Origin of the sequence: Abyssogena phaseoliformis symbiont OG214 (assembly GCF_016592595.1) — a bacterium.
GTDB lineage: Bacteria > Pseudomonadota > Gammaproteobacteria > PS1 > Pseudothioglobaceae > Ruthia.
In genome coordinates this window covers 671,653-729,323 of sequence record NZ_AP012977.1, presented here as the reverse complement: position 1 = coordinate 729,323, position 57,671 = coordinate 671,653, and the positions used below count along the sequence as shown (strand labels likewise).

Annotated in this window: 62 protein-coding genes and 6 pseudogenes (2 of these 68 only partly in view); 41 read left to right on the top strand and 27 right to left on the bottom strand. The window is 36.3% G+C overall.

All coding sequences use genetic code 11. The annotated features are described in order from the left end of the window. The 6 genes from CVPH_RS04695 to CVPH_RS04670 form a co-directional block, all read left to right on the top strand. Positions 1-471 carry the 3' end of a RelA/SpoT family protein gene (locus tag CVPH_RS04695; RefSeq protein ID WP_201342338.1) on the top strand. The gene continues 1,632 nt to the left of window position 1, outside the view, so the window shows 471 of its 2,103 coding nt (coding positions 1,633-2,103); its start codon lies beyond the left edge, outside the window; its stop codon occupies positions 469-471. A 79-nt stretch (positions 472-550) separates the two neighbouring features. Beyond that, positions 551-745: a Fe-S cluster assembly protein IscX gene (gene iscX / locus CVPH_RS04690; RefSeq protein ID WP_201342337.1), complete on the top strand. Its 195-nt coding sequence runs from the start codon at positions 551-553 to the stop codon at positions 743-745. Further along, positions 742-2,016, top strand: coding sequence for a Tol-Pal system beta propeller repeat protein TolB (gene tolB, locus CVPH_RS04685; protein ID WP_201342336.1), 1,275 nt, complete (start codon positions 742-744; stop codon positions 2,014-2,016). Before iscX ends, tolB begins: the two co-directional genes overlap by 4 nt. Positions 2,017-2,026: 10 nt before the next feature. Further along, entirely contained in the window at positions 2,027-2,599 is a 573-nt protein-coding gene (locus CVPH_RS04680) for an OmpA family protein (protein WP_201342335.1), read from the top strand. Between the two features lie 6 nt (positions 2,600-2,605). Then, a complete protein-coding gene (locus CVPH_RS04675; protein WP_201342334.1) occupies positions 2,606-3,271 on the top strand; it encodes a tetratricopeptide repeat protein in 666 nt (221 codons plus the stop codon). 1 nt (position 3,272) lies between these two features. Next, positions 3,273-4,562, top strand: a complete 1,290-nt coding sequence (locus CVPH_RS04670; protein WP_201342333.1) for an aminodeoxychorismate synthase component I — start codon at positions 3,273-3,275, stop codon at positions 4,560-4,562. Between the two features lie 39 nt (positions 4,563-4,601). On the opposite strand, the gene CVPH_RS04665 is transcribed toward CVPH_RS04670, so the two are convergent. From CVPH_RS04665 to CVPH_RS04630, 8 genes and pseudogenes are all read right to left on the bottom strand, one after another. Next, the gene (locus CVPH_RS04665) at positions 4,602-5,105 is read right to left on the bottom strand and encodes a hypothetical protein (protein ID WP_201342332.1); all 504 of its coding nucleotides are present in this window, start codon (positions 5,103-5,105) and stop codon (positions 4,602-4,604) included. A gap of 117 nt (positions 5,106-5,222) precedes the next feature. Continuing rightward, positions 5,223-5,447 carry a hypothetical protein gene (locus CVPH_RS04660; protein WP_201342331.1) on the bottom strand — a complete coding sequence of 75 codons (225 nt, stop codon included), beginning with the start codon at positions 5,445-5,447 and terminating at the stop codon, positions 5,223-5,225. Positions 5,448-5,592: 145 nt separating this feature from the next. Continuing rightward, positions 5,593-5,865 (bottom strand): hypothetical protein, encoded by a 273-nt coding sequence (locus CVPH_RS04655; protein WP_201341627.1) that lies wholly within the window; start codon positions 5,863-5,865, stop codon positions 5,593-5,595. 2 nt (positions 5,866-5,867) lie between these two features. Then, positions 5,868-6,086 carry a hypothetical protein gene (locus CVPH_RS04650; RefSeq protein ID WP_225879733.1) on the bottom strand — a complete coding sequence of 73 codons (219 nt, stop codon included), beginning with the start codon at positions 6,084-6,086 and terminating at the stop codon, positions 5,868-5,870. Between the two features lie 291 nt (positions 6,087-6,377). After that, a complete protein-coding gene (locus CVPH_RS04645) occupies positions 6,378-7,013 on the bottom strand; it encodes a trimeric intracellular cation channel family protein (protein ID WP_201342330.1) in 636 nt (211 codons plus the stop codon). Positions 7,014-7,094: 81 nt separating this feature from the next. Beyond that, positions 7,095-7,304: a type II toxin-antitoxin system HicA family toxin gene (locus CVPH_RS04640; RefSeq protein ID WP_201342329.1), complete on the bottom strand. Its 210-nt coding sequence runs from the start codon at positions 7,302-7,304 to the stop codon at positions 7,095-7,097. Between the two features lie 18 nt (positions 7,305-7,322). Beyond that, a complete protein-coding gene (locus CVPH_RS04635) occupies positions 7,323-7,475 on the bottom strand; it encodes a hypothetical protein (protein ID WP_201342328.1) in 153 nt (50 codons plus the stop codon). 346 nt (positions 7,476-7,821) lie between these two features. Further along, positions 7,822-8,119, bottom strand: a pseudogene (locus tag CVPH_RS04630) (winged helix-turn-helix transcriptional regulator). A 240-nt stretch (positions 8,120-8,359) separates the two neighbouring features. On the opposite strand from CVPH_RS04630, the pseudogene CVPH_RS04625 reads away from it, so the two are divergent. Next, a pseudogene (locus tag CVPH_RS04625) lies at positions 8,360-9,023 on the top strand (SDR family NAD(P)-dependent oxidoreductase). Positions 9,024-9,049: 26 nt separating this feature from the next. On the opposite strand, the gene CVPH_RS04620 reads toward CVPH_RS04625, so the two are convergent. Then, entirely contained in the window at positions 9,050-10,930 is a 1,881-nt protein-coding gene (locus CVPH_RS04620; RefSeq protein ID WP_201342327.1) for an NAD+ synthase, read from the bottom strand. A 215-nt stretch (positions 10,931-11,145) separates the two neighbouring features. Between CVPH_RS04620 and CVPH_RS04615 the strand changes: the two genes are divergently transcribed. The 19 genes and pseudogenes from CVPH_RS04615 to CVPH_RS04530 all read left to right on the top strand — a co-directional run bounded on the left by CVPH_RS04615 (position 11,146) and on the right by CVPH_RS04530 (position 30,075). Next, positions 11,146-11,322, top strand: a complete 177-nt coding sequence (locus tag CVPH_RS04615) for a hypothetical protein (protein WP_201342326.1) — start codon at positions 11,146-11,148, stop codon at positions 11,320-11,322. Continuing rightward, a complete protein-coding gene (locus tag CVPH_RS04610; RefSeq protein WP_201342325.1) occupies positions 11,303-11,503 on the top strand; it encodes an SEL1-like repeat protein in 201 nt (66 codons plus the stop codon). The genes CVPH_RS04615 and CVPH_RS04610 overlap by 20 nt, the downstream gene beginning before the upstream one ends. A 262-nt stretch (positions 11,504-11,765) precedes the next feature. Further along, a pseudogene (locus CVPH_RS04605) lies at positions 11,766-12,503 on the top strand (transporter substrate-binding domain-containing protein); the annotation flags it as partial. Between the two features lie 1,054 nt (positions 12,504-13,557). Further along, positions 13,558-13,818, top strand: a complete 261-nt coding sequence (locus CVPH_RS04600) for a hypothetical protein (protein WP_225879813.1) — start codon at positions 13,558-13,560, stop codon at positions 13,816-13,818. A 396-nt stretch (positions 13,819-14,214) separates the two neighbouring features. Beyond that, positions 14,215-14,409, top strand: a pseudogene (locus CVPH_RS04595) (amino acid ABC transporter ATP-binding protein); the annotation flags it as partial. A gap of 78 nt (positions 14,410-14,487) precedes the next feature. Then, positions 14,488-14,910 carry a Fic family protein gene (locus CVPH_RS04590; RefSeq protein ID WP_201342323.1) on the top strand — a complete coding sequence of 141 codons (423 nt, stop codon included), beginning with the start codon at positions 14,488-14,490 and terminating at the stop codon, positions 14,908-14,910. Positions 14,911-15,180: 270 nt separating this feature from the next. Beyond that, positions 15,181-15,429: a thioredoxin family protein gene (locus CVPH_RS04585; RefSeq protein ID WP_281064673.1), complete on the top strand. Its 249-nt coding sequence runs from the start codon at positions 15,181-15,183 to the stop codon at positions 15,427-15,429. Then, positions 15,426-16,400 (top strand): ferrochelatase, encoded by a 975-nt coding sequence (gene hemH, locus CVPH_RS04580; RefSeq protein ID WP_201342321.1) that lies wholly within the window; start codon positions 15,426-15,428, stop codon positions 16,398-16,400. Before CVPH_RS04585 ends, hemH begins: the two co-directional genes overlap by 4 nt. A 97-nt stretch (positions 16,401-16,497) precedes the next feature. Next, positions 16,498-16,719, top strand: coding sequence for a hypothetical protein (locus tag CVPH_RS10135; protein ID WP_225879812.1), 222 nt, complete (start codon positions 16,498-16,500; stop codon positions 16,717-16,719). Positions 16,720-16,726: 7 nt separating this feature from the next. Continuing rightward, positions 16,727-16,945 (top strand): hypothetical protein, encoded by a 219-nt coding sequence (locus tag CVPH_RS04575; RefSeq protein ID WP_201342320.1) that lies wholly within the window; start codon positions 16,727-16,729, stop codon positions 16,943-16,945. Between the two features lie 32 nt (positions 16,946-16,977). After that, positions 16,978-17,346, top strand: a complete 369-nt coding sequence (locus tag CVPH_RS04570) for a ferredoxin reductase domain-containing protein (protein WP_201342319.1) — start codon at positions 16,978-16,980, stop codon at positions 17,344-17,346. Positions 17,347-17,688: 342 nt separating this feature from the next. Further along, complete coding sequence (locus tag CVPH_RS04565) at positions 17,689-19,860, top strand: acyl-CoA dehydrogenase (RefSeq protein ID WP_245396183.1); 2,172 nt, start codon at positions 17,689-17,691, stop codon at positions 19,858-19,860. Further along, the gene (locus CVPH_RS04560; protein ID WP_201342317.1) at positions 19,850-22,234 is read left to right on the top strand and encodes a 3-hydroxyacyl-CoA dehydrogenase/enoyl-CoA hydratase family protein; all 2,385 of its coding nucleotides are present in this window, start codon (positions 19,850-19,852) and stop codon (positions 22,232-22,234) included. Before CVPH_RS04565 ends, CVPH_RS04560 begins: the two co-directional genes overlap by 11 nt. A gap of 1 nt (position 22,235) precedes the next feature. After that, positions 22,236-23,420, top strand: a complete 1,185-nt coding sequence (locus CVPH_RS04555; protein ID WP_201342316.1) for an acetyl-CoA C-acyltransferase — start codon at positions 22,236-22,238, stop codon at positions 23,418-23,420. Next, positions 23,407-24,435, top strand: a complete 1,029-nt coding sequence (locus tag CVPH_RS04550) for a patatin-like phospholipase family protein (protein WP_201342315.1) — start codon at positions 23,407-23,409, stop codon at positions 24,433-24,435. Before CVPH_RS04555 ends, CVPH_RS04550 begins: the two co-directional genes overlap by 14 nt. Further along, the gene (locus tag CVPH_RS04545) at positions 24,425-26,023 is read left to right on the top strand and encodes an AMP-binding protein (protein WP_201342314.1); all 1,599 of its coding nucleotides are present in this window, start codon (positions 24,425-24,427) and stop codon (positions 26,021-26,023) included. Before CVPH_RS04550 ends, CVPH_RS04545 begins: the two co-directional genes overlap by 11 nt. 300 nt (positions 26,024-26,323) lie before the next feature. Further along, positions 26,324-28,597, top strand: coding sequence for a class 1a ribonucleoside-diphosphate reductase subunit alpha (nrdA, locus tag CVPH_RS04540; protein WP_201342313.1), 2,274 nt, complete (start codon positions 26,324-26,326; stop codon positions 28,595-28,597). A gap of 69 nt (positions 28,598-28,666) precedes the next feature. Next, entirely contained in the window at positions 28,667-29,803 is a 1,137-nt protein-coding gene (nrdB, locus tag CVPH_RS04535; protein ID WP_201342312.1) for a class Ia ribonucleoside-diphosphate reductase subunit beta, read from the top strand. An 8-nt stretch (positions 29,804-29,811) separates the two neighbouring features. Then, on the top strand, positions 29,812-30,075 hold the full coding sequence (locus CVPH_RS04530; RefSeq protein WP_201342311.1) for a 2Fe-2S iron-sulfur cluster-binding protein: 264 nt from the start codon (positions 29,812-29,814) through the stop codon (positions 30,073-30,075). Here CVPH_RS04530 and mnmH read toward each other — a convergent pair. The 3 genes from mnmH to CVPH_RS04515 form a co-directional block, all read right to left on the bottom strand. Beyond that, on the bottom strand, positions 30,064-31,161 hold the full coding sequence (mnmH, locus tag CVPH_RS04525; RefSeq protein WP_201342310.1) for a tRNA 2-selenouridine(34) synthase MnmH: 1,098 nt from the start codon (positions 31,159-31,161) through the stop codon (positions 30,064-30,066). The genes CVPH_RS04530 and mnmH overlap by 12 nt on opposite strands. After that, positions 31,158-32,207, bottom strand: a complete 1,050-nt coding sequence (gene selD, locus CVPH_RS04520) for a selenide, water dikinase SelD (RefSeq protein ID WP_201342309.1) — start codon at positions 32,205-32,207, stop codon at positions 31,158-31,160. Before selD ends, mnmH begins: the two co-directional genes overlap by 4 nt. A 190-nt stretch (positions 32,208-32,397) precedes the next feature. Beyond that, positions 32,398-33,051, bottom strand: a complete 654-nt coding sequence (locus tag CVPH_RS04515) for a dUTP diphosphatase (protein ID WP_201342308.1) — start codon at positions 33,049-33,051, stop codon at positions 32,398-32,400. Between the two features lie 42 nt (positions 33,052-33,093). Here CVPH_RS04515 and pxpA point away from each other — a divergent pair, with 42 nt between their 5' ends. The 3 genes from pxpA to CVPH_RS04500 are packed head-to-tail and all read left to right on the top strand — an operon-like array spanning position 33,094 to position 35,373. Then, a complete protein-coding gene (pxpA, locus tag CVPH_RS04510) occupies positions 33,094-33,792 on the top strand; it encodes a 5-oxoprolinase subunit PxpA (protein ID WP_201342307.1) in 699 nt (232 codons plus the stop codon). After that, positions 33,785-34,468, top strand: coding sequence for a 5-oxoprolinase subunit PxpB (gene pxpB / locus CVPH_RS04505; RefSeq protein WP_201342306.1), 684 nt, complete (start codon positions 33,785-33,787; stop codon positions 34,466-34,468). The genes pxpA and pxpB overlap by 8 nt, the downstream gene beginning before the upstream one ends. After that, positions 34,465-35,373: a 5-oxoprolinase subunit C family protein gene (locus CVPH_RS04500; RefSeq protein ID WP_201342305.1), complete on the top strand. Its 909-nt coding sequence runs from the start codon at positions 34,465-34,467 to the stop codon at positions 35,371-35,373. Before pxpB ends, CVPH_RS04500 begins: the two co-directional genes overlap by 4 nt. Positions 35,374-35,467: 94 nt before the next feature. On the opposite strand, the gene rnt is transcribed toward CVPH_RS04500, so the two are convergent. Both rnt and CVPH_RS04490 read right to left on the bottom strand, forming a co-directional pair. Further along, positions 35,468-36,055, bottom strand: coding sequence for a ribonuclease T (gene rnt / locus CVPH_RS04495; protein WP_201342304.1), 588 nt, complete (start codon positions 36,053-36,055; stop codon positions 35,468-35,470). Continuing rightward, positions 36,045-36,470 (bottom strand): GNAT family N-acetyltransferase, encoded by a 426-nt coding sequence (locus tag CVPH_RS04490; protein WP_201342303.1) that lies wholly within the window; start codon positions 36,468-36,470, stop codon positions 36,045-36,047. Before CVPH_RS04490 ends, rnt begins: the two co-directional genes overlap by 11 nt. Positions 36,471-36,546: 76 nt before the next feature. On the opposite strand from CVPH_RS04490, the gene ilvD reads away from it, so the two are divergent. Beyond that, a complete protein-coding gene (ilvD, locus tag CVPH_RS04485; RefSeq protein ID WP_201342302.1) occupies positions 36,547-38,211 on the top strand; it encodes a dihydroxy-acid dehydratase in 1,665 nt (554 codons plus the stop codon). A gap of 964 nt (positions 38,212-39,175) precedes the next feature. Here ilvD and rnr read toward each other — a convergent pair. Genes rnr through hflK form a run of 5 tightly spaced genes read right to left on the bottom strand, consistent with a single transcriptional unit; the run spans position 39,176 to position 45,642 of the window. Continuing rightward, complete coding sequence (gene rnr, locus CVPH_RS04480) at positions 39,176-41,293, bottom strand: ribonuclease R (protein ID WP_201342301.1); 2,118 nt, start codon at positions 41,291-41,293, stop codon at positions 39,176-39,178. Between the two features lie 4 nt (positions 41,294-41,297). Further along, positions 41,298-42,614: an adenylosuccinate synthase gene (locus CVPH_RS04475; RefSeq protein ID WP_201342300.1), complete on the bottom strand. Its 1,317-nt coding sequence runs from the start codon at positions 42,612-42,614 to the stop codon at positions 41,298-41,300. 54 nt (positions 42,615-42,668) lie between these two features. After that, positions 42,669-43,625, bottom strand: a complete 957-nt coding sequence (locus CVPH_RS04470; RefSeq protein WP_201342299.1) for an ATP phosphoribosyltransferase regulatory subunit — start codon at positions 43,623-43,625, stop codon at positions 42,669-42,671. 5 nt (positions 43,626-43,630) lie between these two features. Further along, on the bottom strand, positions 43,631-44,488 hold the full coding sequence (gene hflC / locus CVPH_RS04465; RefSeq protein WP_201342298.1) for a protease modulator HflC: 858 nt from the start codon (positions 44,486-44,488) through the stop codon (positions 43,631-43,633). Beyond that, on the bottom strand, positions 44,488-45,642 hold the full coding sequence (hflK, locus tag CVPH_RS04460; RefSeq protein WP_201342297.1) for an FtsH protease activity modulator HflK: 1,155 nt from the start codon (positions 45,640-45,642) through the stop codon (positions 44,488-44,490). The genes hflC and hflK overlap by 1 nt, the downstream gene beginning before the upstream one ends. 102 nt (positions 45,643-45,744) lie before the next feature. On the opposite strand from hflK, the gene CVPH_RS04455 reads away from it, so the two are divergent. From CVPH_RS04455 to rlmB, 3 genes are read left to right on the top strand one after another with little or no spacing between them, the layout of a single operon-like run. Continuing rightward, a complete protein-coding gene (locus CVPH_RS04455) occupies positions 45,745-47,991 on the top strand; it encodes an LPS-assembly protein LptD (protein WP_201342296.1) in 2,247 nt (748 codons plus the stop codon). Between the two features lies 1 nt (position 47,992). Further along, on the top strand, positions 47,993-48,814 hold the full coding sequence (locus tag CVPH_RS04450) for a peptidylprolyl isomerase (RefSeq protein WP_201342295.1): 822 nt from the start codon (positions 47,993-47,995) through the stop codon (positions 48,812-48,814). Continuing rightward, on the top strand, positions 48,815-49,597 hold the full coding sequence (rlmB, locus tag CVPH_RS04445; protein WP_201342294.1) for a 23S rRNA (guanosine(2251)-2'-O)-methyltransferase RlmB: 783 nt from the start codon (positions 48,815-48,817) through the stop codon (positions 49,595-49,597). It abuts the gene before it with no gap. Here the strand turns inward: rlmB and CVPH_RS10130 are convergent. Both CVPH_RS10130 and CVPH_RS10125 read right to left on the bottom strand, forming a co-directional pair. Beyond that, the gene (locus tag CVPH_RS10130) at positions 49,562-49,810 is read right to left on the bottom strand and encodes an IclR family transcriptional regulator domain-containing protein (RefSeq protein ID WP_225879810.1); all 249 of its coding nucleotides are present in this window, start codon (positions 49,808-49,810) and stop codon (positions 49,562-49,564) included. The genes rlmB and CVPH_RS10130 overlap by 36 nt on opposite strands. Continuing rightward, on the bottom strand, positions 49,791-50,030 hold the full coding sequence (locus tag CVPH_RS10125; protein WP_225879809.1) for an IclR family transcriptional regulator: 240 nt from the start codon (positions 50,028-50,030) through the stop codon (positions 49,791-49,793). Before CVPH_RS10125 ends, CVPH_RS10130 begins: the two co-directional genes overlap by 20 nt. Positions 50,031-50,299: 269 nt before the next feature. Between CVPH_RS10125 and aceA the strand changes: the two genes are divergently transcribed. The 8 genes and pseudogenes from aceA to CVPH_RS04415 all read left to right on the top strand — a co-directional run bounded on the left by aceA (position 50,300) and on the right by CVPH_RS04415 (position 54,597). Beyond that, the gene (aceA, locus tag CVPH_RS04435) at positions 50,300-51,508 is read left to right on the top strand and encodes an isocitrate lyase (protein WP_225879808.1); all 1,209 of its coding nucleotides are present in this window, start codon (positions 50,300-50,302) and stop codon (positions 51,506-51,508) included. Between the two features lie 141 nt (positions 51,509-51,649). Then, positions 51,650-52,503, top strand: a pseudogene (locus tag CVPH_RS10470) (isocitrate dehydrogenase kinase/phosphatase AceK regulatory subunit); the annotation flags it as partial. A gap of 33 nt (positions 52,504-52,536) precedes the next feature. Continuing rightward, entirely contained in the window at positions 52,537-52,908 is a 372-nt protein-coding gene (locus tag CVPH_RS10465) for an isocitrate dehydrogenase kinase/phosphatase-domain containing protein (RefSeq protein WP_342590471.1), read from the top strand. 1 nt (position 52,909) lies between these two features. Next, complete coding sequence (locus CVPH_RS10460; RefSeq protein WP_245396182.1) at positions 52,910-53,368, top strand: isocitrate dehydrogenase kinase/phosphatase-domain containing protein; 459 nt, start codon at positions 52,910-52,912, stop codon at positions 53,366-53,368. 156 nt (positions 53,369-53,524) lie between these two features. Beyond that, positions 53,525-53,638 (top strand): RraA family protein, encoded by a 114-nt coding sequence (locus CVPH_RS10745; protein ID WP_281064672.1) that lies wholly within the window; start codon positions 53,525-53,527, stop codon positions 53,636-53,638. After that, positions 53,598-53,868: pseudogene (locus CVPH_RS11205) on the top strand (RraA family protein). The gene CVPH_RS10745 and the pseudogene CVPH_RS11205 overlap by 41 nt, the downstream one beginning before the upstream one ends. Next, positions 53,862-54,032 carry a hypothetical protein gene (locus CVPH_RS04420; protein ID WP_201342293.1) on the top strand — a complete coding sequence of 57 codons (171 nt, stop codon included), beginning with the start codon at positions 53,862-53,864 and terminating at the stop codon, positions 54,030-54,032. The pseudogene CVPH_RS11205 and the gene CVPH_RS04420 overlap by 7 nt, the downstream one beginning before the upstream one ends. Next, a complete protein-coding gene (locus CVPH_RS04415; RefSeq protein ID WP_201342292.1) occupies positions 54,019-54,597 on the top strand; it encodes an aldolase/citrate lyase/malate synthase family protein in 579 nt (192 codons plus the stop codon). Before CVPH_RS04420 ends, CVPH_RS04415 begins: the two co-directional genes overlap by 14 nt. A 121-nt stretch (positions 54,598-54,718) precedes the next feature. Here CVPH_RS04415 and CVPH_RS10120 read toward each other — a convergent pair whose 3' ends face one another. From CVPH_RS10120 to CVPH_RS04385, 6 genes are all read right to left on the bottom strand, one after another. Beyond that, positions 54,719-54,880: a rhodanese-like domain-containing protein gene (locus tag CVPH_RS10120; protein WP_225879806.1), complete on the bottom strand. Its 162-nt coding sequence runs from the start codon at positions 54,878-54,880 to the stop codon at positions 54,719-54,721. Between the two features lie 4 nt (positions 54,881-54,884). Then, a complete protein-coding gene (locus CVPH_RS04405) occupies positions 54,885-56,135 on the bottom strand; it encodes a vWA domain-containing protein (protein ID WP_201342426.1) in 1,251 nt (416 codons plus the stop codon). A gap of 77 nt (positions 56,136-56,212) precedes the next feature. Next, entirely contained in the window at positions 56,213-56,659 is a 447-nt protein-coding gene (locus CVPH_RS04400; protein ID WP_342590470.1) for a hemerythrin domain-containing protein, read from the bottom strand. Continuing rightward, the gene (locus CVPH_RS04395; RefSeq protein ID WP_201342290.1) at positions 56,659-56,958 is read right to left on the bottom strand and encodes an NnrS family protein; all 300 of its coding nucleotides are present in this window, start codon (positions 56,956-56,958) and stop codon (positions 56,659-56,661) included. Before CVPH_RS04395 ends, CVPH_RS04400 begins: the two co-directional genes overlap by 1 nt. Further along, positions 56,919-57,101: an NnrS family protein gene (locus tag CVPH_RS04390; RefSeq protein WP_201342289.1), complete on the bottom strand. Its 183-nt coding sequence runs from the start codon at positions 57,099-57,101 to the stop codon at positions 56,919-56,921. The genes CVPH_RS04395 and CVPH_RS04390 overlap by 40 nt, the downstream gene beginning before the upstream one ends. Before the next feature lie 96 nt (positions 57,102-57,197). Beyond that, on the bottom strand, positions 57,198-57,671 hold the 3' end of the coding sequence (locus CVPH_RS04385) for an AAA family ATPase (protein WP_201342288.1). Its footprint extends 567 nt past the window's final position; the window shows 474 of its 1,041 coding nt (coding positions 568-1,041); its start codon lies off the right edge, out of view; it ends in the stop codon at positions 57,198-57,200.

Sequence of the window (57,671 nt, the reverse complement as noted above, 5' to 3'; positions counted from 1 at the left end):
AAATTGCAAGGCGATAACGCCAAGTATGCAGCTCAAAAAATTAGCATTCATAAAACTCAAGGCAAAGCCATTAGTTTTGCACATTGTTGCCATCCCATTCCTGGTGATAAAGTGACTGGTGTTTTAACCACTTCTAAAGGCATGGTGATTCACAGGGTGATTTGTGCTAACTTGGTTCATGCTAAGAACAAAAATGCACAATGGCTTAATATTGATTGGCAAGCAGATAAAGACGAGGAATTTAAAGCAATGATTGCTGTTGATGTTGCTAACCAAAGAGGCACACTTGCCTCTATTGCCAGTGTTATTTCAAAAATGAACATCAACATTGAACACTTAGAGATTCAAGAAAAAGATAATTTTATCAAATCACTTAATATGGTCATCAGTGTTGCAAATATTACTCAATTAAATGAGGTGTTTGTACAGTTAAAGACACTAGAATTTGTTCGAGATGTGAGTAGAGTGTGATTTAAAAAAAGCGACTAAATTTTTACCCATGCCAAACCTTAGTTTGGTTAAAATTGAGATTTGACTCAAGGTGTTTTTTATGAACTGGACAGACTCCCTAGATATTGCGATGGCCTTAGAAGAGACTCATCCAGAGGTTGATCCTAGTATTGTTAATTTTGTTGACCTTAAGCAGATGGTGATTACACTGGATGAATTTGATGATGATGCAAATAAATCAGGCGAAAAAATCCTTGAAGCCATCCAGACGAATTGGATAGAAGAAAAAGAATGAAGCAACTGCTTGTTTTTGCTTTATCACTTTATACCACCCTTACTTGGGCAGTATTAGAAGTTACTATCCTCAAACAAGATGAAAATGCTTTCCCTATTGTTATTTCTGATTTTTCTGTTGTGGGTGATACAAGCCAAGGCAAAACCATTGCGCACATTATGCGTGATAACTTTAATCGATCAGGCGAATTTAGCGCCTCTAGTGCAAATTATGTGATTAATAACAAGCCCAATTTTGATAAATGGAAGACAAAAAAAATTGAAGCCATTGTGCTTGGCAAGCTAGAAAAAATCAGCAAAAAAGTCTTTAATGTCGAAATTGAACTACTGGATGTTTATTCTAAAAAAACACTCTATAAAGATAAATTTGCCGTGCACAATAGCGGTTTCAGAAGAATTGCACATTACTTGTCTGATCAAATTTATCATGCCTTATTGGGCGAAAAAGGCTCTTTTGATACGCGCCTAGCTTATATTACTGTTACCAATAAAGGCAAAGGTGAGCGTGAATATCGCTTAGAAATATCAGATTCTGATGCGCAAAATCCACAAACCATCTTAAAATCTAAAGAGCCTATTTTATCACCCGCTTGGTCGCCCGACCAAAATAAAATTGCTTACGTGTCTTTTAGAAACGCTCGTTCAGAAGTGTTCATCCAATATCCATTTGTACGCCGAAAAACACAAAAACTGCCTTATTTTGATGGCATTGCCTCAGCACCATCTTGGCATCCAAATGGCAAAAGTCTTTTGCTCACGCTATCCAAAAACGGCAATAAAGATATTTATTCTTATCAATTAGCCTCTAAAAAACTAACAAGGCTAACCACAGACGTGGGCATCGATACCGAGGCAAGTTACTCACCAGAGGGTGATAAAATTGTGTTCACTTCCAATCGTTCTGGGCAGGTGCAAGTTTATATTAAAGATTTAAAAACCAGTAAAATTAACAGAGCAACCTTTAAAGGCAGATATAATGCCAAAGCGGTTTTTTCGCCTGATGGTAAAAACTTGGCTATGGTGCATAGAGTGGGTAAAGATTATAGAATTGCTTTACTGGATATTGCCACTAAGGATTTGACTATTATGACAAATAATCAATTAGACGAATCGCCGTTTTTTTCACCCAATGGCGGTATGATTATCTTTGCTACTAATAAAAATAGTTCTAGTGTACTTTCTGTGGTTTCAATATTGGGTCGTCAAACTTTCGAGCTGGCTAGTAAAGCAGGCGAAGTTAGAGAGCCAAATTGGTCACATTATTTAAAATAGGAGACGTTAAATGTTAAAAATAATGTCCGTGACAACAACAATAGTGCTGTTGTCATCATGTTCATCCGTGGATGATTTGTATAAAAAAGTATTACCCAAGCCAAGCGTGGCTACCATTGAAGATAGGACGGAGAATACACAAGAAAATGTTATTGAGGTAGATCAGTCTAGTTTTCAATCGCAAGGGTTTTCTAAAAGAAGTGTAAACACATCAGGCATGGTTGAACCAGTTGTCGTGGCAGATTTTAGAAATACGGACGTTAGTTTTGTGTTGTATTTTTCCTATGACGGTACTGAGATTGATGAAGATTCAACCAAGCAAATCATCAAACATGTAAATTTTATGAGTAACAATCCAGCACTAAATTTACGCTTAGAAGGACACACAGATGAGCGTGGCACACGTGAATACAACCTAGCACTGGGTGAAAATCGCGCTTTAAGCGTTAAAGAAATATTAGGTCTGTATGATCTTTCTTTAAGGGTTGAAGTTATTAGTTTTGGCGAGGAAAAGCCCATACTACAGCGTCACGATGAGGATGCATGGCAGAAAAACAGACGCGTTGAGTTTGTTTATCAATAAAGCTTAATGTATCACCTTAGTTTGGTTGCTTTTTTAAGTATTTTTGCTTGGCAGCCTGTCAGTGCAGGCATTAATACAGCCAAAGTGGTGATGGATCACAATCAAAAAATAAAGTGCTTAGTGCATAAAAATAAAGCCTTGTTGGGTAAAATTGAGCTTTTAGAGCAACAGCAAAAAATAAGCACTGGGAAAATCAAAGAGTTGTTTAACTTAATCACTTATCAAAAATCCAGTGCCGCCATTGTAAAAACCACGCTCAGAGTCAGAGAGCATGATCAAAAAGCCAAGCGCATTTATACGAAAGCGCGCAGCTTATTAGTGACGGATCAATACGACCAAGTCATTAATTTGTTTAAACAATATTTAGCCACTTATCCAAATAATAATCACACCTCAGATGCGCACTATTGGTTAGCCAAGGAAGATTTTTACAATGCTAGAAATGCTTTTGTTGCATTTCAACAACAAAACCCATTGCACTATAAGTTTTCAAACTCTTTGTTTGAGTTGGCTAAAGTATACATAGAACTTAACCAACAAGACAAAGCACGTGGCTTGCTAAGCGCAATGTTGGTTAAATTCCCCTCGCATAAAGCAATTAATAGAGCCAAACAACTGCTGAGCAAAGTCATCACCCCTAAGCCAAAGTTAAATAAATTAACCATCAATTAAAGTGAAGGCTCTACCCATTCCTGATGTTGCTTTAGAGGCGTTATCTTATGCTAATCCTGTGCGCTATCCATTTTTGCTAGAAAGTGTTAATCACAATGCTAGTAATCGTTTTTCGATACTATTTGCACACCCTGACAAACAAATTGTACTAAGCCACTTAGAAGGGTTTGATTTTTTAGACAAGCTCACTGCCAGTATTGATACACCGCTTATTCATAGCGATTTACCCTTTACTGGTGGTTGGTTTGTATATCTGTCTTATGAATTAATTGGGCAAATAGAGCCGACTTTAAAACAAACAATGCACACAAGCAATCAACCTATTGCCATTGCCGTGCAAATTCCCACAGCGATTGTTATTGACCATACCAATCATCAAGCTTATTTATTAGACCAATTCGCCAACCAACACAGAATAGACCAAGTATTGGCAGATATTGAGCAATTAAAAGCCGTGCCTGAACACAAATTAACAGGTGTTTTATCCGCTGAAGACGAGGCTAAATTTTTATCAGGTGTGGCAAAGAGTCGCAAGTACATTAAAGCAGGGGATGTTTTTCAAGTCAACCTCTCAAGACAGTGGCAATACCACTTAACCAATGATATTGCTCCAACCCAAATTTACCAAGCACTAAAAAAAACCAATCCTGCGCCATTCTCCGCACTGGCACAATTCCAAACGTTTAGTATTATTTCCTCCTCTCCCGAGCGCCTATTTAGCGTGGATGGTAGCGTCATACAAACCAGACCTATTGCAGGCACCCACCCACGGGGTACAGGCAGTGAAGACAAGCTCCTTAAACAACAACTCATCAACCACCCTAAAGAACGAGCAGAGCATATTATGCTACTTGATTTAGAGCGCAATGATTTGGGTAGGGTGTGCGAATATGGCAGTATCAAAGTTGATGAAATCATGGGGCTAGAAAGCTATCCCTTTGTGCATCATATCGTTTCAAACATCAAAGGAAAAATCAAGCCACACACCACCATTAAGCACCTAATTAGTGCATTATTCCCAGGTGGTACCATCACTGGTTGCCCTAAAATTCGTTGTATACAAATTATTCAAGAACTAGAACAGATGCCGCGCCAAGCCTATACAGGCTCACTGGGTTATATTAGCAGTAACGGAAAAATAGATTTTAACATCCTTATTCGTACCATAAGCAAACAAGACAATCTACTAACTTTAAGGGCGGGGGCAGGCATTGTGTTTGACTCTATTGCCAAACAAGAATTGCAAGAAACCAAGCACAAAGCCAAGGGCGTGCTTCAGATTTTTGTATAACCGTCTAAATTCAACCAACGTGTTGACGATTAATATATTTTAATGCACATGCTTACTCCTTGTCTTTGGCATTAATGCTGGAAATTTATGTGTTGCAAAAACCATATGACAACTAACACATGACTCATTCATTTCAGAAAAATAAAAATTTATTAACTCTGACTTTCTGTTTTTTGCAGCATGTTCAAGCATGCCTGCTAAATAATGAAACCTCTGATCTTTTTCAAAAAATTCATGTGGTAGTGCTGAATGTAACTCTTTTACTTGGCTTTTTGTTAAGCTTTGTTTCAAAATATAGCTACTTTTCATTTTCTCAGCAGTGGTTTCAATTTCGCCCCAGTTTCCAGAAATGTATGCAGGAATGATGGACATCATTCCGCTTTGCAATGCTTGCATTTCTTGAGAAAGCAAGTTGCGTAAATCATCAGGGAGTGCTTTAATTTCAGAAATATTTTCGGTTTTTACGTGTTTAATCTTTTCCTCTGCATAACTCATGGTTGGTAATACAGCGACTAAGAGTACAACACTAATAAAGAAGTGCATAATGTTTTTCCATTTTAAATTAATTGTATAACACCTTGCTAACGAGTTAAACAACTTGCTATAAGTTTTTTTGACTTATAGCCATAATATATTTTTGAATCATTCGGACCAATGTTTTTAATGGTGTGTAATCCTTGCTGGAATAATAATTTCAACACCGCCGTCTTGCAGAAATGATTTATTGTCAATAATAAATTCGTATTTCCTGGCCTCCATGAGGACCAGTTCATCTTTATCATTGTGAACAGCCTCATCAACAGTATCACCAGATTTTATGGTGCCTATGTCAAATGAAAAATCTCTGTCAGCCCAATTTTTTTCCAGCTCTTTTATGTTCATCATAACGCCTTGGCTTGCTTATTCAAAATTATAATTATTAGGATATATAGGAGTTAGTGTACACTAACTAAACGATTTAATCTTTTCTTTACAAAGGCTATTCGGTTAGGGTTTGCAAGTAAGCAAGTTACTCTTTCACCTAAATAGTTTAATTCTTCTTCTGTGATTTTATAATGCCTAGAATAGCGTGCTTTAACATAGGCTTGTTTGAGTAGTTGAAAGCAGCGGCGTTTAAGCCTATACTGTCTTGTGGAAAAATATCAATTAATGACTCATCTTGATGAACGGCCATTGAGCCAAGTTGTTGTAAGTTATGGGTATAAGGTTTGTATTGGGTCAGTACTAAAGGAAAGACAAGAATAATAGTGTTCAGTTGCTTGGTAAAGTATAAAGACTGCTTTTTTGTAATACTGTTTATCATTTTTATAAAACACAACTCCTTGGTTTTATAATATCAGTAAAGAAGTATTGCTCTTCTTTAAGTGCGCTATTTACCTCATCTGAAGTATGCACAATTAAATTGCACTCTAGCTTAAAAGCGGTGGCAAAAAAAATTCTAACCTTATCCTCAATCGTATCCCACAAATCATACTTTGTGCCTAAGTCAAATTGATTAACAATCACTAAAAATATCATAATCACTAATATAACCAGTATGTGGCTTATTTACCCGTTGCCGTGTGAGCCGTAAAGAATAACCTTAACTAACTTACCTATTTTTCTCTTGCCTGAAGTGTGCTTCACAACCCCATCAAACTCCTCACGAATCACTTGGACAATTTACCTTACGTGGGTTGCTTGTTGCTGGGTAAATGGCTTAAAGAGTCTTTCATTTGGTTTGCTTGAAAATGCTCGTTGATAGGTGTTGGTATGGATTATACAGACACAACGACGGATAAGAGGTGGAGGTTATTATTAGGTGCTTTATGAGTTTTATAACTTAAACCTAAATTTCGGTAGACTAATATTGTAATAAATAGCTAATAATCTTGATACAAATATACTTAAACCAGCAACTATAGCTGAAAGCGTTATATCTACATGTAAATAAAGTAAGCCTATAAACATTAAAGAGCCCGCCCAAGAAACCGTCGCATACAGAAAGCTTGAAAACACCACTGGTTGTTCATTGCAAAGCACATCTCGGAATATGCCACCCATTGTGCCTGTCATGACACCCATAAAACTAGCGATTAACACAGGTGCGCCAGCAGCAAGAGAAACCAAAGTACCCGCTATGCCAAAAGTTGCTAGGCCTGCAGCGTCAGCGATTAGAAAATACTTTGACGATATTTTTAACAACCTTGCTGCAAAAAATATGACCAAAGCACTGACCATTGAGGCTATAAAAAATATTTGATCTTGAATCCAAAATACCGGCTGATCAAGTAGCATATCTCGCAAAGAACCACCACCCAAGCCTGTAGCTATTGCAATGATAATAACGCCAAATAAATCAAATTGCTTAACGCCAGCCTTTAATACGCCTGACGCCGAAGATGTGATGACGGCTAATAGAGTAATCCAATATAAATTATATATCAGGTTTGATGTTTCTTCTAATACCATTGTTAGTGTATTCTTTTACTTACCTGTGGTAATGCTTAACGCTTGAATTCAGCCAATGCGTTAGCGGTCGGCTGGAGTGCTTTACTTGATTTTTCTAAATTCATTGATTGTTAAATCTAGTATTTTTAATAGTTGCCTTTCAACGCCAGGAGAAATATCTTTTGAGGCATGATTTGGCATTGGAAAAATATTTGTACCGTCTGAAAGTATAACATGCGAACCTTTTTGATGCACAACCCTGTATCCAGATTTTGTTAATTTTCTTTCAAATTCTCTATACTTGAACGGCATATTTTTCTACCGCATGAGTTAATTCGCTCCTGATAATTCTTTCATCATTTCAACAACGTTTTTTGATTCTATAATTGCTTCTTTCTCAGAATAGGCGAATGCAAATAAATTCTGATGTCCTTCTACTTGGGCTAAATAACCATCACCATCTTTTTCAATAATTGTTTTCAACAATTTATTTATGTCAAATTCGATACTCAAAATTTTATCATTTAACTACACTTTGTAATTGATAGTTTTGTCAATATTGCTTAATGTGTATTCAAAAAATGCTTGCCATCTAATGCCTTCATTACCCCCTGCAAAACATGTCATCATATAAGGTAATTTTGACTCCCTCAGTAATTCCAACTTTTAGTCATTATCTAATAATACAGCACTGAATATACTCCTTTCATGATTGTTCATATTATCCACCTAACGCGTCAGCGGTCAGGTGGAGTGCTTTATTAGGGATTTTTATAGTCACTAGCCATTGTTTAAATATTAAAAATAAAAGGAGGGCACCCCCTTATTTCTAGAATGACTTGCTATATTTTTTTTCTATTTCGGCTTGTAATTTTTCAAGACTGTCTAAAATTTGTATAAACCGACGTCCAAATGGTGTGATTTCATATTCAACACGTGGAGGTATTTCATTAAAAGAAATACGCTTTACAATATCAAACTCAATGTTTTTTCTTAAACAATCATTCAATACTTTTGCTGTCAAACCCTCAATATTACTCAACATTTTTCCAGGACGATTTATGCCACTGTTTAATAGTTGAAAAAACACTTAATGACTATTTACAACCATAAATTGTTTCAACCATTCTGGAAGAATTTTTTGGCGGGACTTTTCTTTTCGTTATTTTTCAAAAAATTATACCTAAAAGTGCCTATTAAACTGATTTGTGCTTACTTACGTTTTATTATATTTTACGTTAAAGTGTCATTTCTTTTTAATAACGGAGATGAATATGAATAACAATATTTTTACTTTAATTGTAGGCGGATCTAGTAGCATGGGACTTGCAACAGCAAAATAACAACTAGAGCAAGGTAATGGTGTCATCATTATAGGCAGGTCACAACAAAAATTAGATGCAGCTAAACAAGAACTATCAACTTTAGTTGTTGTCGAAACTTTGCAAGCTGATTTATATAAAGCAGATAATGTGTAACATACCATTAATAATAGTGAGTACCACATTAAATATTTAGTAAATGCTGCTGGATATTTTAGTCCTACACCATTTTTAGAACATAAACAAGAAGACTATGAAGCTTGTATGGGTTTGAATAATGCTATATTTTTTATCTCTCAAGCAGAGTCCAACAATATGATAAAAAATGGCGGCAGCTCTATATGTTAATATTAGATCAATGTGGGCAAAACAAGCCATCAAGGCAACGCTATCTTCTGCTTATTCTATGGGTTTGCATGCACTAACACAACATATGGCAATGGAATTAGCTGAGTATAATATTCGAGTTAATCCTGTTTCTACAGCAGTTGTGAAAACACCAATTTATGAATCATTTATCAATCCAAGCGAATTAGATAAAGCGTTAGCAGCCTTTAATAGTTTTCATCCAATTGGTAGAATTGGCACTCCAGAAGATATTGTCATAACCATTAGCTTTTTATTGAGTGAAAAAGCCAGCTGGATAACGGGCGCTATCTGGGACATTGATGGTGGTGTTATTACAGGAATAATTGAAAAATTTAATTGATATTTTTGCATTTTTTTCAATAACTATTAAGGTTTAAATTTTGATGTCATGGGGTAGCGACGCTCTTTGCCAAAGGCATTTTGGCTAATCTTAGGGCCGGGTGCACTTTGTCTACGCTTGTATTCGTTGTTAAGTACCATTTGGGCGGTGCATTTAACGGTTTGCTCGTTAAAGCCTTGTTTAATGATGTATTTAACGGAATATTTTTGTTCGATAAATAATGCTAGAATTGCATCCAGTTCGTCATAAGGAGGTAGGGAGTCTTGGTCAATTTGATTAGGGGCAAGTTCGGCGGAGGGTGCTCTGTCAATAACGCGCCCTGGGATGATGGTTGATAGGGTATTTCTGTATTTTGCCAGTTGGTAAACTAAGGTTTTGCTAACGTCTTTAAGAGGGGCAAAACCGCCTGACATATCTCCATATAGGGTGGCGTAGCCCACTGCCATTTCAGATTTATTGCCTGTGGTGAGTACGATTTTGCCTAATTTATTAGAGATTGCCATTAGTAGCGTGCCACGTACACGAGCCTGTAGGTTTTCCTCGGTGGTGTCAGCTTCCATGCCGTTAAATAATGTGTTAAGTTGCGTGTTAAAGCTATCCACCATAGTGTGAATGCTGATTTCATGATAATCAACATTCATTGCTGTGGCTTGCATTTTGGCATCTTCAAGGCTCATGTTTGAAGTGTATTCATAGGGCATCATAATGGCTTTAATGTTCTCAGTACCGATGGCATCAGCAGCAATGGCAAGGGTCAGTGCAGAATCGATACCGCCAGATAAGCCAATAACCACGCCATTAAAAACCCCATTTTTCTCAATGTAGTCTTTGGTGGCGAGCACCAAGGCATTGTAAATGGTTTTTTCAATAGGGTCGGTGTCAGGCAGTGTAGTAGGGGGGGTAAAGCTAACGCTTTGAACTGTTTCTTTAAATAAGGGCAATTGCAAAGTGATGTCGGCATTTGAATTCATAGCAAAAGATGCGCCATCAAATACCAATTCATCTTGTGCACCAACCATATTAACGTAAATAAAATCAGTTTTAGTTGCTAATACACGCTGTTTAATTTGTTCAATGCGTTGTGAGTGTTTACCAACTTGGAACGGGGAGGCGTTAATACTGATGATGATTTGTGCACCCTGATTAGCTGTGGTAGAGACAACCCTTGGTGTCCAAGCATCTTCACAAATGACCAAGCCAATTCTTTTACCTTGGCATTCAAAAATAAAAGCTTCATGACCCGATTCAAAATAACGCTTTTCATCAAACACGCCATAGTTCGGAAGGTTTTGCTTGTGATAAACCCGCAGTTGCGAATTTTGAACAAGATAAGCACCGTTGTATAAAACGCCATCTTGTTTGGAAGGTGCGCCAAATATAATAGAAATATCTTTAGAGATGGTTTGGCTGATCAAGGTTACTTTATCTTGGACTTGTTGAATAAAGCCCTCACGTAGTAGTAAGTCTTCAGGAGGGTAGCCAATCAGTGATAATTCTGGGAAAATCAATAAATCACAACCTTGAACATGTGCCTCTTTAGTTAACTTGATAATTTTTTGAGAGTTTCCATCTAAATCGCCAACAATAGGGTTAATTTGTGCAATATCTATTTTGATGGCCTTAGAGTTGTTTGCAAGTTTTTCTAGTTGCTCTTGCCAAAATATAGCCTTTGATTTACTGCCAGTAATTTTTGCATGTTCAAGTTTGGTGTGAGCAACAACTTCTGCAGGATTGATGCCTAAAATATTGGCAAATAGCCAAGCATGGGTTTCAGAAAGGGCGGCTTTTCCTGATTTATATTTGCTTAAATTGGATTGATTAATTGAATATTCTTGTGATATTTTATAATCCGAAAAGCCAGTTTTCTTGCGCACTTTAGCCAGATAGTTCTTGGTTTTATTTGCCATTGTTTGCACCTTAATTTCAATGTAATTTTTACCTATTATAGTTAATTTTTACTACCCATACTTGGTCATTAAATTAGTTAAAAAATACCAGTGATAGTAAAAAATACCATAAATACTATATAAGTTATTGATTTATAATAATAATTTATTTACTTTACAAGCATAAAAATTGGCGGTATATTGCATTTAAATAAATAACAAATAAGAGGTGATTAATGAGCCAAATTCACAAACACTTATTAGCAGAATCAAGCTTGAGTATTGAGGCTGTTGAAATTCAACATCAAGCCTATTTAGGCAATGCTGAGGCACAGTACCAATTGGCTGATATTTTCCAAAAAGGTAAGGGTGTTTTTGCTCAAAATTATGTAAATGCTTTTTTATTGGTATAGAAGAGCAGCTCAACAAGGCAACTTAGCTGCTCAATTTAATGTTTGGTACGCTTATTTAAATGGCGAAGGCACACAAATGAACGAGCAAAAAGCCAACAAATGGTACGCCAGAGCATCACTGAATAACTCCAGCTCCACACAATCAATCATCACCCAATTAATAAACACAACCATACATTAGACAATAACTCTAAAAGACAGAAGACACCCCGTTCTCTGTATTTGGTTAATTTTGCTACTATTATTGTAGTTCTTTGATTTCAATACAAACATCCCACGTAATAACATTCGCTGTTAAACTTCTTCAACACAATTTTGAATCAAATTGTATTTTTTATATTCTATATAGGGGGAAGGCTGATGAATAAGTTATTAAAACTTTCTATGGCATCATTACTAGTCATTGGTGGCCTTAGTGTTCAAGCTGATACACTGAGCAATGTGGCAGCTTAAATTGTGGTGTAACAACGGGTTTAGCTGGCTTTTCAGCAGTTGATAAGCGTCATAAATGAGCGGGACTGGATGTGGATCTTTGTCGTGCAGTTGCTACTGCAACTTTGGGTGATAGCGAAAAAGTTAAATACATTCCACTGACTGCAAAAGAGCGTTTTACTGCACTCCAAAGTGGCGAAATTGATGTCTTGTCAAGAGTAACAAACTGGACATTAACACCTCGATGACAGACACCACATTGCACAAACCAAGTTAAACCTTGAAGCAGGGTGTTGTGATGCTTTAACCACTGATCAATCGCGTCTATACGCTTTAAGAACCACACTGAAAGACCCGTCTTCTGCCATTGTGTTGCCAAATGTTATCTTTAAAGAGCCACTAGGTCCTGTGGTGCACCAAAAGAGGATGATAAATGGTTTAATATTGTGCGTTGGTGGACGCTTAATGCTATGATTACTGCTGGAGAGTTAGGTGTTACCAATGCTGCGGTAGATAAGCCAAGTAGCAATTCTGAGGTTAATCGCTTATTGGGTAACTCTGGCACTATGGGTGGAATACCTAGGTTTGGATAGGAAATGATCGTATAACATTATCAAACAAGTTGGTAATTATTCTGAAAGCTTTGAGCGTAATATTGGTGTTAATACGCCAATTAATTTAATATTACTAGAGGCTTAAATGCCTTATGGAAAGATGGCGGAATTTTATATTCACCGCCATTTAGATAAGCCCTTAAAAACCAGTCTTAAATTAAGACTGGTTTTTTTAATTTACACTACGTGTTCAAAGATTACCATGTTTGGTTTTTAAAACAACAACAAAACTAGGTTTATTTTATTTCAAATTATTGCAGTATTGATTGTTGCCCTTGTTGCTTATTATGCTGTTAGTAATTTAAATTGCAACATTGATCGTTTGGGTATTCGCAGTGGTTTTGAATTTTTTAACGTTATCTTTTTCAATCTTAGGGGGAGGGATTTATCTGCCCAAACCTATTTTTGAGTCTGGGTTTTCTTGGGTAATGGCGGCTTTTTTCTGGGTGCTTTTATCTCTTTTTTTATTAAACGGTTTTTTAATAAAAAACATGACTCAACAGGCATCAAACAACGAACAGGGGACTATCATTTATTAAGCTTATTAGGGCTTTTCCATTGGGGCTTTATTTCATATTAGGTTCGTCCATACATTTTGACCCCCAAGCCCTCAAGGGTTTAATTTTAGAGGCGGGTTTGTCCTTTTCACCTGAATTTTTAGCACTTGTGCTTACATTGAGTATTTACACAGCTATTTATATTAGTGAGGCGATTTTCGTGCAGGCATAGAATCCCGTTAATAAGGGGCAAAAAGAAACAGCCCTTGCAAAATAGGGCTTAACACAAGCACAAACACTTAAATTTGTGCTATTGCCAAAAGCTTTGAGAGTTTGCCATACCTCCTATTATTAATCAATACCTTAATCTCACCAAGAACCCCTCCCTAGCTGTAGCTATTGGTTATGCTGATTTGGTGGATATTTTTTCAGGCACAGTGCTTAATCAGGCGGGGGTCAAGCGATTGAGATTATCTTAATGACCATGGCGGTTTATTTAACTTTGTCACTGCTTATTTCATTAGAACTTAATCTTGTTAATCACAAAATACGCATTAAGGGTTTGAACGAATGAGTATTTTTACCCTCAAGTAATCCAGACCAGCACCTAAGACACAGACGGGTGTTTTAGGTTGGACAGTAAAACATTTATTTTCTTCAAAAATTAATGCTGAACGCACTAGAGAAGTGGCTTGCTGTCCTATATTGACGAAAAAATGAGCCTATTTATGTATGGTATATATCCATCAGAGGAATATTGGCGACCTAATTTATTACTTGCCATTATGTTGGCTTTTGTTTTCATTGTGCGTTTTTTAAAATATCAAGTTTATAAAAATAAAGCAACACTAATGCTTTTTATTATTTATCCACTGATTGCTTTTTTCTTGCTTTATGGCAATGATTTTTTAGGTATAAAAGTTGTTGAAACTAATCAATGGGGAGTAGTTTAATGTTAACCATTTTGGCGGCTTCATTTCCTATTGGTATTTTCCTTGGCATTAGGCAGGCAATCTAAGATGAAAACCATTCAATTTCTAAGCATTGCTTATATTGAAATTATTCGTGCATTCCTTTGATTACTATTTTATTTATGGTGTCGGTTATATGCTGCCACTTTTCTTTGCTGAAGGGATTGATTTTGACAAGCTGCCTATATCGCTGAGGTTATTCTAGGTGGATTGCAAGCCGTACATAAAGGACAATATGAGGCTACAGATGCAGATGGGCTTAGTTTTACTCAAAAAACGGTGCTTGTTATATTGCCTCAAGCACTCAAAATATCCATTCCTAATATTGTTAGCTCTCATTTATTGCACTGTTTAAAAATACGGCCTTGGTGTTTATCATTGGTAGAACTTGCTAAAGAGGGGACTACCATGCTTTGTGTTACTCATGAAATAGGATTTGCTAAAAAAGTAGCAGACCGCATTATTTTTATGGATGAGGGGCAAATCATTGGACAGAATGAGCCAGATACCTTCTTTAACAATCCAGAATCAGACAGATTACGCCTGTTTTTAAATCAAATATTAACCCAATAACGCCTATTTTGAAATATTTATTCAAACTTTGGTTTTTGGTAAACTATTCTTATTGTCTTTAAACTAATTTATCTAACAATGGGCTTATTCAGTAAATACAAAAAACGCACACAAAAGTTTAATAAAAATCAGGACTGGTGTAAAGATTTAAAACGCAATAATGCATTAAAAAATGTTGCAGAACAACAAGGATTTAATTTTAAAGAAAACATTGTTATAAGTAGTGATTTAGATACACTTTGTCCTAAGAAAGGACTAAGTTTGAATTATGCAGAAATAAGCCCAGACCAAGTCAAAATTTTAAAAAAATATAGTGCTGAAAGTAGTGCTGACGAATTGATGAAAATTCTAAAAAGGACACACAAGACAAGATTCAAAAATGATATTTTAAATCCGCTACTTGAATACGGCTTTTTTGAGCGAACCATTCCAGAAAAACCCAAAAGCCCGAAACAAAAATATAGGCTCACCAAACAGTTTGTTAATGTAAATGCGATATAAGTGTAAATTTTAGCTAAAACCTTTTTTAGTCCTTAGCTCTAAATTCTAATTTTTAAAAGCTATTGATTTTTAATAATTTTTATAAAAATTTCACTTGTTTTTTTGTTTTTTCTTGAATTTTTGCTTATACTATACATTATTTTGGCCGTTATCAAAAATAACAAGTTAACAATATGTCCTATACTGATGCTTCAATTGATACCTTTCAAAATTTAGTACCTGATGAATCTCACAAGCGCTTGGTAGCATTAGATATTTCAGCGCAGTGATGTGGGTCTTGTAAGGGTTTTAGAGCCCATGATTAAATCAGTTGTTAATGAGCATAATGAGCGTGATTTTTTATTAACAAAACTAGAGGCTGAAGACGAGAATATGAAAATTGCTGGTCGTTATCATACGCGTGGGTTTCCAACTGTTATCGCTTTTATTAAGGGTGAAGAGATTGATCGTTTCCACTCGGTACAATCGCACGATTTTATTCGTCATTTTATTGACAAAAATTTAGCTAAATTTAAATGAAAATAGGTATTTTACTAACCAATCTTGGTACGCCAGATACGCCTACAAAGAGTGCTTTAAGACGATATTTGTCTGAATTTTTGTCAGACCCTAGAGTAGTCGACCCGCCTAATAAATTAATATGGTGGCTGGCATTAAATGTTGTTATTCTTAATATCAGGCCTAAAAAATTAGCCAAAAATTACGCCAAAATTTGGGACAAAATTGGCACTGGATCTCCATTATTAAGCATCGCCAAGTTGCAATTACAAGGCGTTAAAAAAACATTGCTTAAACAGCATGAAAACTTAGTATTTGAAATAGGTATGCGTTATGGAAATCCTTCTATTCCATCAGCTTTGGATAAGTTACGCGCTCAAGATTGTGAAAAAATCATTGTCCTGCCACTTTATCCTCAATATTCAAACACAACGACACTTTCAACATTAGATGCCATTAACCAAACATTGGACTCTTGGACTCAAAAGCCCCAAATAGCCTTTATTGAGTATTATTACGGCAATAAAGGCTATCTTCAATCTCTCGCTAATTCGGTGTTAGAGCATCAAGCCAAGCACGGGAAGCCGGATAAATTAATGATCTCATTTCACGGTATTCCTCAACGATATGTCGATAATGGCGATGTATATTATGATCATTGCATTGGCACAGCCAAATTACTCGCTAAAAAGCTAGATTTGGATGAAAGCAACTATTTATTCAGCTTCCAATCTATTTTCGGACGAGAGCCGTGGACTAAGCCACAAACCAAAGAAAGATTAGAAACATTAGCCAGTAATGGTGTTGCACATATTCAAGTTATTTGTCCAGGGTTTGCAGCCGATTGCTTGGAGACTTTAGAAGAGATTGAATGTGAAAATCGTGATTATTTTATCCAAGCTGGTGGTCGCCAGTTTAGCTACATTCCTGCATTAAATGACAGAGACAACCACATAAAGATGCTCATCGATTTAATTTCCACTCATTTATAACAACTTCGCATAATTTATATTATGTTAAATTATATATTTTCAAATCAAACTTTACAAGATTTTGACATAATCACCCTATTGAATTTTTCATCAAATTATGCCTAATTTATTTAATGTTAGGTTAAGTGCTCAAAATAAAAACTATGAGTGCTCATCAAACGATTCTTTACTTGAAAGTGGGCTTCATCATGGTTTGAGGCTATGCATTATAAATGCAGTAATGGTACTTGTGGTGCTTGCAAAGCCGAGCTTTTGGGTGACGGTTATTAAGAAAATTAAACATCATGATTTTGCCTTATCGCAAGATGAAATGAACTGAATTCTTAATGTGTTGCAATTCTGTTGCGTCAGATATTGAAGTTAAGCTAGATTTGATTGATGATGTGAAATCAATTGCCATTCAAAATATTGATACAAAGGTTAAAAGCATTCATTTCATTAATGATGGCATGGCAATTCTTGCTTTAAGGACGTCTAGATCAAAAACCTTGCAATTTATAGTGGGTCAAGATGTTGAATTTATCCTTTCAAGGAAGCGTTTCTAGGTATCCCCTAGCCTCTTGTTCGTGTCATGGGTATGGCACTTGAATTTTACATTCGTAACAACAAGCCCGATACTTTTGCACGAACGATTTTTAACAAATCACTTAAGGTTAAAAGTAAAGTTGCCTTAAAAGGACCTAAAGGCAACTTTGTTCTTAAAGAGGCTTTTTCAGCATTGCCTATGTTGTTTATCGCTTGGGATGGTGGTTTTGCTTCAATTAGAAGTTTAGTTGAACACGCTTTTTTGCTGCAAATGCTCAACCTAATGAATTTTTATTGGGCTTACCCTGCTACTGAATCAGCGCCTTATTTAGACAATCATGCAAAATTTTGGCAAACAATGATAGATAAATATACGTATCATTCTATTGCTTGTGAGTTTGACCGTTATCAAAAAAAGTAGCAAAACAAATTTTTAGCACGCTAGATTTGTCGATTGTTAACCAGTCTGAGGTGTTAATTCACTTAAGTGAACTGTTGCTTGAAAATGGGGATTGGATGAATCTCAACTGATTTCCCTACCAATTTAATTGGTTTTTCAATAACACTACTTGTAAAAAAAGGTTATGATAGGCTTATGCTTATATTGTATTACCTGATATTAGTTATTGTAATCACTGCCTTATTTGCTAGAATTGAGCGGTATTTTGTATTCTTTGCGCTCACTCTTTCTTTTGTTAGTCTTTATTTTCTTGTTGCTTTTCGGTTAAATTTGTTGATTATATGGGGGGTCGGGCTATTTTTATTGTTGGCTAATCTGATATTATTTATTCCATCTTTTAGATTGCTTTTCATTAGACCCATTGTTGTTAAGTTATTTAATCATAAAAAATCTTTGATTGGCGATAGTGAAAAAGTTGCCATGGAAAGTGGCAATACCCATTGGGAGTCGCAATTATTTAGTAATCAGCTTGATTGGAATGAATTGTTGTCTGTTAAAAGTAAACCGTTATCTAATCAAGAGCAAGCGTTTATTGATGATCAAGTGAGTGCACTATGTGACACTTTTAACCAATTTGGGTTAACAGATAAAACCCTAAGCCAAATCAAATCAAAAGGGTTTTGGGCGCTTAACATTCCTAAAAAATATGGCGGTTTGGCATTTTCAGCAAAAGCACATGCAAAAATTTTAACCCAACTTTCTAGTTGCGATGTGTCGTTAGCAGTTACGGTTATGGTGCCGAACTCATTAGGACCTGCAGAGTTAATTTCGCATTATGGCACAGACCAACAAAAACAAAATTTATTGCCAAAATTAGCAACAGGCGAGCACATTCCTTGCTTTGCATTAACTTCAACTGAAGCGGGTTCAGATGCGGGCGCAATGACAGATTCTGGTGTGGTTTGTTATCAAAGCCATCAAGGTGAGAAAACTTTGGGTATTTTGCTAAATTGGGATAAACGTTATACCACGCTTGCGCCAATAGCAACTTTAATTGGACTCGCTTTTAAAACGTATGACCCTGATGGGTTAATTGGCAAAAAAGTCAATCTAGGCATTACTTGTGCTTTGGTTGATAGTGTCTTGGCAGGTATTAGTATTGGTCGATACCATCACCCTATTGGTTCAGAATTTAGCAATGGTCCGCATCAAGGTAGGGATGTGTTTATCCCAATGTCTGCTTTGATTGGCGGTCAAGCAATGATTGGACAAGGTTGGGTGATGTTAATGGAGTCATTGTCATTAGGCAGAGGCGTGTCACTCCCCTCTTTGTCATTATCTGGCGCTCAATTAAGCCTTAAAACTTCAATTGAATATGCGTTAATTAGAAAACAATTTAAACAGTCTTTGTATCATTTTCAAGGTGTGGCTGAGAAAATTGTACCTATGGCAGCGGATGTGCTCGTCATGAAAGCCATGAGTGATTTTCATTTAAGTTTGCTTGACCAGGGGTTTAATCCATCTATCAGTTCTGCGATTTTAAAATATCATCATACTGAATTATTAAGGGTTAATGTTAATCGAGCCATGGACATTCATGGTGGCAAAACAGTCATGCTTGGTAAACGTAACTACCTGGCCAACATTTACCAAAGTATTCCAATTGCTATTGTGGTTGAAGGAGCAAATATTTTAACTAGATCAATGATTATATTTGGTCAAGGATTAATGCGTTGCCATCCTTTTTTAAAAGACGAACTAACAAGTTTAGAAAATAAAGATTATGTTTCATTTAATAAAACGCTGGGTAAGCACCTTGCTTATTTATCTACTGTTAAGGCTAAAAGCTTTATTTTTGCACTAAGCAATGGCAAAGTTGCCATTGCCCCAAAAAATACAAAAAGCATTACTAAGCCTTATTATCAGCAACTTAGCAGTATAAGTGCAAGCTTTGCTTTTTTGGTTGAAATGGCATTAATCAAACACGGCTCAAACATTAAATTTCAAGAAAGTATGAATGGGTTATTTGCTGATTTACTGATTAAGATGTATGGCATTTCTACTTTGTTGAAGTACGCAGAAACACTAGATAGTCATTTTAATGATTTACTCAAATGGACAGCACAAAGCCATGTCTATGAGTCGCAATTATTATTAAAAGAAATTTGTGATCAATTCAAATATACTTGGGCTTTTAAATGGCTGGTTTTACCAAGAGGCGTTAATCAAACCAAGCCTTCTATTGATTTGCAAAATAAAATTATTAACCAACTTATTCATGATGAAAATCTTAAAGAAGATTTAACTAATGATGTTTTGCTTATCAAAGACACACCACTTGATGAACTAGAACAAACTTACAAACTTGCGTTAAAAGCTGAAGAAATATACAAAAATGTTAAACATATAGATACGCCTGAAGCAATTGATGCATTGCTAAATCAAGAGAAAATAACCAGTCAAAAGCACCAAGTTTTGTCTAATTTAACTCAATTAAGGCGTCAAATTTTAAAGGTGGATGATTATGAAAATTAACCAAGTTGGCATTTTAGGTAGTGGTGTGATGGGTGTTCAAATTGCAGGTGTATTTGCAAATGCCAACATTCCTACGTTGTTATTTGGTCATCAAGACCATGTTAAACAAGATTTAGACAGTATTGGTCATTTTAAACCTGAGGCGCTCACACATCCTCAGCAACAATCTTGGATCACACCTGTTAGTTTTGAGAGTAACTTAAAGCAGTTATTGGCTTGTGATTTAGTCATTGAGGTGATTGTTGAAAGCCTTGACCTCAAACAAACATTGCTTAAAAAAATAACGCCTTATTTGTCTAGCCAAGTTATTCTAGCAAGCAATACTTCAAGTTTAAGCATTAACCAGATTGGAGAAAATTTGGGTAAGTTTCAATCTCGATTTTGTGGCATTCATTTTTTTAATCCACCACGCTATATGTCACTCATTGAACTCATTCCTAGCGCACAAACAGACAAGAGAATCCTAGACACTTTAGAGGAGTTTTTTACCTCAGAATTGGGTAAAAATATTTTACATGCCAAGGATACTTCCGGCTTTATTGCTAATCGAATCGGGGTGTTTTCAATCGCTGCGTGTCTTTATCACGCCCAACGTTTATCGTTAAGTTTTGATACAGTTGATGCGCTTACAGGCAAGCGCCTCAAACGGCCTAAAAGTGCTACTTTCAGAACCGCTGATTTAGTTGGTTTGGATGTTTTAAAACATGTGTTTGAGCAATTTTATCATGCACATCCAAACGACCCTTGGCGTCATTATTTTAAAACACCTACTTGGTTGGGTGCCATGGTAGAAAACCACCTTTTAGGTGAAAAAACCAAGGCTGGATTTTACAAAAAAGAACAAGGGGTGATCAAAGCTTACCAAATTGAAGGTCAAACTTATCTTGAGGCTGATTATGACATAGACGCCTCCGTTGAAGCGATTTTTAAAAAAGATACCTCACAACAGATTGCTCTGCTTAAAAACAACCCACATCCTCAAGCACAATTTTTGTATTCTATTATTAAAGACACTTGTCTTTATAGCGCTTACCATCTTCAAAATATTGCTTGCTCTGTTCGAGATGTTGATTGGGCGTTGCGTTGGGGGTTTGGTTGGGCATTGGGGATTTTTGAATTTTGGCACTCTAATAATGTCAAGCAATCATTGGCTTTATTTTTAGAAGATGACGAGCACGTAATAAACCCAGATTGGCTTAATAATGTTGCTCATTTTTATATTGATAAAGGCGCTTATTCACCTATAGAAAAATCCTATATAACTTATTCCAATCATTCTGTTTATCGCCGCCAGCTTCACCGCCCTATCCTAATGGATGAGTGTATTAAGCCACAAGGTCAAACGATTTTTGAAAATGATTCAGCTAGATTTTTCCACGAAAATGATGGTATTAGCATCTTTAGTTTAAAAACCAAATTACACACACTTAATTTAGAAGCCATTAATTCATTAAAACAAGCCATTGAAATTGCTGAGCAAAATTTTAAAGCAATCATTCTTTGGCAAAATAGTGCACCATTTTGTGCAGGTGCTAATCTTTATGAGATTGTTGCAGGTGCAAAATTAGGCATGATTGAGAATCAAAATCTATTCACCAAAGCCAAGAAAAAAGCCTGGCAATTATTTAAACCAAACTTGCCTGATATTGAAAATTTAAAACCTATTAATGAAGTGATTGAACAACTTCAACAAACATTAACGGCGCTCAAATACAGCAAAGTTCCAAGTATTGCTGCTATCGAAGGCTTGGTGTTGGGTGGTGGTTGTGAAATGATGATGCATTGCGATAAGCGTGTGGCTTATGTAGAAAGTTATATTGGCTTAGTAGAAGCAGGTGTTGGCTTATTGCCTGCTGGTGGTGGCTGCAAGGAAATGGCAAGACGTGCTGCACAGCATAAAGATATTTTTCCAAAATTGGCTCAATATTTTGAGCAAATTGGGTTGGCAAAAGTATCAACAAGTGCAAAACAAGCCGTTGATATGGGGTATTTGGATGAGGGAGATTTAATCATCAACCAAAGACTTGAGTTGCTTTATTTTGCCAAACAACAAGCTCAACTAATGATTAAACAGCATTACCGTCCAAAAAATTCAAACCAAAGTTTTAAAATAGGAGGTGCTACGGCAAAAGCCAACTTATTGGCACAATTGGTTAATATGAGAACTGGCAAGTTTATCTCTGAGTATGATGAGCTTATTGCTCAAAAAATTGCAGATACGCTTTGTGGTGGTGAGCTGGAGTCTGAAACTAAAGTCGATAGTCAATATTTATTAAATTTAGAGAAAACGCATTTTATTGAACTATTAAAAGAAGATAAAACTCAAGATAGAATTGAACACATGCTGATTAAACACAAGCCACTGAGGAACTAAAATGACACAAGATGCCTATATTGTTAGCAGTATCAGAACACCTGTTAGTAAGGCAGGTGGTGTATTTAACCGAGTTCGTCCTGATGATTTATTAAGTTTTATTTTAAAAGCTCTATTGTTGGATAATCCTAGTATTGACCCCAGCATGATTGATGATGTTGTGATTGGCTGTGCAATGCCTGAGGCGCAACAAGGGCTTAATATCGCTCGAATATCCGCTTTGCTTGCTCATTATCCTAATTCTGTATCTGGGGTAACAGTTAATCGTTTTTGCGCCTCAGGCTTACAATCTATTGCCTATGCAGCAGATAAAATTCGCCTAGGCGAGGCGGATGTTATGGTGGCGGGCGGTGTTGAATCCATGAGCATGATTCCAATGATGGGACATCAGCCTGCTTTTAATATTAAAGTATTTAAGAGTGATAATTTAGGCATTGCTTACGGCATGGGCACAACCGCAGAACAAGTGGTGGCAAAATATAAAATCAGCCGAGATGCCCAAGACCAATTTTCATTCGAATCTCATCAAAAAGCCATTCATGCTATTAATCAAAATTATTTTGAAGACGAAATTAAGCCTTATAAGGTTATCAGCAAAACTTATGACTTGGGCATAAAAGAAACAACGCAAACTTTAAATGTTGTTTCTGAGGATGAGGGTGTTCGATTTGACACCTCTATAGAGCAATTATCCAAACTCAAAGGCGCTTTTCATGCCAATGGCTCAGTCACTGCTGGAAACAGTTCACAAATGAGCGATGGCGCATCTGCTGTGATGCTTTGCAGTGAAAAAGCATTAAAATTGTTTAATTTAAAACCAATGGCTCGTTTTATGGGCTTTGCTGTGAGCGGCGTTGACCCAAAAATCATGGGTATTGGACCAGTTTTAGCCATTCCTAAGGTATTAAAACAATGTCATATCAACTTATCTGAAATTAATCACATTGAATTAAATGAAGCATTTGCAGCACAAAGCCTTGCAGTTATTCAAGAATTAGACCTTAACCCTGATATTATTAATCCATTAGGTGGTGCGATTGCACTGGGCCATCCTTTGGGGGCAACGGGTAGTATTAGAACCTCAACTTTACTACATCATTTAAATAGAATCCATTCACGTTATGGCATGGTCACAATGTGTATTGGTGGCGGTATGGGAGCAGCAGGTGTTTTTGAAAACTACTGATAAAAAACCCAACATTCACACACGTATTCTTTCGATTGATGGTGGTGGGGTAAGAGGCATTGTGCCTGCGGTTATCTTATCTTATCTGGAAGAAAAAATACAACAATTAAGTAGCAATGCTGGCGCTCGACTTGCTGATTATTTTGATTTATTTGCAGGCACTTCCACAGGGGGCTTAATTATTGCTGGCTTGCTAACCCCTGATGAAAGTGGCAGGCCAAAATATACCGCAAATGATATTGTACAATTGTACTTAGAGCATTCTAAAACAATCTTTCAATCCTCTTTTATACAAGAAGTTAAGTCCGCCTCAGGACTACTAGATGTGAAGTATGACGTAAAGGGTATTAATCTTGTTTACCAGCAGTACTTTGCCAATCAAACGCTAAAAGAATTACTAAAACCTTGTTTAATTCCAGTTTATGACTTAATTCAAGGAGAAAATTATTTTTTTCGGCAACATAAAGCGGTTGTAAACGAAAAGCACAACTACTATTTAAAAGATGCTATGCGCGCTGCTACTTCTGCCATTACCTATTTTCCACCTGCTAATATTACAACAGTGGATGGTTTAAATCAGCATTGTTTTATTGATGGTGGTATTTTTGCTGTCAACCCTGCCCTTTCTGCTTATGCGGAATTTAGGCGCCTCAATCCCAATCTTTACTTTGTAAATACAATGTTATTATCACTCGGCACAGGCAGGCAAGACACGCACTTAGATTGTGATGCTATTAAGCATTGGGGGGCGGTTGAATGGCGTGATGTCGGTAGTAATTTAGTCACCACTTCTTTATCAGAAGTTTGTGATTATCAACTAAATACTGTTTATGGTAAGGATTCAAACTATTTTAGAATTAATCCTTTTATTAAGCCATCACATTCGGCAAATATTGATAATAGCGATGGTGAATACTTAGATTTTCTTTATCAGCTTGGCAGACAAGCAATTGTGTTTAATCAAAAATCGCTCAACCATTTTGCCAGTCAATTGGTTGAAAATCATGCAACCTAATATCAATCACTTAACTCAGCTACTTGATAACGCTAAAAATACCGCGCCTAGTCATCAAGCATTTGTAGGTCTAGGCACATCAATCAGTTATAAAAAACTTTATCAACATAGTGTCAGACTAGCCAATTATTTATCAAATCATACTGATAATGGCACAGTGGCAATCATGATGCCCAACCTTTTATCCTTTCCAGTGAGTTTGTTTGGCATCTGGTATAGCGATAGAACTATAACGTTGATTAACCCGCTCTACACCAATGATGAAGTTTTAAAACAATGCTTAGATGCGCAAGTCAAAACTATTATCATTGCTAAAATTTTCTATAAAACACTCAAGCCTATTCTTAAAAACACCGACATATGGCAAGTCATTACTGTTGAAATAGGCGACTTACAGCCTTTAATAAAACGTTATGCGCTTAATTTAATCACCTGCATTAAACGCAATGTATTTTTTATCAAAAAAAACAAAAATATCCACCACACCACACTACATGAAATTTTAAACAACACATCAGCTGTCCCAAATCAGAAAACCTTTCAAAATACAGTGGCATTGTTGCAATACACGGGCGGCACTAGTGGTGTGTTAAAAGCAGCCACGCTTGAGCATAAAAATATTTTAGCAAATATTCACCAATTAGAGCACTGGTTGCCTAAAAGTATTAATCAGAATAGCCTGATTTTAACCGCCCTACCGCTTTATCATATTTTTGCATTAACGATTAATTGCTTATTATTTGTTTATATTAAAGGTAATAATATTTTGGTACTTAATCCTAGAGAAATAAAGCAATTAATAACACCTTTAAAAAAATATCATATTGGTGTGATTACTGGTGTTAATACTTTGTTTGGCGCATTGGTTAAGCACAAGGATTTTAAAAATCTAAACTGGTCAACATTAAAAATAGCCATTTCAGGTGGCATGTCACTGGATAAAAATATCTCAGACCAATGGCAATCAATCACTGGAAAGCCAATTATACAAGGCTATGGATTAACTGAATGCTCACCTGTGGTTAGTGCTGAAGGGTATCAAACCAATAAATTTAGTGGCTCTGTTGGTAAGCCTTTAATAGAAACAAAAATCAAAATTTTAGATAAATCTCACCAAGCACTAAAAACAAATGAAGTTGGTGAAATAAGCATTAAAGGCCCTCAGGTGATGGCCTCTTATTGGCATAAACAAGCCCTAAATCAACAGGTATTTACCCAAGATGGATATTTTCTTAGTGGTGATATGGGCTATGTGGATAAACAGGGGCGAATATTTATTGTTGATCGGCTTAAAGATATGCTTATCGTATCAGGGTTTAATGTTTATCCTTGCGAGATAGAGCAAGTGCTTAATCAACATCCTGACGTTGTAGAATCTGCTTGTATCGGCATTGAGCATGAAATAAGTGGTCAAATTGTCAAAGCATTTGTGGTGAAACAAACCAGTTCAAGGTTGGAAAAACAAGTATTGATTGATTATTGTAAAAAGCATTTGGCTCATTATAAAATTCCAAGAAAAATTCAGTGGGTTGACTCATTGCCAAAATCCAATATTGGAAAAATTCTTAAAAGAAAATTAACGGACTAAGCAAGGTCAAAAACTAATCAAAAAAAATTAAAACATTAGCCTCTAAAAAGATTGTCACGCCAAGCTTTATGCTTTTTGCAACCAAAATACATTATAAATCGGTAATATTTTTGTCAAAAATCATGCTAAATTTTTTTTATTTTTTTTTCAATCTAGCAATCCCTTTCATAGCAATATTTTAAGCATTTTTTCCCATAAATTGCAAAATTTAGCACTTGCAAAAATAATTCAAATACACTATATTTAGTTGCAATTAACTTTTACTAACACTATATGTAGTGTTTTTTACTAAGAGCACTAATGAACCAAGACATTAAAGTCACCAAGCGCAACGGACAACAAGAATCCATTGATATGGAGAAAATTCATAGGGTTGTGCACTGGGCTTCACAAGATTTAAAAGGTGTGAGTGTAAGTCAAGTTGAAATCAATGCTCAGTTAGCATTTTTTGACGGCATTAAGACGGCAGATATTCATGAAACCATTATTAAATCAGCAGCAGATTTAATCTCAATAGAGGTGCCAGATTATCAATATTTAGCGGCACGTTTAGCTATTTTTCATTTGCGTAAAAAGGCATTTAAGTCCTTTACCCCACCCCCACTTTTTGAACATATTAAAAAAATTACAGATTTGGGTATTTATGACAAAGACATTCTTGATAAATACTCAAAAGAAGAAATTGAAACTCTAGATGCTTATATTGACCATTGGCGTGATATGAAGTTTTCTTATGCTGCAGTTAAGCAATTAGAAGGTAAATACCTAGTTCAAAATCGTGTCACTGGCGAAATTTACGAATCTCCACAATTGCTTTATGTATTGGTGGGTATGTGTCTATTCCAAGAATATGAGGCCAGCGTACGTATGGATATTGTGAAGCGCTTTTATGACGCAGTAAGTTTATTTAAAATCTCTCTTCCTACGCCTATTATGGCGGGTGTTAGAACCCCCACACGCCAGTTTTCATCTTGTGTATTAATTGAGGTAGATGATGATTTAGACTCAATCAGTGCTGCTGCTGGTGCTATTGTAAAGTATGTTTCTCAGCGTGCCGGCATTGGTATTAATGGTGGCAAAATTCGTGCAATTGGCAGCCCTATTCGTGGTGGCGAGGCAACACATACAGGCTGCATCCCTTTTTATAAACACTTTCACACTGCGGTTAAATCTTGCTCCCAAGGAGGCGTACGTGGTGGTGCAGCCACTTTGTTTTATCCTTTGTGGCACTTGGAAGTTGAAAGCTTGTTGGTGCTTAAAAATAACACAGGTACGGATGAAAACCGCATTCGCCATCTTGATTATGGCGTGCAATTTAACGGACTAATGTATCAACGCTTTCTAAAAGATGGTAATATTACTTTATTTTCACCGCATGACGTGCCTGGTTTGTATGATGCCTTTTTTGCCGACCAAGAGGAATTTAAACGCTTGTACGAACAATACGAACAATACGATTCAATTAGAAAACAAACCATTAAGGCCAGAGAGCTGTTTGCCAAATTTATGCAAGAACGCGCCAATACAGGCCGTATTTATTTACAAAATGTTGATCATTGTAATACCCACAGTGCCTTTGATGCCAAACAAGCCCCTATTAAACAATCCAATCTTTGTATGGAAATTACCCTACCAACCAAGCCTTTGTACTCAGTTCAAGACGAACAAGGTGAAGTGGCGCTTTGTACGTTATCAGCAGTCAATCTTGGTGCATTAGACTCTCTAGACGAGATGGAGGCACTAACTGATATTATTGTACGCTCATTAGATTGTTTGCTTGATTATCAAGATTATCCAATTAAAGCAGCTGAACTTACTAGCAAGAACCGTCGTACACTTGGTATTGGTGTCACCAATCTTGCTTATTATTTAGCCAAAAATGGTGCAAAATACTCTGATGGATCAGGCAATCAGCTTATTCACAAAACCTTTGAAGCATTGCAATATTATTCATTAAAGGCTTCAAATACATTGGCAAAAGAATTGGGCGCTTGTCCATTATTTTCTCAAACCCAATATTCACAAGGCATTATGCCCATTGATTCTTATAAAAAAGACATTGACACATTCTGTGAATGCAAGTTAGAGCTTGATTGGGATACGCTGCGCCAAGATATTAAATCAACAGGGCTTAGAAACTCAACTTTAACAGCACTCATGCCATGTGAAAGTTCGTCACAAATCTCCAATTCAACCAATGGTATCGAACCACCTAGAGGATTTGTGTCTATTAAACAATCTAAAGACGGCATTTTAAAACAAATTGTGCCTGAGTATGAAAGATTAAAAAATCAATATGAATTGCTTTGGGACATTAAAGATAACGAAGGCTATCTACAACTCTGTGGGATTATGCAAAAATTTGTGGATCAATCTATTTCTACCAATACACATTATGACCCTTCACAATTTAAAGGCAATAGAGTGCCGATGAAGTTGTTTTTAATGGATTTGTTAAAGGCATATAAATACGGCATTAAAACGCTTTATTATCACACAACTCGCGATGGTGGCGATGAATGGCAAGAAAAAGAAGATGGTAACGCATGTGCAGATGGTGTTTGTAAACTATAAACCATCAACATCAAATCTTAAATAAAAGATTAAAAGCTTTGCTTGGGAATCAAATAAAGGAGTTATATTATGTCATACAGTATTTTTAACAAAAAAATTAGTGATACACTAACCCAGCCTATGTTTTTTGGCGACAGTGTGAATGTTGCACGCTTTGATAAGCAAAAATTTGAGATATTTGAAAAACTCACCGAAAAACAACTTTCATTCTTTTGGCGCCCAGAAGAAATTGATGTTTCCAAAGATAAAATAGATTTTGCTAAATTATTGCCTAATGAAAAGCATATTTTTATCTCCAATCTACAATACCAAATTTTGCTAGATTCAGTGCAAGGGCGCGCTCCTAATATTGCTTTTTTGCCAATTGTGTCACTGCCAGAGTTGGAAAATTGGATTGAAACTTGGTCATTTTCTGAAACCATTCATTCACGCTCTTATACGCATATTATTCGCGCTATTGTTAATGAACCAGGTGTGGTATTTGACGATATCATGAAAACAGATGAAATTATTCAACGTGCTGAAAGTGTCTCCAAACATTATGACGCGCTAATTAAATGCACTCAGGCCTATTTGCTACATGGTACAGGCAAGATTAAGGTTCAAGAGAAAGAAGTGTCAATTGACTTGTACTGTTTGAAAAGGCAACTTTATCTTACGATTATGTCGGTCAATATTCTTGAGGCGGTGCGATTCTACGTTAGTTTTGCTTGTTCATTTGCTTTTGCTGAACGCAAGGTTATGGAGGGCAATGCCAAGATTATCAAAATGATTGCTCGCGATGAAGCGCTCCATTTAACAGGCACCCAACATATGCTTAATTTGATGAGCAATGGCAAAGACGACCTTGATATGCAAAAAATTGCCAAAGAGTGTCAAAATGAAGTAATTACCATGTTTAGAGAGGCTTGTGAGCAAGAAAAAAACTGGGCAGAATACTTGTTTCGTGATGGCTCTATGATTGGCTTAAATGCACAGATTTTAAAACAATATTTAGAATACATCACCAACGTACGTATGAAAGCTTTAAATCTAAGCCCCATATTTGATGAATGCACCAATCCACTACCTTGGATTAACCACTGGCTAGATTCCGATAATGTGCAAGTTGCACCACAAGAAACTGAAATTACCTCTTATTTGGTCAGTGCTATTGATAATACTTTGGATGAGCAGGACTCTGATTTTAACGGCTTTGAATTGTAGTTAACTAAATGTTCAGAATAGAGGTTGATAACATTAATGGCAAAACTGAGTTATTATATGTCTACGGAGACCGCTCCATTCTTGCCGAGCTTGAACAGCACAATGTGCTTATTAACCACTCTTGTCGTCAAGGGCATTGTGGCAGTTGCATATTGCAGATTTTATCTGGTGATGTCATCCATCAGGATTCTCTAGTACCTTTATCACAAGGGGAAATTTTAGCTTGTAGAGCAACGCCCGTTACGGATATTAAAATTGGCTTAAGAGATTAAGCGAGTGTTTAAATATTCCAAGACTTCCCTAGCGTTGCCTTTAAATACAATTCTTTTGTTCTTTTTCTTAATTTGGTAGTTATACATTGGATCATAATAATCTATGAACAAACTTTTAATAACAGGATAAAAACCATCAAATTGATTCTTTGTTTGATGTTGGCTAAGTGCACTGGTAATCATTTTGTGTATTACTTTATAACGCGCTAAACCTAATCTTTTTTGAATTTTTTGCAAACTACCCAGCCAATAATTAGCAAAATTATTAAAACCATTAATCACATCTTGGTAAATAAAATCTTGATGCATATTAATTACGTACGCATCCATACTAATAATGATGCGCTCTTGTACACTGGCTTTGAGTAAAACCAAATCAGCCTGAGAGGTTTTATCTTTAACACAAATTGGAATATGTACTGTACCTATATTTGAGCCTTCATCTTCAAAAATTAAATGGGTGTAATGTTGATTTTTAATCAACTCAATCGCCAGTTCATTTTCAAAATTAATTTGGCTAGGTTGGCTTGTTGTGGTATTGCCAAAAGCTGAACCTCGATGATTGGCCAAGCCTTCTAAATCAATTTTTGCCTTAATTTTATCCAATAATAGTGTCTTACCACAGCCTGTTTGTCCGCCAATAACTATGGGCGTTGTCGCACTCATAATACGACCGCTCTCATCAATTAAAAATCGACGTAACGCTTTAAACCCTCCATTAATACGCGGATATTCAATACCAGAAGTTTCAAAAATCCATCTTTGTGTAATTTGTGAACGCAAGCCACCACGAAAGCAGTAAAGCGCACCATTTGGATTGCTTTTAATAAATTCAAGCCATGCCTTTATTCTAGTGTTTTTAACCTCGTCTTGTATTAACTCATGCCCAAGCTTAATAGCCTCTCCTTGCCCTTTATTTTTATAACAAGTGCCTATTAACTTTCGCTGCTCATTACTCATCAAAGGCAAATTGTGTGTGTGTGGAAATGCACCTTGTATAAATTCAACTGGCGCACGCGTATCTATTAATGGCGTGTCATTAATAAAAAGTTGGTTAAAATCTTCTATTTGAGCAAAACTGCTCATGTCATTTGAATAATCGGTTGATCAGGGTTTGATTTAACAATTTCACCAATTGCTTCCAAATTAAGATCGGCAGAACGCATAACCTTGTCAAATTGTGCTTGTGCGCTATTAGAAACCATAACCAATAAACCACCACTGGTTTGTGGATCACAAATAATTGATTGCATCTCATCATTCATTTGGCTTAAATGATGCCCATAACTTTCAAAGTTACGCTGCGCTCCTCCTGGAGAACAGCCCTTAGCTAGATAGTCTTTAATATTAGGCAGAATAAGTACTTTGCTATAATCAATTTTTGCTGCCACATTGGAACCTATGCATACCTCAGATAAATGACCGCCCAAACCAAAACCAGTCACATCAGTCATTGCGTTGACGCCATCAATTTTTGCAAAATCAGCACCAATATCATTTAACTGGCACATGGTCTTAATTGCTTGAATTTCATCTTCTGGTGTAATTTTTTTCTGTTTTTGAGCTGTGGTTAAAATGCCGATACCCAAAGGCTTGGTTAAATAAATTTTATCACCTATCCTTGCAGTTGAATTTTCTTTTAAATGCTCAGTCTTCACTCGTCCTGTGACGCACAAACCAAAAATAGGCTCAGGAGAGTCAATGCTATGCCCACCTGCTAGAACCATACCAGCAGCATGACACACGCTTCTACCGCCATCAATAACTTGTCGTCCTGCCTCTACAGGGAGTTTGTCTAGTGGCCAGCCAAAAACAGCAATTGCCATAATAGGCGTGCCACCCATTGCATAAATATCACTAATAGCATTAGTAGCAGCAATACGCCCGAAAGTAAAAGCATCATCTACAATTGGCATAAAGAAATCTGTTGTACTAATGATTGCTTCGCCATTACCAAGATCATACACAGCAGCATCATCATTTGTATCATTGCCTACTAAGAGATTGGCATCTTTATACTCACCAAATGAGGATATTAAAATAGCATCTAATATTTTGGGCGAAATTTTACAACCACAACCTTGTCCATGGCTATATTCAGTAAGTTTAATTGTTTGACTGGATAAGTTCACACCTGAGGAATTATACCCTGATTAGGTAAAAACTAGGGTGCAACGCCAAAACAGGTACATTCTTTGCAATTAATAGTGCCAATATTGACGTGCTATACTTGCGTTTATTCTAGCCCAAAGAATGAATTTTAATATTCTTCGGTTTAATTTAACAAGGTGTATACAATTTAACGACTTATTAAGCAAGGGGTTATATAACCAAGTTGTACTCTTTTTCTAATTCTTTATATAATTGTTCTGGTGTTAAATCAGGATGTTCTTCCATGATACAAAAGGCAATAACGTTATCCTCCACCGCACCCCAATTCTTAATATAAGTGCCTTCTTTATAGCCATGCTTTTGTCTAAAGGCATTGAGTTGATTTTTAACAAGATAGCGTTTGTAAAGTTCTGGCACATCCATACTCATTGTTGCTAGCGCTTTAAAAAAAAGCCCTGTAATTTCATATAAAGCATTTTGAGATTTATCTACATTGGCACCACTTGCTGCAGCCACCAGTTTTTCTAAAATCTCTATCACAAGTTCTGGATTTGCCTGCCTTTCTGGCTTTGTATTTTCATAACTCTGAGCAAATTGAGTATCGCCAAAATGAATGGCTTCAGACATAATAAAATGCCAAATATCCACCAATTCAACTTTGGCGTTATCTAAATCATGCGCTGCTTCAATATCTTTCCAGTGTTTCCAGTTAAACGAATCAATCGCCTCAGTGGCCTCCATATAAATACAACGTAACCAAGAAATATAACGCCCATCTTTGGTGATGCCACTACTCCACTCAGGACCATTGGTGTTGTCATTTAATTGCTGTTGCAATTCAAACATTTGCTTAATTTGACTCATTAATAAACCCTTATAATAATATAAAAAATATCAAGAATTATAATGCAACACTTAGCAAGTAAAAAATTAATTAACTGTGATTTGGGCGAGTGCTTAACACCCAATCCTGATACACACATTATGCCACTTATTGATATGGCAAATATTGCTTGTGGCGGGCATGCAGGTAATGATAAAAGTATGGTTCAAACTATTCAGCTTGCCATGCAAAATAGCGTCACAATTGGTGTGCATCCTAGTTATCTTGATAAGGAGAATTTTGGTCGTTTGAGTTATGATTTAAATAAAAATGAGTTGTTTGATTTGATTTACAATCAGGTTCTACACTTTCAACATTTGTGCACTGAACATGGTGCACAGCTTAACTATATAAAACCACATGGCGCACTGTACCATGATATGACACACAAGCAATTTGTGCTACATACTATGTGTGATGTTATTAAGGCAATTAATCAGAACTTAAGTCTTGTTGTGCAAGCGGGTAACGAGAATCATTTTAAGCACATTGAAACAAACACAAAAATTCAATTATTGCATGAGGTATTTGCTGACCGTGGTTATCATAGCACACACATCATTCCTAGGGGTGAGAAAGGGGCTGTTTTGGATAATGCGCATGCCATTGTTAAACAATATCAAGATTTTTTATTTAAAAAATCCTTCAAAATAGACATAATTTGCTTCCATAGTGATAATATAGCCTCCATAGAGGCTTTAAAAATACTAAAAAATGCATAAAATTATTCTGGCAGGTGAGCACTCCTTATTGATTTATTTTGGTCATAAAATCGATTCTAACTTACCTAAAAATATTGCAAGTTTTGCTGAGCAACTTATTGCTAAATTCCCTAATCTTATCATTGATTTAACCCCTTCCTATACTTCCTTATTAGTCAGTTATAATTTAAATTTAACCACCCATCAACAATTTGTAAACCAAGTAGAGCAATGCCTGAATACCTTTGAATATAAATCTAATCACGCGGCGTCTACCTTGCTGTCCATTCCTGTGTATTATGGGTTTGAAACTGGGCTTGATCTTGAAAGGTTGTTATCTGAAAAGCAACTTGATTTAAATGCTTTTATTGACATTCATTCATCTGTTGAATATTTAGTTTATGCCATTGGTTTTAGCCCAGTGTTTGCTTTTTTAGGCGAGGTGGATAGTCGTATTCGCGCACCAAGGTTAGCTACACCAAGAATTAAAATTCCTGCAGGTAGTGTTGGTATTGCGCAGAGCCAAACTGCCATCTACCCTGCTGACTCCTCTGCTGGGTGGAATATTATTGGGCGCACACCTATTGATTTATCTTTAAATAATCCTGATAATATTGATAAATTTAAAACAGGTGATCGAGTTAAGTTTTGCTCAATCAGCAAGAATGCGTATATTAAGCACGGTGGTAAATTATGAGTTTTAAAGTAATCAAATCAGGATTTTTAGCAACCATACAAGATTATGGTCGTTTTAACCATGCCAAACACGGTATGAGTCGTTGTGGCGTAATGGATGAACATGCTTACAGTTGGACAAATTATCTATTAAATAATGCATTTGATGATGCAGTGCTAGAAATTAGCTTTGGCGCAGTTGAGCTTGAAACGCAACTTGATGTGTTAATTGTTGTTACTGGTGCAGATTTAGATTTTAAAATTAACCAAAAATCAGCAACAATGTGGCACAGTGTACAAGTACATAAAGGTGATATACTCAGTTGGGGTGCTCAAAAAAGTGGCATACGGGCTTATTTAGCCGTTAAAAACGGATTTAATACTAAGGTGTTGTTTGGCTCAAAATCAGTCAACCTGCGTGAACATATTGGCACAAAAATAAGCCAAAGTGAACCATTGGATTATGTTGAATCTTTTGGAATAAGCGAGCGTTTAATACCCATTCAATACATCCCAAATTACAACAAAGACATTACTTTGCGCTTATTACCCAGTTATCAATTTAGTGAATTTAGCATTAGTCAACGTGATTTATTTTTTAATCAAACTTATCAAATTACCAACGCCAGCGATAGAACAGGCTGTCGTTTGCAAGGCGCGCCTATTGACTTAAAACAAACCAAAATAATTTCTGAAGGCATGAGTTACGGTAGTGTGGAAATTGCCACAGATGGCTTACCAATTATTCTATTAAAAGATGCACCAACCATTGGTGGCTATCCGAAAATTGGCACCGTATTTTCACTAGACTTAGCCAAGCTTGCACAAAAACAACCGAATGCCCATCTTAGATTTGAATTAATCAATATTAATGAAGCACAAGAAGAAAGAGTTGTGTTTAATCAATTTTTTAACATTAAACATTAGATTTTTTATTGCTATAAGGTAACCTTGCTTATTTATGAATCGTTTCTAGATTTTAAGAAATAGATAAGGATTAACCCTAAGTTTATTTAGAAATTTAAATTGGCTTGGTATTAAAAATTTTACAAAATAATTCAGCCGTTTTTTGTGTATCGTATAACGCAGAATGTGCACAAGCATCATCCCACTCAATATCAGCTTTACGCATAGCTTTAGCCAGTACGGTTTCACCATAATGTAAGGCGGATAAACTAACGGTATCTAGGGTTGAAAACTGATGAAATGGACTTTTAAGTTTACACCTGTCAGTTGCAGCACGCAAAAAACCCAAATCAAAAAAAGCATTATGCCCTATCAAGATAGCACGAGTACAGTTTTCTTGTTTAAGCTCTGTATACACCTTGGTGTAAATCCGCTTAATGGCGTTAACTTCCTTAATTGCCATTCTAAATGGATTGTCAACATCAATGCCATTAAACTTTAGCGCACTAGGTTCTAGTATACTACCTTTAAAAGGTTCAATGTGAAAATGTTGCGGTTCTTTTGGGTATAAATTACCCACTTTATCAACACCAATCACAATGGCGCAAATCTCCAGCATGGCATCAGTTTTTTCGTTAAAACCACCCGTTTCAATATCAATAACTACTGGCAAATAGCCACGAATTCTGTCTTTAATTAACATCTTTAAAAAAAATTGATGAGTTGCGATCTTGATTAAATAAGGCTTGGCGTTTTTGGGGTAAATCAGTAATTTTCATTTGGGTAAAGCCATTTTTAATAAACCAATCTGTGCCGTATTTGGTCAATGCAAAAACCTTGGAAAAATTTTCAGATTTTGCCTTTTTCATAATTTTGTCAAGCAGTTTTAATGAAAGCCCTATTTTTTGCGCTTTTTTAGACACTGCCAATGAATAAATCTCCCCTACACCACCCTCCTTACAGTCTTTAAGACCTGCACAAGCAAGTAATTGATTGTCGTCCATCAAATAAACAAAATCCCCAATATTTTCATTGATTTGCGCCTTGGTTTTGGGCAATATTTTACCCTCCTTAACAAAAGGCTTGATTAGGGTTAGAATTTGTTCGGCTTTAATCAAACTGATGGCTCAAATGTTTAATGAAACACCTATTTTAGTCTAAAATCTAATCTTTTATTATGCGAAGAAAAATTTTATGTACAACCCAAGAAAATATTCCTCACAAGTTGTTGACGGGTTTAAGCGCGCACCAAGTCGTGCCATGCTTTATCCGGTTGGTTTTACAAAAGAGGATTTTAACAAACCTCAAGTTGGTATAGCAAGCACTTGGTCAATGGTAACACCGTGCAATATGCACATTAATAAATTGGCTGATGAGGCATCAAAAGGAGTCAATGCCACAGGTGGCAAAGCTGTTATTTTTAACACCATCACCATTTCAGATGGTATTTCTATGGGCTCTGAAGGCATGAAGTACTCTTTAGTCTCACGTGAAGTCATTGCCGATTCAATTGAAACTGTTGTTGGCTGTCAAGGTTTTGATGGTGTGATTGCCATTGGTGGTTGTGATAAAAATATGCCTGGTTGTATTATTGGCTTGGCACGTCTTAACCGTCCTAGTGTTTTTGTTTATGGCGGTACCATTCAGCCGGGTAAAAATCATACAGATGTGGTGAGTGTTTTTGAGGCAGTTGGCCAATTTGCCAATCATGCAATCGATGCAATTGAACTGGAAAACATTGAAAAAACAGCCATTCCTGGCCCAGGCTCTTGTGGCGGCATGTACACAGCCAACACTATGGCATCAGCAATTGAGGCGTTGGGCATGAGTTTGCCAAATTCTAGTGCACAAGACGCTATTTCAGATGATAAAAATAACGACTGCGTTCAAGCTGGACAAGCTGTCCTTAACTTATTAAACAAAGACATTAAACCTCGTGACATTATGACCATGAAAGCATTTGAGAATGCCATTACCGTGATTATTGCACTGGGCGGCTCAACCAATGCTGTCTTGCATTTAATTGCCATGGCAAGTGCTGCTGAGGTTAATCTTAAAATTGATGACTTTACCCGTATTGGCAAAAAAGTGCCTGTTATTGCCGACCTTAAACCATCAGGCAAATACATGATGAGTGAATTGGTTGAAATTGGCGGTACATTGCCACTAATGAAAATGCTACTTGATGCAGGACTATTGCATGGAGACTGCCTAACAGTAACAGGTAAAACTCTAGCTGAAAATTTAGAAAATGTTCAGCCATACGCCGATTCCCAAGAAATCATTAGAGCATTAGACAACCCAATAAAAAAAGATTCACACCTTAGAATTTTACGTGGCAATCTTGCAACCGATGGTGCTGTAGCAAAAATCACTGGCAAAGAAGGTTTGAGTTTTAAAGGTAGTGCAAAATGTTTTTCTCGCGAAGAGGATGCGCTTGAAGCCATCCTAAATGACCAAATAACAGCAGGTGATGTGATTGTTATTCGCTATGAAGGCCCTGTCGGTGGTCCTGGTATGCGCGAAATGCTTGCCCCTACTTCTGCAGTTATGGGCAAAGGCTTAGGTGGCAAGGTTGCCCTTATTACCGATGGTCGCTTCTCTGGCGGTACACATGGGTTTGTAGTCGGCCACATCACCCCTGAAGCCTTTAAAGGTGGCGTACTGGCTGTGGTTGAAGATGGCGATGAAATCTTAATTGATGCAAAAAACAACATTTTAGAACTGTTAATTGAACAAGCAATTATCGATAAACGCCTATCTAATTGGACACAACCCAAACCAAACTACACCAAAGGTGTATTGGCTAAGTTTGCAAAGTTAGCTAAATCTGCCTCTGCAGGCGCAGTGACTGATTAGTCGCTTAACTCTAAAATCATACTCAGTTAAGTGTCATTGGTGTAAATCTCACATCAAACCTTTGCAAAATAAAAGGGTAGCGTCCCCTTACTACCCCCTTTAATTAGGAATGATTTATTAGGAGTATTTATTTTTATTATGCATTTCTTGGTTTAAACTATAAATTTTTTCAGCTATTGCACTTCCTATTTTATTTCTTATTTCTCTCATTATGTCTTCAATACTGCCACCTCTTGCTTAGTTGTTGTATTACATAGCCCCAATCTTTCTATAAATCATCAGGAAAATCTTCTTTTGCAAGGGTACTAGGTTCGTCATACGCAGTTAACAATCTTTCACGAACATCTCTTTCCATTGTGGCTAAACAATATACTGCATAACTGAGTTTTTCTCTAATATACGAATTACTTTTTTTTATGATTTCCTCCTATTCGTTTGGTTTTTACAAACATTGAAATTTAGCCTCAAAAGTATATCTTATACGCCCCATTCCAGCCTCTAAATGGGTCCCAATATGAACACGACTGTTACTTGGCCCTACTAAATAATTCCGCCCCTAAACCACATTTTTCTTTTGCAAGTTTTGATGCCTCTACATCATCCAATTTATCTTTCCATTTTTTATAATCACGGACAACAGAAACCATACCATCAGCGCGACTACCAACTGTTGCTAACCAATAATCTTGTATGGGTGCCCTGAAAGTAAAATAATAAAATCCATTAATAATACATTTTTCATTCCAATATTTCTAAATACCTCTTTTAACAAAAGTTTAACAGTAAAGATGGAGATAGGAGGAACACCTATCTATTAGTATAAGGACATACTCTATTAAAAATAACGGCTTTCACCTCTGTTTAAGATAAAAAATACTATTTTTTATCTTATATGCTTATAATGAAAAAAATATTACTATAAAAATTCAGTTTTTAATCGTTTTACTGGGCAAATTATAGCACCTTATTTAGCTGGCACAAATACCATCTGTCTATCGTCAAGATTAACAGAAGCGACTTGAATTGTAATGGTGTCGCCTAGTTGATAAACCTTGCCAGCGCGTTCGCCTTTGAGCTGATGGTGAATATCATCGAAAATATAATAGTCATCTTTCATGTCACGCATGGCAATCATGCCTTCGACAAATACGTCGGTGAGTTCGATAAAAATACCAAAACCAGCAACACCAGAAATAACACCATTAAAAGTATCTCCTACTTTATCGCGCATGTATTCGCATTTTAGCCATTGTTCAACATCGCGTGAGGCGTCGTCTGCTCGGCGCTCGGTCATGGATAAGTGTGCGCCAATTTCAAGCATTTTTTTGCTGGGTTTTCTGCTCTTTTTGTCTAAAACGCGTTTAATGGCGCGATGTACCAAAAGATCAGGATAGCGCCTAATGGGTGAGGTGAAATGGGTATAGTCTTCAAATGCTAAGCCAAAGTGGCCTTCGTTGGCAGGGGTGTAAACGGCTTGTTTCATGGTGCGTAAAACAACGGTTTTAATGATGTTTTCATCGTCTCTACCTTTGGCGCTTTCAAGCACTTTAGCAAAGTCTTTAGAATCTGGTTGTGCGCCACCTTCAAGCGTTAAGCCAATGGCAGTTAAAAACTGGCGAGTAACTTCTACTTTTTCTGCTGTGGGTTTGGGATGAATTCGGTATAAAAAATCCTCATTATGATGATTTAAAAATTTAGCACTTGCTTGATTAGCCATTAACATGCATTCTTCAATCAGCTTGTGGGCATCGTTGTGAGAGCGAGCAATGATGTTGTCAATTTTGCCGTTATCATTAAATAAAATTTGTGATTCGATGCGGTCAAAATCCATCACCCCGCGCTTAATTCTGGCGTGTTTAAGGGCTTTGTATAAATCATACAGTGCATTTAAATTATCCATCACTGATGCGTACTGTTGAATCAGATCGACATCGTGGTGTTCTAAAATTTGGCTCACCTTGGTGTAGGTTAATCGCGCGTGTGAGAACATAACAGCAGGATAAAACTTATAATCCAATAAATTACCATGAGTATCAATATTCATCTCACAAGACATACATAAGCGCTCAACATCAAGGTTAATTGAACATAAGCCGTTCGACAAAGCCTCAGGCAACATTGGTACAACGCGACGTGGAAAATATACCGAATTGCCACGATCTGTGGCATCTTTGTCTAAGTCTGAGCCTTCTTTTACGTAATGCGATACATCGGCAATAGCAACAACTAATTTCCAGCCCTTGCTGGTGGCTTGTGCGTAAACGGCATCGTCAAAATCGCGAGAATCTTCACCATCAATCGTCACTAATTTCATTTTAGTGATGTCAATTCGACTTTTTTTATCGCTATCGGTTACTACGCTTGGTAATTTATCGGTTTGTGAGAGCGCTTCGGGTGAAAAATCAACTGGAATACCATTGCGATAAAGGGCGGAATCTGTTTCTACACCTTCATCCATGTAACTGCCTAAAATTTGGACAATTTCACCCACTGCTTGGCTTTCTAGGGTTGGGGATTTGGTGATTTTAACAATCACAACTTGCTCATCAAGATGTTCTTTATTAATCTTTAAAATGCTAATATTATGCTTAATACGCTTGTCGTCAACCACAACATAAGCCTCTTCTTTTTCAAGATGTAGGCGCCCTACTATAGTTTCAATACTTTTGATAACTTTAATAATTTGTGCATCACCGCGCTGGTTAAGCAAGCGTACTTTGACTCGGTCGCCATGAAAAACCAATTGCATTTGCTTTGATGATAGTCTTAAATCTTTACCACCTTCATCTAGTGCAATAAAACCAAAGCCTTTTGGATTGGAAATTACTGTGCCAGTCATCACCCCACTTTTTGCACTAAATTTTTGATACACGCCACGCTGATCACAATTTAGCTGTTGATCACGAACCATAGCCTTAAGGCGGTGCGTTAAGGATTTTTTTTGATGATGATCAATGGCCAACAAATCGCATAATTCATGTAATTTATGTGATTTTTTTTCAAAAAAACTAAGGATATACTCTCTTGAAGGAATTGGGCTATCGTATTTTTCTGACTCTCTTTTATAATGGGGATCTGACATTTAATTACTCGAATGGATGTTTTAAAATTAGGGTTTGTGCGCGATCTGGACCAGTGGATAAGATATCTACTGGAAGATTGGCTAATTGTTCAATTTTGCGAATGTAGCTTTGTGCTTCAACGGGTAATGAATCAAAGGAATCGGTGCTAATGGTTGAGGTTTTCCAGCCGGGCATTTCAATATAGATTGGCCTGGCTTTAGCGTAACCTTCAGCAGAAAATGGGGGGGTGGTTGTTTCAACACCATCAACCTCATAAGCTGTGCAAATTTTGATTGTCTCCAAAGTGTCCATCACGTCAAGTTTGGTTAGGCAAATGCCCGTCACTGCATTTAAGTTAAATGAACGTTTGAGCGTTACCATATCTAACCAACCACAACGACGTTGACGACCTGTGGTTGCGCCAAATTCATGGCCAACTGTACCCAGTACTTTGCCAATTTTATCACCCTTATCAAGAGCAACATCATAAATCAACTCGGTTGGGAATGGGCCACCACCCACACGTGTTGTATAGGCTTTAACAACGCCCAATACATAATCAATGTCTGTTACGCCAACACCTGAGCCAGTGACTGCACCACCAGAGGTTGTGTTTGAGGAGGTGACAAATGGGTAAGTGCCTTGGTCAATGTCTAATAATGCACCTTGTGCTCCTTCAAATAATATGTTTTCATCATTAGCAATGTGTTGATGAATTTGCTCTGTTACATCAACAATCATATGTTTGATTTGCTCTGCTTGAGATAAGGCTTCATCTAACGTAGCTTGACAATCAACAGGGTCTGTATTATAGTAATGAGTCAAAGAAAAGTTATGGTATTCCATCACCTCTTTAAGTTTTAAAGCAAATAGGCTTGGATCTAATAAATCACCTGCACGCAAGCCACGGCGAGCAACCTTGTCTTCATAAGCAGGGCCAATACCATTGCCTGTAGTGCCAATAGCAGCTTTGCCACGCTTTACTTCACGGGCGTTATCAAGGGCAATATGATATGGCAAAATCAAAGGACAGCCTGGGCTAATTTTTAAGCGTTTTTTTACATTAATATCGGCAGTTTCTAACTTTGTCATTTCTTTTAACAAAGCAGACATTGACAATACTACGCCATGACCAATTAAACACTCAACATGGTTGCGCAAAATACCCGAAGGAATAAGGTGCAATACAGTTGTTTTACCGTTAATTACCAAGGTATGACCTGCGTTGTGCCCGCCTTGAAAGCGCACCACACTCGCTACTTTATCTGTGATTAAATCAACCACTTTTCCCTTGCCTTCATCACCCCATTGGGTACCAATAACGACTACATTTTTTGACATGCTAGTTCCTAACTATTTAATGTTTTTAAAAAAATATTTGCTTAAAATCATTGACTAAAAATGACGTTGAGATAAAAATTTCAAATCAAATGAAAAACCAGTAGCTGCTCTTGATTTGCCAAAAGACTTGCCAATACCATTATAACGACCACCTTGTGCTAATGCTTTGGAGTAGTTTTCGTTATAAGCTGAAAATACAATACCGGTGTGATACTCATGAACTTGCAATTCACTAAGGTCAAAAATGGCTTTAATGCCTTTGGCATTAAGTTGTTTATCAATGATAATTAAATCTTCAATGGCTACCTTGGCTTGATCAAGGTAGCTAAATATTGTCAATGCCTCGCTTAAAATATCTGCTCCTCCTTCTAGTTTTATCAAACGAGTAAATAAATCAGTATTTTTAAGTGCGTTATTATTTAAAAATACTGCCAAATCTGGGGTTGAACGACGCGAGAAAATTGCTCGCAATTGTATGATGGTTTGTATTGAAATGTCTTCTTGTGTTATCAATGCATCAAAAATTGCAACATTGCTCAAACTAAGCACGATTGGACTAATTGATAACAACTTTAAGCTTTCCAGCATCAACTCAATCACTTCAACATCAGCATTAATTTCATTTGAGCCATATAACTCAGCCCCTGCTTGAATGGGAGAGCGTGAGGCATAAAAATCATCCGCCTTGGTTTTTAGAATTGAATTAATATAGCAATATTTTTCAACTGAATCACTGTCACGTTTGGCATCAATTCGTGCAATCTGTGGGGTAATATCAGCATGCACACCTAGCATTTTACCACTGATAGGGTCTAATAATTTAAAGGTTTTCTCATCAATAGCATCACTGGTCAGTAGTAGTGAATTAACATGCTCAACCATAGGTGGAATAACCAAACCAAAACCTTTGTCAGCATATAAGTCTAAAAGCTGACGGCGCAGAGACTCAAAAACTAATGCTTGATCGTTAGTGAGTTCATCTATACCTTCAGGTAGTTGCCATGCCCCCATTTTAATTATTTAATTTGCGGATTGAAGTAACGGAAAAATTTCGTATTTGGATTAAGTACTAAAATATTGTTTTGATTAGAAAATGACTTTTTGTATGATTCTAGCGCACGATAAAAAGCATAAAAATCTGCATTCTTATTATAAGCTTGTGCATAGTTATTTGTACTAACTGCATCACCTTCACCTCGAATTTTCTCAGAATCTCGATAAGCATTTGCCAAAATAATGGTACGTTCTTTGTCAGCTGCCGCTCTGATGATTTCAGCCTCTTCTGCGCCTTTGGATCTAAACTCCTTGGCCACTCGTTGGCGCTCTGCTTGCATACGACGATAAACTGAATTAGACACCTCTTGTGACAAATCAATGCGTTTAATGCGCACATCAATAATTTCAATACCAAATTGAGCGATGTCTTTTTCAGCAAGCCTGACAATATTGGACATAATTTCACTACGCTCGCCAGAAACTACATCGGCAATCGTGCGTTTTGAAAATTCACTTTTAAGACCAGTTTTAATAATCTGTGTTAGACGATTATTGGTTCTTGCTATATTACCGCCTGTTGATTTGTAGAACTGCTCAGCATCAGTAATGCGCCATTTGACGTAAGAATCAACAATTACATTTTTCTTCTCGCCTGTTAAAAACCGCTCGGCTGGTGTATCTAAAGTTTGAATACGATTGTCAAATTTTACAATGTTATTAACAAACGGCATTTTGAATTTAAGGCCTGGAGATTCCTCAACAGTGACAATTTCACCTAAACGCAATTTAATAACGGTTTGGGTTTCGTTAACTGTGTAAAGTGTTGAACTCAATACTAAGAATAAAACAGCAATTATTGCTAAACCTATTTTTTGCATTATCTACCTCCTCTATTGCGGAAAATGTCTCTAACATTACCACCTTGATTGTTTTGTTGTGTTGATGATTCTTGGGTATTTGCCTGTCTGGCATTAATCAGTTTGTCAATAGGCAAGTACATCATACTATTAGCCTTAGAATCGACCACTACCTTACTGGTAGTGGCCAGTACATTTTCCATTGTTTCTCGATATAAGCGCTCCCTTGTAACTTTAGGTGCTTTTTCATACTCGGCTAAAATTTGCTTAAAGCGCGACGCCTCACCTTCTGATTTAGAAACCACTTCAGATTTATAAGCTTTTGATTCCTCAAGCATGCGCGCAGCCTTACCACGAGATTTTGGCAAAATATCATTGGCATAAGTTTGTGCTTCGTTAATCAAACGTTGCTTGTCTTCACGAGCTTTAACCGCATCAGAAAAGGCAGATTGCACCTGTTCTGGTGGCTGTGCATCTTGCATGTTAACCGTTGTTATTAACAAGCCAGTCTTATATCTATTGAGTAAACTTTGAGATTTTTCTTTAATATCATCAGCGATACTAACTCGACCTTCAGTTAAGATGAAGTCCATAGTATTTTGGCCAACAACTTGTCGAATAGCACTTTCAGCGACGTGACGAAGTGTTGTATCTGGATTGGCAACATTAAATAAATAAGCCTGAACATCATTAATTTTATATTGAACTGCAAACTTAGCTTCAATCATATTTTCATCTTTAGTCAGCATTAAAGATTCGGATGAAACGTTGCCGCCAAAGCGTCGATTGCCGTTAATCACATTACGATAACCAATCTCAGCTGTTCTAATCTGTTCAACATTAATTCTATTTAAAGTTTCAATCGGATAGGGAATGTGCCAATGAGGCCCTTGAGAGGTTTCTTCTTGGAATGCACCAAAGCGTAACACAACGCCTTTTTCAGCTGGATCGATAATATAAATACCTGACAACAGCCAGACTAATAAAACCAAAATTAATATATATTTAAAACCACCACTTGAGGGTATTTTAGATGCGCCAGCACCCGATGATTTTTTATTATTAAAGAAACCATCAAATTTATTTTTAAAATCTTTAATCACTTCCTCTAATTCTGGTGGTGTTTGATTACTACCAGCCCAAGGGTTTTTATTGTTGTTGTCATTCCAAGCCATTTTATTTACGTGTGTCCAAATTATAATGAAAATCAGAGTTTATTTTACCCAAACTAAAGCAAGCTTATGTAATTAATAAGCAATCTATTATTGCGGTATATAATGTTAAAATGGCAAAATTTAAGAAAATACACAACCACCATGAAAAAGCAATTAGCTCTTTATTCATTATTTACCCTACTATCTAGTACTATTAACTCCGAAAGCTTAGTATTAAATTGTCAAAACAATGCCTTACTTTTCCCGAAACAAATCCTTTCAGACAAGACCAAAGATCTCGATGTTCAGGCGGATTATAGTGAAGTTATTAAAGATGGTAATTACCTCTTAAAAGGTAATGTTTCATTAAATTCAAGTACTTATTTTTTAGGTGCTGATGAAATCAGTATTAACAAGTCCAGTAAAGCATCTATAGCAACTGGTCATGTTAAATTTCAAGATAACGAGCTTATGCTGACTGGTGATAAGGCTGTGGTTAAAAAACAAGGCGAAGTGACTCTCTCAACATTAAATCAGGTCAAATTTCACTACCCTAATTCAAGGATAAATGGTCGCGCTAAAGTTGTAACTAATGATGGTACTAAGCAAGTATTTAGCTCAGGTAGCTATAGTTTATGCCCACTTGGTAATTCTGACTGGCAAATGAAGGCTGACAAAATTACATTAAATTCTTCAACAAATAAGGGTGTGGCAGAAGATGTTACTATTGAGTTTTTAGGTGTGCCTATTTTTTATTCTCCCCATCATGAATGGGTGTTGGAAGGTCGTGGCTCTGGATTTTTAGCGCCAGCATTTGGTGGTTATAATGAATCAGACACTGACAAGGGCAACAACTACCAAGTTAGAATTCCTTATTACTTTAATATTGCCCCTGATCGTGATTTTCTTTTAACACTTAACCAGCTGTCAAGTCGCGGCAGTGTACTTGAGGGCAAATATCGTCAACTTATTAATAATAAGTACTTGGATGATGGGCATTTTGAAATTGAAGGTCATTATTTAAATAAAGATAAAATTACCAACAATAGGCGCTGGCTATTAAATTCAAAATTAGATTTATCACTTAATGCCAAAACTGATTTAAGTATTGTTACCAATCGAGTGTCAGATTCAGATTATTTTAAAGAAATTGTTCATAGCAACACTTCAGATTCAGAATTACAATCTCATATTGATTTGTCTTATAAAGATCAAAAGCAAAATTTAACCATGTTTTTATTTGCCGAGTCGGAACAACTCATTAATAATGGTAGTGCCTCGTACACGCGCGCACCAGAATTATCTATTAACAAGGGCTATAAAGGAGGCTTGAGCGGGCGTCATGTTAATTTATCATTGGTTAGTACCAAATTTACACACAAAAACTCAAATACCATAACCAATAAAACTGGAATGCGTACTTACGCACAAGCAAAATTTAGCCGCTCAATAAAGACTAATAACTACTCCCTCACCCCAAGTTTGAATTTATCAACAACCGATTACACGATGGATGATGTTGCTAATCAAAAACGTAATATTGCTAGTTTTAATCTTGATTCTAAATTATTTTTAGAAAGGAAAATATCCTTATTTGGTACAAATTTAACCCAAACCTTAACCCCAAGACTGGCTTACAATTACACACCTAAAAAAGACCAAAGTGCACTGCCTAATTTTGATTCAGATGATAAAAATGATTCATATGAAGGTCTGTTTTCAGGGCAAAAATTCACAGGTATTGATAGAATTGCCAGTGCCAATGACCTTGCCTTTGGTCTTGAATCAGATTTTATTGATGAAGAAACGGGCGATACTTATTTAAGTTTAAAAATAGCTCAAGCATACCGATTTGATGACATAGGCATGAACAGTAATGGCACCTTGGTTAGCCAAAGAAAATATTCTAATATTGCCATGTCGGCTAATTTAACAATGCGTGATTTTGCTTTTAATAATTCATTACAATACAACCAAAAAACCAATAAAATAAGCAAACGCAATAGTTCGGTTGGCTACATTCTAAACCCTAGAAAGTTTTTAACTTTAGCACATCATGACGATAATGGCAAAAAATCAGCTGAATTATATGGTGCCTATCCACTAACACAGCAAATACATGTATTTGCGGGTATTAATCGATCCATTAGTGATTCAATTACTAACAAAGAAACCACAGGCATTACTTATGAATCTTGCTGTTGGGCGGTGCGTTTAGTACACTTTAAAGAACATGTTAGTGGCAATGATTATGATTATGTAACCAAGTTTGAGGTGGTGCTCAAAGGATTGGCCACCACCTCTTCAAGCTTATACAAACGCCTAGAAGAAAATGTACCTAATTACTTAGCTAATCTTGATGATTTTTAAAATGAAAAAATTTTTACTATTAATTTGTGCATTTTCATTGAATACATTTGCCACGCCTAACAGCATTATTGCCATTGTTAATGCTGACTTGGTCAATCAACAAATAGATTTAATTTTGCAATTACAGAAAATTAAGCAACTAAACATTACACCAAAAGCAAATGTGATTAATAGCATGCTAAGCAACATTGCCTCAAATAATGATTTAAGCTTAATGCAATTACAATCTCTACCTAAATTTGATGAAGTTATTGACCATGTAAAACAGAGTTTATCGCTAGAAGATCTTAGACAATTTATTGTTGAAAATCTTAATATTAAGCTTACTGAGGCTGAAATAACCAAGCAATTGCTCAAAACCCCTAATCATTCAAATAAGTTAAAACAACAAATAAAAATTGCACAAATCACCGTTAATTCTGTTGATCAAGCAGACTCATTGTTGCGATCAAAAGATAGTCTGATTAAGGACTTCTTAATTAACCTAAGTGAGAAAATTAACAAAGGCGATTCATTCTCTACTTTAGCAAAACTTCACTCGCAGGATGCTTCTTATAAAAATGGTGGCGAATCTGATTGGCTTGATCTATTAAAATTGCCAGAAATTTTTCAACAGAACTTGAAAAACCTTTCAGTAGGTGGTTTATCACAGCCATTTAAAATAGGACAAGTCTGGAGAATTGTTAAAATTATTGACAAGCATAATGTTGATAACGACTTAATTGAACTTAAAGCTAAATTAGTACGTCAAAAAGATTTTAATAACTGGATAAAAAAATTAGGGGAAGAAGCTTATGTTGAAATTTTTGACAGTAAGCTGTAGATGTCAAAATCAATTATTATCACTGGCTTTCACGCTGTTCAAGCACAGTTAGAGTCCAATCCTGAATGCTTTATTAAGGTTTTTACATTAAGTAAACGATGTGATAAACGCTTAAACACCCTCGCCTCCGAGTTTAACAATTTTGGTATTAGTGTTCAGCAGTGCACCAAAATTCAACTAGATAAATTAAGCAATCATCAACCCCACCAAGGCGTTGCTGCTGAAATATTATTACCTGCCCTGCCCAACCAAGACGAATTAATCTCTTATATGTCTAAATTAAATAATACTGGTTTAATTTTAATACTTGATTCTATTCAAGACCCTAGAAATTTAGGCGCTTGCTTGCGCAGTGCTAATGCAGCTGGGGTTGATTGTGTGGTCATTAATAAAGATGGTTCAGCACCTATTAACGCACTGGTACATAAGACTTCCGCAGGTGCGCTTAACCAGCTAAAAATTTTTCAAGTGACCAATTTGTCACGCACCATTAAAGCACTACAACAACAAAATATTTGGGTAATCGGCTTGGATGGCTCGGCCAATACCTCTATTTATCAAATAGATTTAACCACCCCAAACGCTATCATTATGGGCGCTGAAGGCTCTGGTCTTAGAAGGCTAACCAAACAATCTTGCGATCAATTGGCTAAAATTCCCATGCAAGGCAAGGTGGAGAGTTTAAACGTGTCTGTCGCCACAGGAGTGACACTCTTTGAGGTAAATAGACAGCGCCTTTTATTAGACTCAAGGCATGTGAATATTGCGCACATATTTGGTTAGCAATGATAATAATTCTTTCTGCCTTATGTCGCTAAAACGACTAATAGGCCTAGATACGGTTAATGCCCCCACAAAATGACCATTATCAGCAATAACTGGTATCGAAATTGCAAACAAAGAAATATTATGTTCATTAACTGAAACATAATAACCTTTATCACGAATATTTTTGAAAAAGCCATTGGGATTGTTTTTACGCTGACCATAGGCCAAAAGAATGAGCGCGATATAAACAAATACAATGATTATCTTCTTCAATAAAAAACGAGGCCGTTTCATCGCAAGCATCCCGAATGCCGTCAACAATAGGTCTAATTTGGGCTAAATTATTGGTATTTTTATAAATGGCACTTAAAAATAAAGGCTGCGTGCCAATGCAATAGTTTTTGTCTACAGTGCGTACAACATAGCCATAATCAGCTAAAGTTTGCAATATTCGATACGTGGGGTTGAGGGGTTAAATTCTACTCTGGTACAAGTTTCTTTCAAACTTAACATGGGTTCATCCATAGAAAAAATGTACAAACTTTTTTCTATCGCAATCATTTTTTTCATATTATGAAATAATAAACTATATAGTGAAAAAACAACCTTAAATTCAAACCGTCTATGTATGATTGACTTTTGAAACAAACGTATAAAAAACCATTTTAAAAATAACACTGGGAGATTTCCACAAATAGACAAGAGTAGGCAGATGCATTGACAAAAGACTGGGCTGAGAATCCACATTGGAAAAATGTGAAACACGCTTATGATGCGCAAGACGTTGTACACCTACGGGGCTCTATACAACCTGAATATACTTATGCACGACTAGGTGCCGAAAAATTATGGAAACTGATTAACGGCTCTTCTAAAAAAGGTTATGTTAATTGTATGAGTGCAATCACAGCAGGTCAAGCAAAAGCAGGCATTGAAGCAATTTATTTATCAGGTTGGCAAGTTGCTGCTGATGGAAATACATCAGAAACTTGCCAACCTGATCAGTCCTTGTATGCGTATGACTCAGTGCCAACAATGGTACGTTGCATTAACAATACTTTTAAGCGTGCTGATGAAATTCAGTGGGCAAAAGGTATTAATCAAAACGATCAAGAATATGTTGATTATTTTCTACCTATTATTGCTGATGCTGAAGCTGGTTTTAGCGGTGTATTAAATGCTTATGAGTTTATGAAAAATATGATTACTAATGGTGCAGCAGCGGCTCATTTTGAAGACCAACTGGCTTTGGTTAAGAAATGTGGACACATGGGTAGTAAGGTTCTAGTCCCCACTCAAGAAGCGATTCAAAAACTCACCTCAGCACACTTAGCAGTAGACGTAATGGGCATTCCTACGATTATATTAGCACGAACCAATGCTGAAGCGGCAAATCTATTAACGTCTGATGTAGATTCCAGAGATGAAAGATTTGTGACTGGAAAACGCATCCCAGAAGGGTTTTATATTGTTAAAAATGGTCTCGAACAAGCCATTTCACGTGGCGTTTCATACGCACCATATGCTGATTTAGTATGGTGTGAAACTGGAAAGCCAGATTTAGGTTTTGCTCGTGAATTTATTCAAGCAGTATTGGCTGACAATCCAGAACAACTACTGGCATACAACTGCTCGCCTTCGTTCAATTGGAAAAAGAATTTAACCGATAGTCAAATAGCCTCCTTTCAAGAGGATGTTGCTGCCATGGGGTATAAGTATCAATTCATCACTTTGGCTGGTATTCATAATATGTGGCATAACATATTTGAACTTGCTCATAAGTATGCTCAAGGCGAAGGCATGAAGTATTATGTTGAAAAAGTTCAGGAGCCTGAATTTTCAGCAGCAGAAAAAGGCTATACATTTGTCTCTCATCAACAAGAAGTTGGGGCAGGTTATTTTGATGATGTTACTACCGTTATTTAAGGTGGTGTATCTTCAGTAGCCGCCTTAACAGGTTCAACAGAGAAGGCACAAATTTAAAGCTTTGAATTTGCTTGGATGTGTCTGAATGTAGACAACTAGGTGATAAATTAAGCAAACTAACACAAGTCGAATGATGATCCCATGGAAAATAATCTTTCAACAATCACTGCACAAAAAATACTGAGTGGCTTTGAAGTGCATTACAAGGTTTTTACAGAAAGTTCTGTACGTGCAAAAAAATGCTTTGAAAAAAGGCAGTGGGTGCAATTATTAAAAGACTCAAAACAAAGAATATATTTCTACGACAAACAAGTTAAAAAAAATTGTTAGGACATTGAAAAAAGCATTAATATCAGCCAGTTTGATGAAATTTTATGGGTAAATACCAAACTTGCCTATATCAACTTAATTTCCACTTACAATCAGCCTGAACTGGCAGAAACTTTTTACAATTCGGTGTTTTGTCGTTTGTTTGATAAACGCTTTTATAACAATAACTTTATTTTTGTAAGACCAGGTGTTTCTACAACATTTATTGACATAGGCAACCCAGTTATCGCCGGTTATTATATTAAAGATAAAAATCTTGAAGAAATCACCAAATCAATTCTAAACAGTTTTTCTTTTAATAAAAACTATGAAAATATTGATCGTGATGCACAAAGGTTAGCAAAACAGCTCATTAAACAAACAAATTTTTTAGAGGGGCAGTCTTGTGAAATTCAAGTAATTAGTTCACCGTTTTTTAGAAGAAAAGCAAGTTACCTAATCGGCAAAATTGTTTCACACAATAACACCTCTCACCCTTTGTTAATTGCCATTCTTAATGATGAAAAAACTGGCTTATATGTGGATGCTTTATTAACAAATGTTAGTAGCATTTCTATGATTTTTAGCTTCTCAAGGTCATATTTTTTATCAACACCCACTACCCTGCTGCGATTGTTGATTTTAGAAAATCAATCTTACTTACTAAAACTAAAGCAGATCTGTACAGCGCAATTGGCTTGCACAAACATGGTAAGACTTTGCTTTATAGAACATTTTTAAAATACTCTAAAGGTGACACCGATGAAAAGTTAATTATTGCGCCAGGCATCAAAGGCATGGTAATGACCGTATTCACTTTTCCCATGTTTCCTTATGTTTTTAAAGTGATTAACGATAAATTTACACCTTCTAAATCAAGCACACCAAAAAAGGTTAAAGATAAATATTTCTTTGTTAAAAGCCATTGTAGAATTGGACGTTTGGCCGATACTTGGGAGTTTTCCAATGTGGCATTTCCCATTCGTGATTTAGGCTCGGATTTATTAAAAGAGTTGACTGATAAAGTGGGCTCTAGCATCTCTATAGAAGGAGATCTTTTGATTATTAAGAAACCTGTATATGGAAAATAAAATGATACCGTTAAACCTATACATCAACAATGCAAATGATAAGCAATTAAAGCATATTATTAATGATTATGGCAGCGCCATTGATGAGCTTATTAATATTAACATTTTTCCTGGGGATATGCTCACTAAAATTTTTGACGTGACTCGACAAAATCGAGTGGTTTTTTATGATTACGATGAAATAATATCAATGAATAGTCCTGTTTTTAGAAAAATTACAAATGCTAAATATGAAAAAGATGAAATGGCATCTGAACCTTGGTATTACCTAGGTCCAAATGATGTGTTTCCAGAAGAGTTTAAATTTTTTATGTTTTTTGATCGTAAAAATAGACAGATATTTAACCAGCATTATAAAAAATTACTGGATGTTAACTATTGGCAAACAATACAAGACAACCTTAGACAGGGAAATGCTAAAGATTATTACCCTTACAAACCTGAAGACAGAATGTCTTAAATTTATAATACAAAATGATGACGCAACCAACAACAGCAGATATATCAGACAAATTACACCCTGAGGTGCAATACGTAAAATCAACTTCATACTTATAGCGTTTTAACAAGTTTCTCAGGACAAATTGAAACAGTTAAGTGTTTTGAGGACAATTCATTGGTCAAGGAAGTATTAGGCACTAATGGTAAAAACAAAGTACTGGTTGTCAACGCTGGAGGCTCTAAACGTTGTGCTATGTTGGGCGATCAGTTGGCAGCCAAGGCCATTTAGAAACCACTGGGCAGGTGTTGTTATTTATGGATTTATTAGAGATGCTGAAATTATCAACTCAATGCCAATTAGCGTGCGCGCACTAGGGGTGCATCCTTTAAAAAGTGTTAAAAAAAATAGGAGAAAAACACATAAAAGTGAGTTTTTCAGGTGTTGATTTTATGCCTGGTGCTTATTTATATGCTGACCAAGACGGTATTATTGTCATTAAGGAAGAAATCAAATGCTGAATACCCAATATCAAATCATTCACAATTTAAGCATCAATCAAGATTTATATCAATTTATAGACCAAGAAGTGATGCCGGGTTTAAGTATTAAAACTGATGATTTTTTTTCATCATTGGCAGACATTGTTAACAGCATGCAATATACAATTATTGCAAACACGTGACAACTTACAAAATAAAATTGACCAGTGGCATATTAAACATCAATCCAGTTTTGACTTTACAATCTATAAACAATTCTTGCAAAAGATCAACTACTTACTGCCTGAACCTACTGATTTTTCGATTCAGGTGGACAATGTAGATGATGAAATTGCAATCATTGCAGCGCAACAATTAGTCGTGCCAATTTCCAGTGCGCGCTTTGCGCTAAATGCAATTAATGTTCGCTGGAGAAGTTTGTATGATGCGTTGTATGTTAGCAATGTTATTGCCAATAAAGACAAAACTGCTATTGACTCTAGTTATAACCCAGTTCGCGCTCAGTTTGCTGTTCAGTGGGCTAATGACTTTTTAGATAAAACAATACCATCGGCTGATAGCTCTTATTCACAGCTCAAATCCATCAATACACAACAAAACAAATTAGAATTTACACTAGCCAATGGAAATCATACACAACTAAGCAACATACAGGCTTTTGTTGGCATAACAGAAATAATTCTCAAAGAATACCGACAAAATTACTTAGCCACTAGTATTGCACCATTGAATCATCAAGTTGTTTAGCCCAGGCATCAATCCCACCACGTAAGTTGATAACACGACCAAAACCAATAGACTCAAAATAACGCGCAACTTGCGCATTGAACGAATACCGTGATGACAAATAAGTACCGTTTCTTCTGACTTATCCAAGGTTATCTAGGCTGGTCATAATTTCCCCTATGGGCAGTAATCTTGCCTCGTCAAAATGACACTTGTCCCACTCCCATTGTTCGCGAACATCTAGCATTAATGAATGATTGTGTTTTAAATACGTCTCTAACTCAGATGGTGTGAAGTCTTTCATGTAATTAATTTAATTGAATACGACGACCCCACGGCACATTTTCCTTACCTTTAACAAGCCACATCACTGGATAGTTTGGTTCAAATTCTGGAAACTTGCCTTTGGCATCAGTAAAGTAAATCAGCACACTGGAAGCAATGTCTTGCGCATTAACATAATCAAACACAGGATTAAAATTAGTGCCTTTACCGCCACCTAATGACGCTGGAAATGTTAGTTCGTCCCAAGCTTCAAAATGCCATATTAGTTCTTTACTGACTTTTTCATCACAAGCAATTAATGTAATTGAGGCGCGTATGTTACTTTTAATGGCATTAATTTCTGTTACAAACTCATCAATTTCATCTTCAGAGATTGAGCCAGAAGTGTCAATGGCAACAGTAATATCAATTTGGCTAGATCTAAGTGATGGCAATATTGCATCGCCACTACGACGTGATGGCCTAGCATAGGAAAAATCGTCACGTGCAAAACTAACCATATATTGTGATAACAAAGACTGCCAAGAAAACTGAGGTTGCAAGAAAAAATCAATTAATTTAACAAATTCACCGTCTAATTTTCCGGCTTGTTGTGCAAGTTGTGCGCTTGAGGCAAGATTTTTTTGCCATTTGCTGCTTAATTGTTGAATTTCATCTGACGTTAAGGGGTTGGGCTTATCTGCCAAGCCAGAAGAAGTTGTATTGTTTTTGTGATTATCTTTGCCATTGTCTTTTGCTGAATTATCTTGTAAGTCGTCCTCGCGCAATCCACCATCAGACTCACTCGCATCATCTTTTGGGTTGTCATCATATAAATGCTGATCCATGGGATCAGTATCAATACTATCATCAATCATTGGGTAGATTTCTTCTGCAATCATGCCTTGATATTTATGAAAAATAGGTAAATCAAGGGGTGGATGAAACCCCTCTTTTACCAAAAGTGGATTAATGGCAAAATCACAGGCCAAATCCCATTTATGTTTAAGCCGATTGCCACGGCGAGAAAAATGCGTTAATGCACAATGCAAAGCTTCATGAATGAGCACAAACTTAACTTGATGATTATCAAGCTGGTCAATAAAACTTGGGTTATAATAAAAACTTTTAGCGTCAGTTGCACTGGTCCTACACCAAGAGCCAGCGGCTTTAAGCGGTAGTCTAAGTACTAAATTACCCAGAAAAGGCTTGTCAAGAATAAGTTGTGTACGTGCTTTAGTTAGCTTTACCTCAACTGCTTGTAAATCAATCTTGTCAATGTTGTTTTCAATCATAACATCTTCGCCAATAACTCTTACCTGCGGTTCAAGCTCAATATTACTGTTTTGCCAAAACTGGCAGTCTGATTTACTCATATTTTAAGCATGGGGGATGTATGACATGAACTTAATTTAATAATAGCAAGTTTTTCACTGTTTGATAATAAATCAATCTTTGGAAATAGTTGCCTGTCTTCTAATCGAGAATGAGACTTTAATAAGTTACCAAAGGCTAGTAAGCATTCTGGATGATTGGGCAAATCTTGTGCCAATTGGTACAATTGTTGATGCTCATCAATCAGTTGGTTGCATAATTTAAAAAGCGAGCCTGATTTATGTTTTAAAGGCATGAAAATTGTCAGCTCTTCTGTTTCAAAATTCTCAGAAAAAGTAGATTTAAATGTTTTTGATATCTGTAAACATAAATCTTTAACATTAGAAGCGTTGTTTGATTTTGCCGTGTTAACGCACTTGTTTGCTAACGATAGTAACATGTGATGTTCTCTAGTCAAGATTAAAAGTTCATCAGCTATTTTCATTATCCAAATTGACCATCAATTCTAGGCTTGAAAAATAGTGGTGTATAAATAAGTAAAAACCCCATAAAAGCACTAATCCATAAGAATTGTGCTATTGAAATCCACTCATTGTAATATACCTTGTCTAACACCGGAAAAATAACTCTAAACACAAAAGATAATGTCAATAATACGAAAATTAAATTGAGTTTTTTAGGTAGATTGAAAACATCATTACCTGTATGACCTAGACTTACTCGGCTCATCATGCCAATGGTAATCAAACTAATACCAAAAGCATCAATAAAGGCTTGCCACATAAAGTTTGCACACCTGTCCAATTTTTAACAGCAGTTAGTAAAAAACCCACAATAACTGCCATTGTGTAGGCAAAAATCATCTCATGTACATGCCAAATAGTACTGTTGATATTGCTGGTTAGTATCAATGTGTGAAAAAACACTAACTAAACCTGCTACCATAAAAAACACCCTAAATCCTGAACGTAAAAATAGCATTATTGGATGAGTGTTATTTTGATTAAGGCTAATCATCAGTTTTAGTCAAACATGACATCGGCAATTTTATTTGCCCAATCAGCAAATTCAGGAATGGTAAAAATATCACCACCAATGGCGCGCTGCATATCTGATACTAGCATAACGCCCAATTCTTTTTGTGGAAAATTTTTAGCAAAATTAAGAATATTACCCCACACTTTTTCAGCATGGTCGGTGCCTTTAACATCGATTGCTCTACCTGTTAGTGCTGCACAAATTGCATATTGCAAATCAAGCTCTTTGGGAATTGAGACGCTTTCGCCATTAATAATAGCATCAAGATCAGGCAAGTCAGCCATGTGTTCAACAAACGTGGTAATTTCAACCCCTGCCACTTCACCAACACAAGCGCTAGCAGCCTGCCTAAATAAAGACAAATCAGTGCCAAATTTATTCAGCGCCCGATGTACAAATTCCCAAGTTCTTGGCGAAGGAAAGGCAACTGGATTGTGTTTAGCGTCAAACTCAAACAA

What these genes read in the sequence shown, in the direction of transcription:
- CVPH_RS04560 (WP_201342317.1), top strand. Translation starts at nt 19,850, where the DNA reads ATGAAAATTAACCAAGTTGGCATTTTAGGTAGTGGTGTGATGGGTGTT.
- CVPH_RS04545 (WP_201342314.1), top strand. Translation starts at nt 24,425, where the DNA reads ATGCAACCTAATATCAATCACTTAACTCAGCTACTTGATAACGCTAAA.
- pxpA (WP_201342307.1), top strand. Translation starts at nt 33,094, where the DNA reads ATGCAACACTTAGCAAGTAAAAAATTAATTAACTGTGATTTGGGCGAG.
- CVPH_RS04395 (WP_201342290.1), bottom strand. Translation starts at nt 56,958, where the DNA reads ATGTGGCAAGCCTTTATTGATGCTTTTGGTATTAGTTTGATTACCATT.
- CVPH_RS10460 (WP_245396182.1), top strand. Translation starts at nt 52,910, where the DNA reads ATGATACCGTTAAACCTATACATCAACAATGCAAATGATAAGCAATTA.
- rnr (WP_201342301.1), bottom strand. Translation starts at nt 41,293, where the DNA reads ATGTCAGATCCCCATTATAAAAGAGAGTCAGAAAAATACGATAGCCCA.
- mnmH (WP_201342310.1), bottom strand. Translation starts at nt 31,161, where the DNA reads ATGAGCAGTTTTGCTCAAATAGAAGATTTTAACCAACTTTTTATTAAT.
- hflK (WP_201342297.1), bottom strand. Translation starts at nt 45,642, where the DNA reads ATGGCTTGGAATGACAACAACAATAAAAACCCTTGGGCTGGTAGTAAT.
- pxpB (WP_201342306.1), top strand. Translation starts at nt 33,785, where the DNA reads ATGCATAAAATTATTCTGGCAGGTGAGCACTCCTTATTGATTTATTTT.
- CVPH_RS04530 (WP_201342311.1), top strand. Translation starts at nt 29,812, where the DNA reads ATGTTCAGAATAGAGGTTGATAACATTAATGGCAAAACTGAGTTATTA.
- nrdA (WP_201342313.1), top strand. Translation starts at nt 26,324, where the DNA reads ATGAACCAAGACATTAAAGTCACCAAGCGCAACGGACAACAAGAATCC.
- CVPH_RS04420 (WP_201342293.1), top strand. Translation starts at nt 53,862, where the DNA reads ATGCTGAATACCCAATATCAAATCATTCACAATTTAAGCATCAATCAA.
- CVPH_RS04640 (WP_201342329.1), bottom strand. Translation starts at nt 7,304, where the DNA reads ATGCCGTTCAAGTATAGAGAATTTGAAAGAAAATTAACAAAATCTGGA.
- CVPH_RS04475 (WP_201342300.1), bottom strand. Translation starts at nt 42,614, where the DNA reads ATGTCAAAAAATGTAGTCGTTATTGGTACCCAATGGGGTGATGAAGGC.
- CVPH_RS04555 (WP_201342316.1), top strand. Translation starts at nt 22,236, where the DNA reads ATGACACAAGATGCCTATATTGTTAGCAGTATCAGAACACCTGTTAGT.
- CVPH_RS04645 (WP_201342330.1), bottom strand. Translation starts at nt 7,013, where the DNA reads ATGGTATTAGAAGAAACATCAAACCTGATATATAATTTATATTGGATT.
- CVPH_RS04400 (WP_342590470.1), bottom strand. Translation starts at nt 56,659, where the DNA reads ATGAAAATAGCTGATGAACTTTTAATCTTGACTAGAGAACATCACATG.
- CVPH_RS04470 (WP_201342299.1), bottom strand. Translation starts at nt 43,625, where the DNA reads ATGGGGGCATGGCAACTACCTGAAGGTATAGATGAACTCACTAACGAT.
- hflC (WP_201342298.1), bottom strand. Translation starts at nt 44,488, where the DNA reads ATGCAAAAAATAGGTTTAGCAATAATTGCTGTTTTATTCTTAGTATTG.
- CVPH_RS04515 (WP_201342308.1), bottom strand. Translation starts at nt 33,051, where the DNA reads ATGAGTCAAATTAAGCAAATGTTTGAATTGCAACAGCAATTAAATGAC.
- CVPH_RS04570 (WP_201342319.1), top strand. Translation starts at nt 16,978, where the DNA reads ATGGCACTTGAATTTTACATTCGTAACAACAAGCCCGATACTTTTGCA.
- CVPH_RS04655 (WP_201341627.1), bottom strand. Translation starts at nt 5,865, where the DNA reads ATGATAAACAGTATTACAAAAAAGCAGTCTTTATACTTTACCAAGCAA.
- CVPH_RS04405 (WP_201342426.1), bottom strand. Translation starts at nt 56,135, where the DNA reads ATGATTGAAAACAACATTGACAAGATTGATTTACAAGCAGTTGAGGTA.
- iscX (WP_201342337.1), top strand. Translation starts at nt 551, where the DNA reads ATGAACTGGACAGACTCCCTAGATATTGCGATGGCCTTAGAAGAGACT.
- CVPH_RS04680 (WP_201342335.1), top strand. Translation starts at nt 2,027, where the DNA reads ATGTTAAAAATAATGTCCGTGACAACAACAATAGTGCTGTTGTCATCA.
- CVPH_RS04575 (WP_201342320.1), top strand. Translation starts at nt 16,727, where the DNA reads ATGTGTTGCAATTCTGTTGCGTCAGATATTGAAGTTAAGCTAGATTTG.
- CVPH_RS04455 (WP_201342296.1), top strand. Translation starts at nt 45,745, where the DNA reads ATGTTAAAATGGCAAAATTTAAGAAAATACACAACCACCATGAAAAAG.
- CVPH_RS04615 (WP_201342326.1), top strand. Translation starts at nt 11,146, where the DNA reads ATGAGCCAAATTCACAAACACTTATTAGCAGAATCAAGCTTGAGTATT.
- CVPH_RS10135 (WP_225879812.1), top strand. Translation starts at nt 16,498, where the DNA reads ATGCCTAATTTATTTAATGTTAGGTTAAGTGCTCAAAATAAAAACTAT.
- CVPH_RS04450 (WP_201342295.1), top strand. Translation starts at nt 47,993, where the DNA reads ATGAAAAAATTTTTACTATTAATTTGTGCATTTTCATTGAATACATTT.
- CVPH_RS04620 (WP_201342327.1), bottom strand. Translation starts at nt 10,930, where the DNA reads ATGGCAAATAAAACCAAGAACTATCTGGCTAAAGTGCGCAAGAAAACT.
- CVPH_RS04660 (WP_201342331.1), bottom strand. Translation starts at nt 5,447, where the DNA reads ATGATGAACATAAAAGAGCTGGAAAAAAATTGGGCTGACAGAGATTTT.
- rnt (WP_201342304.1), bottom strand. Translation starts at nt 36,055, where the DNA reads ATGTTAATTAAAGACAGAATTCGTGGCTATTTGCCAGTAGTTATTGAT.
- CVPH_RS04590 (WP_201342323.1), top strand. Translation starts at nt 14,488, where the DNA reads ATGGGCTTATTCAGTAAATACAAAAAACGCACACAAAAGTTTAATAAA.
- CVPH_RS10120 (WP_225879806.1), bottom strand. Translation starts at nt 54,880, where the DNA reads ATGAAAGACTTCACACCATCTGAGTTAGAGACGTATTTAAAACACAAT.
- hemH (WP_201342321.1), top strand. Translation starts at nt 15,426, where the DNA reads ATGAAAATAGGTATTTTACTAACCAATCTTGGTACGCCAGATACGCCT.
- CVPH_RS04500 (WP_201342305.1), top strand. Translation starts at nt 34,465, where the DNA reads ATGAGTTTTAAAGTAATCAAATCAGGATTTTTAGCAACCATACAAGAT.
- CVPH_RS04675 (WP_201342334.1), top strand. Translation starts at nt 2,606, where the DNA reads ATGTATCACCTTAGTTTGGTTGCTTTTTTAAGTATTTTTGCTTGGCAG.
- nrdB (WP_201342312.1), top strand. Translation starts at nt 28,667, where the DNA reads ATGTCATACAGTATTTTTAACAAAAAAATTAGTGATACACTAACCCAG.
- CVPH_RS04610 (WP_201342325.1), top strand. Translation starts at nt 11,303, where the DNA reads ATGCTTTTTTATTGGTATAGAAGAGCAGCTCAACAAGGCAACTTAGCT.
- tolB (WP_201342336.1), top strand. Translation starts at nt 742, where the DNA reads ATGAAGCAACTGCTTGTTTTTGCTTTATCACTTTATACCACCCTTACT.
- ilvD (WP_201342302.1), top strand. Translation starts at nt 36,547, where the DNA reads ATGTACAACCCAAGAAAATATTCCTCACAAGTTGTTGACGGGTTTAAG.
- CVPH_RS04665 (WP_201342332.1), bottom strand. Translation starts at nt 5,105, where the DNA reads ATGCACTTCTTTATTAGTGTTGTACTCTTAGTCGCTGTATTACCAACC.
- rlmB (WP_201342294.1), top strand. Translation starts at nt 48,815, where the DNA reads ATGTCAAAATCAATTATTATCACTGGCTTTCACGCTGTTCAAGCACAG.